Consider the following 56585-nt stretch of genomic DNA (forward strand, 5'->3'; position numbering starts at 1 on the left):
CGCCCATCGAACGCGTGGCTTCGATAACCCCTTTGTCCACTTCACGCAGGGCGATCTCGACCAGACGGGCGTAAAACGGTGCGGCGCCTACAATCAGGGCGGGCAACGCGGCGTTAGCGCCAAGAATGGTCCCGACGACGGTCTTGGTGAACGGGATCAGCAGCACGATGAGAATGATGAACGGAATGGAGCGAAACACGTTCACCACAATCGACATTACGCTGTAGACCGTGCGGTTTTGAAATAACCCGCCGCGGGCGGTTAAAAACAGCGCCAGACCGAGCCCGATCCCCAGAACAAACGTCGCCACGCCCGAAAGCGCGGTCATGTAGAGCGTCTCCTGAGTTGCAGCCCACAGCTGATCCCACTTCAGGTGCGGAAAAAGTTCTTCAGCCATGCTTAATAACCTCGCCTTCAATATCGCTTTGCTTCAGAACGGCGAGGATATTGTTCAGTTGTTCATCCGATGCCACCACCTGTACCCAGAGCTGCCCGAAAACACCGTGGGCGGTTTGCGTCATTTTGCCGTGCAGGATATTAAACGGCAGGCCGTAGCGCAGGGTCAGTTCCCCGACGATCGGCCTGTGCGTGCTGTGCCCGGTAAAGGTGAGTTTGATGACCGTGCCCTCCAGCCCGGTTGCCAGTTCCGTATTGAAGGTTTCATCTTCGGCGTACTGGCTCACCTGTCGGACAAACTGCTGGGTGATCGGCTGCTGCGGATGCGTAAAGACGCTCAGCACGTCCCCCTCCTCCACCACTTTCCCGTTCTCCATTACCGCCACGCGGTCGCAGATTTTGCGCACCACGTGCATTTCGTGCGTGATCAGCACGATGGTCAGGTTAAAGCGACGGTTAATGTCCAGGAGCAGATCGAGGATCTGATCGGTCGTCTGCGGATCCAGCGCGGAGGTGGCTTCGTCACACAGCAGCACGTCGGGATGATTGGCCAGCGCGCGGGCGATGCCCACACGCTGTTTTTGTCCGCCGCTCAGCTGCGACGGAAAAGCATTCTCGCGCCCCCTCAGGCCGACCAGATCCACCAGCTCGGCGACGCGCGCCTGAATTTTCGCTTTCGGTACACCGGCAATTTGCATTGAAAAGGCGATGTTTTCCTTCACCGTGCGCGACCAGAGCAGATTGAAGTGCTGGAACACCATGCTGATTTTCAGGCGTGCCTGTCGCAGCGCTTCTCCTTTTGCGGCGGAGATATCCTGTCCGTTAATGGTGACGCGTCCGGCGCTGGGCTTTTCCAGGCCGTTCAGCAGACGGATCAGGGTGCTTTTCCCGGCTCCGCTGTAGCCGATAATCCCGTAAATCTGTCCCTGCTCGATCGTCAAATTAACGTTATCAACGGCTGTCAGCGCCACCTTTCCGTTGTCAAAAACTTTCGAAATATTGCTGAGTACAATCATTCTTATTCGTTATCCGTGCCGCGTATAGCGGTTTAGCAGTATGGATGTCCAAAAGATAGTAAACAGCCGTTATCAGCTTTTAAATGACCAAAAAGGAATGTCTTATAACGCGATGAAATAAGTCGCGACCTGGCGGCAGAAAATCGTTTAGATGAATATCAGCAATACATATCCGACTGCTACATATCACCGCCTTCTTACCCGCCTGAATGGGTTGTTTTTTCAGCATTTTGCGCGTATATAGACATCCTCACATCCGGACAACTTTACGTCTCGCTGTCTTTCCATCTGAAAACACGACGAATATTCCTTTCCGTTCTAATACCCAGTGAAACGTTCTTTATTGAGAAAATTTCAGGATCCTATTATCCGGTCATCCCCCTTTTACAGGACATGACCATGATGCTTTACCACTCCATCACCGAACTGATTGGCCGCACGCCGCTGATCCAGCTGCACAAACTGGATACCGGTCCCTGCTCGCTGTTTCTGAAGCTGGAAAACCAAAATCCCGGCGGTTCGATCAAAGACCGCGTCGCACTGTCGATGATTAACGAAGCCGAACGCTCGGGGCAACTGCGGCCCGGCGGGACCATTATCGAAGCCACGGCGGGGAACACCGGGCTGGGGCTGGCGCTGATCGCCGCGCAGAAAGGCTATTCGCTGATCCTGGTGGTGCCGGACAAAATGAGCCGCGAAAAGATTTTCCACCTGCGGGCGCTGGGTGCGCAGGTGGTGTTGACCCGTTCCGATGTCAATAAGGGGCATCCGGCCTATTATCAGGATTACGCCCGGCGGCTGGCGAACGAACTGCCCGGCGCGTTTTACATCGACCAGTTCAACAATGAGGCCAACCCGCTGGCGCACCGCACGACCACCGCGCCGGAACTGTTTGAGCAGCTTGACGGCCAGATCGATGCCATCGTCGTCGGCGTCGGGTCCGGCGGTACGCTGGGCGGCTTACAGGCGTGGTTCGCCGAGCACTCACCGCAGACGGAATTCGTGCTTGCCGATCCGGCCGGGTCGGTGCTGGCAGATCAGGTTGAGACCGGACGCTATCACGATGCCGGATCGTGGCTGGTTGAGGGGATTGGCGAAGACTTTGTTCCTCCGCTGGCGCACATCGAAGGGGTTAAACGCGCCTGGCGCATTACCGATCGCGAAGCCTTCACCACCGCCCGTGAGCTGCTCAAAACGGAAGGGATCCTGGCGGGCTCCTCCAGCGGCACGCTGCTGGCGGCGGCGCTGAAATATTGTCAGGCGCAGACCACGCCAAAACGCGTGGTTACCTTCGCCTGCGACAGCGGCAATAAATACCTCTCGAAAATGTTCAACGACGACTGGATGCGCCAGCAGGGGCTGATCGCGCGTCCGCAGGCAGGGGATCTCTCCGACTATATTGCCCTGCGCCACGATGAAGGCGCTACGGTGACTGCCGTCCCGGACGACACCCTTTCCACCGTGCTGGCCCGCATGCGGCTGTACGACATCTCCCAGCTGCCGGTGCTCGATAACGATAAGGTCGTCGGCATCATCGACGAATGGGACCTGCTGCGACACATCGGGGGGGATGCCGATCGCTTCTCTCTCCCCGTGACGGCGGCCATGACGCGTCAGGTGGAATATCTGGACAGGCAGGCCCCGGAGAGCGCCCTGCACGCCATCTTTGACCGTGGCCTGGTAGCCATTATCTATGACAACGACCGTTTTCTGGGTCTGATCACCCGCAGCGACGTTCTCACCGCCTGGCGTAACCGCCTGGAGAAATAAAAGGAGCAAAAGATGAAAAACCTGGCAACCCTCAGCGTTCACAGCGGCGAGTTTAACGACCCGCACGGCGCCGTCATGCCGCCGATTTACGCCACCTCGACGTTTGCGCAACCGTCTCCGGGTGAGCATACCGGCTATGAATATTCCCGAAGCGGCAACCCCACCCGCCACGCGCTGGAGACCGCGATAGCCGAGCTGGAGGGCGGCACGCGCGGGTACGCCTTCGCATCAGGGCTGGCGGCCATTTCCACCGTGCTCGAACTGCTGGATAAAGACAGCCATATCGTCGCCATTGACGACGTTTACGGCGGTACGTATCGCCTGATCGAAAACGTGCGCAAGCGCAGCACCGGGCTACAGGTGAGCTGGGTTAACCCGGACGATGTAGCCGGTCTTGAGGCCGCCATTCGCCCAGACACCCGCATGATCTGGGTGGAGACGCCGACAAATCCGCTGCTGAAGCTGGCCGATCTGGCGGCCATCGCGGAAATTGCCCGGCGTCATAATGCGATCAGCGTGGCGGACAATACCTTCGCCTCTCCGGTCATTCACCGGCCGCTGGAGGCAGGGTTTGACATCGTGGTGCACTCCGCCACCAAATATCTTAACGGTCACTCAGACGTGGTTGCCGGGCTGGCTGTTGTCGGCGCAAACCAGGAGCTGGCGGATCGCCTGGGCTACCTGCAAAACGCAGTCGGAGGCGTTCTGGATCCGTTCAGCAGCTTTCTGACCCTGCGGGGTATTCGCACCCTCTCACTGCGCGTAGAAAAGCACAGCGCCAACGCGCTGGCGATTGCGCAATGGCTGGAGGCGCATCCGCAGGTTGAAAGCGTGTACTATCCCGGGCTGGCGTCGCATCCGCAGCATGCGCTTGCCCGTCGCCAGATGGCGCTGCCGGGCGGCATGATCTCCGTCGTCTTAAAAGGCGATGCGCAACGCGCGACTGACGTTATCCGCCACCTTACACTTTTTACCCTGGCCGAAAGCCTGGGCGGCGTGGAGAGTCTGGTGAGCCAGCCCTACAGCATGACCCACGCCTCGATCCCGCTGGCGCAGCGCCTTGCCAACGGCATTGTGCCGCAGCTGATCCGCCTGTCGGTGGGCGTTGAAGATGCAAGCGATCTGATCGCCGACCTTCAACAGGCGCTGGAAAAATGAGCAAAAAACGGCGGGCATTGCGCCTGCCGTCATAAGATGACATTAGGCCTTAACGCATTGATAACAAACTTATGTGAATCTGCACAGATTGTTTTTGAAACACTGTTTCCATTTTCCTTTTTGCTGCAAATCAGCGTATAATGCGCGCCAAATCCCTGGTGAATGGTTTCAGCGCTTGGAATACAAAAAACAACGTACAACTTCTCCTCTCCTCCGTTGGGCTGGCACTCAGGCACACTTTCTTCTGCACGCTCATTTGATGTCACCTATTCTTAGTGCGTGTCATATACTCTTTCGCAACACAGGTTTGACTCCGCGGCGGTGCGCCCCCGGAGCGAGATTTCCATATCCTTCCCAACTTAAAGACTAAGACTGTCATGAAAAAGACGAAAATTGTTTGTACTATCGGCCCGAAAACCGAATCCGAAGAGATGCTGAGCAAAATGCTGGACGCCGGCATGAACGTGATGCGTCTGAACTTCTCCCACGGTGACTATGCTGAACACGGTCAGCGTATCCAGAACTTGCGCAACGTGATGAGCAAAACCGGTAAAAAAGCCGCGATCCTGCTCGACACCAAAGGTCCTGAAATCCGTACCATCAAACTGGAAGGCGGTAACGACGTTTCTCTGAAAGCGGGCCAGACCTTCACCTTCACCACCGACAAATCCGTTGTGGGTAACAACGAAATCGTTGCCGTGACCTACGAAGGTTTCACCAGCGATCTGTCCGTTGGCAACACCGTGCTGGTGGATGACGGCCTGATCGGCATGGAAGTAACCGCGATCGAAGGTAACAAAGTTATCTGTAAAGTGCTGAACAACGGCGACCTGGGCGAAAACAAAGGCGTTAACCTGCCGGGTGTGTCCATTGCTCTGCCAGCGCTGGCTGAAAAAGACAAACAAGACCTGATCTTCGGTTGCGAACAAGGCGTTGACTTCGTTGCTGCGTCCTTTATCCGTAAACGTTCTGACGTGGTTGAAATCCGTGAGCACCTGAAAGCGCACGGCGGCGAGAACATTCAGATCATCTCCAAAATCGAAAACCAGGAAGGCCTGAACAACTTCGACGAAATCCTCGAAGCGTCTGACGGCATCATGGTTGCGCGTGGCGACCTGGGCGTTGAAATCCCGGTTGAAGAAGTGATCTTCGCGCAGAAGATGATGATCGAGAAATGCGTTCGCGCGCGTAAAGTGGTTATCACCGCAACGCAGATGCTGGACTCTATGATCAAAAACCCACGCCCTACCCGCGCGGAAGCGGGCGACGTGGCGAACGCCATCCTCGACGGTACCGATGCCGTTATGCTGTCTGGCGAATCTGCGAAAGGGAAATACCCTCTGGAAGCGGTCAGCATCATGGCGACCATCTGCGAACGTACCGACCGCGTGATGAAAAGCCGTCTGGATTACAACAACGACAGCCGTAAACTGCGCATCACCGAAGCCGTGTGCCGTGGTGCGGTAGAAACCGCCGAAAAACTGGAAGCCCCGCTGATTGTTGTGGCAACCCAGGGCGGTAAATCTGCGCGTGCCGTGCGTAAATACTTCCCGGATGCAACCATCCTGGCGCTGACCACGAACGAAACCACCGCGCGTCAGCTGGTGCTGAGCAAAGGCGTGATCCCACACCTGGTGAAAGAGATTGCGTCTACCGATGATTTCTATCGTCTGGGTAAAGAAGTGGCGCTGGAACTGGTTGATTGTGGTCTGGCACAGAAAGGCGACGTTGTGGTTATGGTTTCTGGTGCGCTGGTACCAAGCGGCACAACCAACACCGCATCTGTTCACGTGCTGTAATAATTCCCGAACAAATTATATTTTTGTTAAAAAGCGTCCTTCGGGGCGCTTTTTTTATTCCCGCCTTTAACCAGAACTATTCAAAAAGCAAATCGGGTTTTTCTATTTAATCGCGATTTATCTAAGATGAATCCGATGAAAAATGCCTTTTTTAACATAGCTTTTTCGTCAAAATTGCCGATTTCGTTGCTTCTTTGAGCGAACGATCAAAAATAGGCGTAATCCCATCAAAAAAATATTCTCAACCCAAAAAACTTTGTGTAATACTTGTAACGCTACATGGAGATTAACTCAATCTAGAGGGTATTAATAATGAATCGTACTAAACTGGTACTGGGCGCGGTAATCCTGGGTTCTACTCTGCTGGCAGGTTGCTCCAGCAACGCTAAAATCGATCAGCTGTCTTCTGACGTTCAGACTCTGAACGCTAAAGTTGACCAGCTGAGCAACGACGTGAACGCAATGCGTTCCGACGTTCAGGCTGCTAAAGACGACGCAGCTCGCGCTAACCAGCGTCTGGACAACCAGGCTACTAAATACCGTAAGTAATAGTACCTGTTAATAAAATGGCGCACATTGTGCGCCATTTTTTTTGCCTGTGTCAAACTCCTACTGAATCACCTTCTCTCCCTCGCCTTCCGCCACCGCCGCTGAGACACGACTGTTTTGAACAGACAGGACAGAACTGCTGGCTGCCGAACCGTTACCCGTTGAAACAGCAACCGGGATCCCCGCCCTGCGCGCCAGCGCTTTATCGATGAGCGTTTTATCGCTCCCTGAGTGCGCTGCAAAGGCGGTAAACGCCGCAGAGTGCACAAATGGCACCGTCTGTGGGTTTTCGCCCTCAGCCTGCGCCAGCGGCCTGTGTACCTCGATATAGCGTTTGCCGTCCGGCTCCACAGAGAACTTCACCGGCTCATTGATAATCTGAACCCGCGTGCCGACGCGCGCTTGTTCAAACAACGCTTTGATATCCGGCGCGTTCATACGCATACAGCCCGAGCTGACCCGCAGCCCCACGCTGTCCGGTGCGCTGGTGCCGTGGATAAGATATTCCCCATTGCCGATGCCCAGACGCAGCGCATAGCGCCCCAGCGGGTTATTAGGCCCGGCGGGTACCACAGCCGGCAGTTTTATGCCCTGGGCCAGTGAGCGCGCTCTGATGCCCGCAGGCGGGGTCCAGGTGGGATTGGGGATCTTCTGGCTCACACGGGTGGTGCTGACCGGCGTTTCCAGCCCAAGCTGACCGATACCCAGCGGATAGACCTGAACGATATTTTCACCCGGCGGATAGAAGTAAAGACGCAGCTCCGCCAGATTCACCACAATGCCTTCACGATCGGTGTCCGGCAGCAGCATCTGGGAAGGAATGGTAATGACCGTTCCTGGCGCAGGGTTCACCGGTGCAATGGTATTATTGGTTTCAAGAATAAGCTGTGCTGCGGTATTAAACCGACGAGCGATAGCCTGGAGCTTATTGTCGCCTTCCTGAATGGTGTATGTCTGGTTTTGCCCAATCAGGCGGCTGCCTGCGGGCGGTAAAGGGTAATCAACCGCCCTGGCTGAATTAACAGCACTGAGCGAACCAAGGAGTAATAGAGTTATTAGAGACGCGCGCTTCATGCTGAGATTCCTTATTCACTGACTGAACGTCAGAAAGCTGAAAAACCAGCGAGGTGGAAACCACCCCGCGAAACAGAATGAATGCTGTTCAGTTAGTTTAGCTAAGGATTGCGGCTTTGGCGCGAATGGCGCGGATCATCGCTTCCAGCCCCTGGGATCGGGACGGGGTGAGGTGTTGGGTTAAGGCCATTTTTTCAAACCACGGACGGACGTCAAAGGCGACAATATCCTGCGCCGACATCCGGTGATAGAGAATAAATACGACGGCAATAAGCCCCTTCACAATGGCGGCATCGCTGTCGCCCTGCAATTCGATTACGCCATCATCCGTCTGCTGCATCAGGATCCAGACCTGGCTCTGGCAGCCCTGAATGATGTTGTTAGGGTTATGCGCCTCTTCGCTGAGCGGCGGCAGGCGCTGCCCCAGCTCGATAATATAAAGGTATTTCTCTTCCCAGTTTGCGCAACGTCCAAAGTTGCGCAGCAGTTTATCTCTGTCCGGCAAATCTGCCATCTCTCGCCTCTCCGTTAGCCAAGCAGCTGGTGAATACGTTTTAGTCCCGCCACCAGTCTGTCGACTTCTTCCGTTGTGTTGTACATCACCAGCGATGCGCGGCACATGGCCGGTACCTGATAATACGCCATCAGCGGCATCGCGCAGTGATGCCCGGTACGTACGGCGACGCCGTAATTATCCAGGAAACTGCCCACATCATAAGCGTGATGCTTGCCGAGGTTAAAGGCTATCACACCCAGACGGTCAGCAGGGCCGTATAAGGTCAGTTCCGGGACGCTGGCAAGCTCCTGCAAGGCGTACTGCATCAGCAGCTGTTCGTACTGCTGAATTGCCGCCAGCCCCGTTTCAGAGACGTAGCTAATGGCGGCACCCAGTCCGATGATCCCGCCGGTGTTTGGCGTACCCGCCTCGAAGCGCCACGGGGCCCGGGCGTAAGTGGTTCCTTCCGTCAGGCTGACGGTGGCGATCATCGAGCCGCCCCCTTCCCACGGCGGCATGGCCTGAAGAATATCCTCCTTCACATACAGCACACCGATGCCCGTCGGGCCATAAAGCTTGTGCCCGGAGAAAACGTAGAAGTCGCAGTCCAGGGCCTGAACGTCAACCGCATGGTGCATGACCGCCTGGGCACCATCAATCAGCACTTTTGCACCGGCCTGATGGGCTTTATCGATAATCAGCGCCACCGGATTTTCCGTCCCCAACACGTTTGAAACGTGAGTAACGGCCACCAGCCGCGTCCTGTCGTCCAGCAGGGCGTCCAGCTGTTCAAGCTGGAGCGTGCCGTCTTCATTCAGGGGAACCACCCGCAGCTGGGCCCCTGCGCGCTCACAGAGCATCTGCCAGGGCACGATGTTGGCATGGTGCTCCATCTGGGTGATGATGATGTTATCCCCCGCGTGCACCTGTGCATTGCCCCAGCTGTTGGCCACCAGGTTGATCCCTTCGGTGGTTCCACGCACGAACACCAGCTCTTCCGGCAAACGCGCGTTGAGGAAGCCCGCGACCTGGGTACGCACGTTTTCCATGCGCTGGGTCGCCTCGGCGCTCAGGGTGTGGATCCCGCGATGTACCGCCGCGTAGCCGTGGCGGTAAAATTCAGCTTCCGCATCCACCACCTGATTCGGTTTTTGCGCGCTGGCCGCGCTGTCGAGATAGGCCAGCGGCAGACCGTTCACTTCACGGGTCAGTACCGGAAAATCGGCCCGGACTTTCTCTACGGGAAATGTCATGCTTCGCCTCCAGGCAGCCGCTGACCGATACGGGCCAGCACCTTCTGTTTAAGTCCGCCGTCGGGCAGCGCTTCCGTCAGCTCAGCCGCAAAGGCGTAAATAATCATCTTTTGCGCGGCCTGCTGGTCTATCCCGCGCGAGCGCAGGTAGAACATCTGCTCGTCGTCAATACGCCCGACCGTCGCGCCGTGGCTGCACTTTACGTCGTCCGCGTAGATTTCCAGCTGCGGCTTGGTGTCCACCTCAGCCAGACGTCCCAGCAGAAGGTTGTTGTTGGTCATCTGCCCGTCAGTTTTGATGGCGTGCTGCGCCACGTTGATCAGGCCGTTAAACACCGCACGACCTTTGTCGCTGACGATAGTTTTATGCAACTGACGGCTGTTGCAGTAGCCTTTGTTGTGCTCAAGCCAGGTGCGCGTGTCGCACACTTCTGCCTTCACCGGCATCGCCAGGCTGTTCATGCGCAGCGTGGTGTTCTCACCGTTCAGCTGGGTACTGGTGTTGTGGCGTAACACCGCGCCGCCAAGCAGGAAGCTGTGGCTGTACGCCGCGGCATCCTGGCCCAGCAGAATATCGTTGTGGGCGAAGTGGTGACTGAGCGGATTCTCAAACGCCAGCTTGATATGGTGCAGCTGGGCGTTGGCCGCCACGTTCATCGTCAGACGCGAGCCGGTAAAATGACGGGTGTCGTTCAGACTAACGTAATGCTCAATCACCGTCGCTTCCGCCCCTTCTGCCAGCTCGAGATGGTGGCGATAGTGGGCAGTGTTGATCTCGTCGCCCTCAACGCCCTGCGTGATATGCATCAGCAGCAGCGGTTTCGCCGGACGCTGGTTACGCTTAACACGAATATGGGTGACAGACTGCGACAGGCTCTCCGTGAGGTGCAGAAAGACTTCAGGCTGGACCGGAGCGCTCAACGACTGGCGCTCGTCGTTAATGGCGATATCGAACCCGCTCTCCTCCACGCTGTCGCTGAGTTCCTCCCGGAACTGCCCGTCAACAAACACCAGACGCACGGCATCCACGCTCAGCGCCAGCGCATCGCGCTGGCCAGGGCTAACCTGGGCCAGGCGCGTGACAAACTCGCCGTTCAGCAGACCGTCCAGCGGGGTATACTTCCAGTTCTCATGCTTACGCGTCGGTAAACCGAGACGCAGCAGCTGCTGGAGATGGTGCTGAGCCTGTTCTGAACGCGAATCACCCTGCGCTTCAAACAATCGGTGCCACTGCTGGAGTGCATTACTGCTGTTCGGTAAGCCAGCCATAACCCTGCTCCTCCAGTTGTTTAACCAGGGTAAAATCACCGGATTTCACAATGCGTCCCTGGTAAAGCACGTGGACATAGTCCGGTTTGATGTAGTCCAGAATTCGCTGGTAGTGCGTCACGATAATAAATGAGCGGTTCCCGTCACGCAGGGAGTTCACCCCGTCGGCAACGATCTTCAGGGCATCAATATCCAGCCCTGAATCGGTTTCATCGAGAATGCACAGCTCCGGCTCAAGCACCGCCATTTGCAGAATATCGTTACGTTTTTTCTCACCGCCGGAGAAACCCACGTTTACCGAACGGGTGAGCAGATCTTCCGGCATTTTCAGCAGCTTGATTTTCTCTTCCATCAGATCCTGGAAGTCAAAGCGATCCAGCGCCTCAAGCCCGCGATACTTGCGCACCGCGTTCAGCGCGGTTTGCAGGAAGAACTGGTTGCTGACGCCCGGAATTTCAACCGGATACTGGAAGGCCATAAAGATGCCCTCACCGGCACGCTCTTCCGGCGACATCTCCAGCAAATCTTTGCCGTTAAACTCAACGGAGCCGCTTATGACTTCATAGTCCTCGCGTCCTGCCAGCGTCGCTGAAAGCGTACTTTTCCCGGAGCCGTTTGGCCCCATGATGGCGTGAACTTCACCCGGCTTGACGTCAAAATTGAGGCCACGCAGGATCGCTTTCTCTTCCACGCTGACCTGTAAATCTTTAATGCTTAACATGTGCTTTCCTTAACCGACGCTGTGTTCAAGACTAATGGCGAGGAGTTTCTGGGCTTCAACGGCAAATTCCAGCGGCAGTTCGGAGAACACGTCCTTACAGAAGCCGTTAACAATCATTGAAATCGCATCTTCTTCACTGATCCCGCGTTGCAGGCAGTAGAAAAGCTGATCTTCACCGATGCGTGACGTGGTCGCCTCGTGCTCCAGCTGGGCGCTGTTATTGCGGCACTCGACGTACGGGAAGGTATGTGCCCCGCAGTCGGCGCCAATCAGCATGGAATCGCACTGGGTAAAATTACGCGCGTTGGTGGCCGTCGGCATGATTTTCACCAGCCCGCGATAGCTGTTCTGGCTGTGTCCGGCGGAGATCCCTTTTGAAATGATGGTCGATTTGGTGTTTTTACCGATGTGGATCATCTTGGTGCCGGTATCGGCCTGCTGATGACCGCTGGTCAGCGCCACGGAGTAAAATTCCCCGATGGAGTTATCCCCGCGCAGGATGCAGCTCGGGTATTTCCAGGTAATGGCGGAGCCGGTTTCTGACTGCGTCCAGGACATTTTGCTGTTTTCGCCTTCGCACAGCGCGCGTTTGGTGACGAAGTTCAGAATACCGCCGGTATTGCCGTCGCCCGGGAACCAGTTCTGCACCGTAGAGTATTTCACTTCCGCGTCTTTGTGGATGATCACCTCAACCACCGCCGCGTGCAGCTGGTAGCTGTCGCGCACCGGCGCGGAACAGCCTTCGATATAGCTGACGTAGCTGCCCTCATCCGCCACCAGAATGGTGCGTTCAAACTGCCCGGTTTTTTCTGCGTTGATGCGGAAATAGGTCGAAAGCTCCATCGGGCAGCGTACGCCTTTCGGCACGTAGATAAAGGTGCCGTCTGACGCCACCGCCGCATTCAGTGCAGCAAAGAAGTTATCGTTACTGGGCACCACGGTGCCGATGTATTTTTTCACCAGCTCAGGGTGATCGTGAATGGCTTCACCAAAGGAGCAGAAAATAATCCCCTGCTCCGCCAGCTTTTCACGGTAGGTGGTCGCCACCGAGACGGAGTCAAAAATGGCGTCTACCGCCACCTCTTTACCCTCGCGCACGGGCACGCCGAGCTGATTGAACGCCTCTTCCACCTCTTTGCTCAGGAAGCTGTTCTCTGCACCGGTTTGCTGTACCGCGCCGGGCTGCGAGGCACAGGTGTCATCACAGCTGCCGCAGGACGGCGCGGAGTAGTAGCTGTAATCCTGATAGTTCAGCTTATCGTAGTGCGCTTTCAGCCAGTGGGGCTCTTCCATCTCCTGCCACGCACGAAACGCGCTCAGGCGAAACGCCAGCATCCATTCAGGCTCGTTACGTTTGGCCGAAATGGCGCGCACGACATCTTCACTGATGCCTTTCGCCAGCTCATCGGTTTGCAGCTGCGTGAAGAACCCCTCTTTATAGTTGAGGTTTCCGCCGCTCCAGGTGTTTACATCACTCGTTGCTTCAGTATTACGAGACATAGTACCGCCTATACCCCAAAGCTTTCGCCGCAGCCACATTCGTTCTGGGCTTTCGGGTTATGAAATTTGAATAACTGGTTTAAACCTTCACGAACGTAGTCGACTTCGGTTCCATCGATAAACGGCATAGCCTGTAGCGCGACGTAGAGCTTAGCGCCGTCGGTTTCAAAGACCAGGTCATCCTTTTCAGGTTCGGTGACGGTGTCCAGCACGTAGCCAAACCCCGCGCAGCCCGTCTGCTTAACGCCTAAACGTACGCCGAGGATGTCGGGGTTTTTAGCCACCAGCTCATGAATGTGTGCCGCCGCCGCGGGCGTAAGCGTTAAGCCACGCCAGGCAAAATCGGCCGGATTGAAGGTTTCTGAATGCAATTCCATAGGTCCACCTCATCTGATAAGCCACCAGGCATAACACCATGTTAGTGATAACGATTATCACTTCAACCCCCTGACAGCAGGGGCTTTGGGCTAAACCGCCCTTTTTGGCTACTTTCTTTAAGCATAGACCCTGTGACGGGATGCGGATGGGATGGTGATATTTGTTCAATGCATTGATAAATAATGCATTTCAGAGAAAAGACGGTAAAGCATGGGGCAATGATAAAAATTGCATTGAAAATACCTATTTTTGAGATAGATTTTTTATTTTCATGAATGCAGTCGATTATTAAAAAATCAGCCGCTTAATTCATCATAGCGAAAAACAATAGCGGGAATAAAAAATGTTCGTACGTACCGGGCATAAAGATGTTTGATGGATAAATTAATCATTATTTATCAAACTGATAGTGGTTAAACTCCGATCACGATTAATTACATAAACTCGTCACTTTTCGGCGTAATGTTTCCCTTGTTAACCAGTCAATCAGTAAGGGATTACATTATGTGGAGCGCCCATAAAGCCGCAGTATATGCTCGTCAGCATGCTAGCCAGCATAGCCAGAAAAGATGCGCAGAATTCGTTTCAAAAGCCATTCGCGCCGGCGGTGCTAATCTACAGAACACGCATTATGCTAAGGATATGAAAAGCAATTTAATTCTGGCTGGCTTCCACCAGGTTTACGGTGAGCCTGTTGAGGGTGATGTGGCGGTGATCCAGCCCACAGCCCACCATCCCTATGGCCACGCATGCCTCTATGGCGGGAACGGCGTCTGGTACTCTGATTTTGTTCAGAGAACAATGTATCCGGGAAAAGAATACCGGGAAGTAAAGCCAGCGTATGCAATTTACAGACATGACTGATATGAAAAAAATAATTCTGGCGGGCCTGCTTCTGCCCACTCTCGTATCAGGAGCACAGACGTTACCTCCTGAAGCATCCGCTGCCCTTCAGTTTAATAAGTGGTACATCTCGCAAATTATTAGCGGGAAAGAGCCCCAGAAAAACTATGACGCGCTGAGACCCTACGTCACCCGTGAAACCATCAGCAAACTCAAAGCGATGGATAAGCTGGATCCAGATGAATATGACGTGCCAGACGTCGATATGTTCATTAAGGCTCAGGGATATGAAGATGACTGGGGCGTAGTCAGTGCGCGGGCGCTGGATTACGATGCCGCCTGCATGCAGGTCTACATTTCATTCGGCAAAAAGCGGGATCACACCGTGATTGACTGCATGGTCAAGGAAGATAGCGAATGGAAAGTTGAATCCGTGGCCAGCATGAATATTCCAGACAACCTGACGATGGAGTAAACCGACGATATGACAGAGGTACTGATGCCATGCATCTTCGCGGATACCCCTGTCGTATCGCCAGAAAGCAAAAAATCCGCGCTGGTGGTTTACCGTCGGACCCCTTAACTTCAGTGATGGAACGCGACGGCAAAGCCCTGTTCACGCCAGTGGTCGAGCTGTTGCTGCTGGCGAGGCGTTGGCTCTTTACCGGTCCAGACGAAAATTTTTTGCCCCGGGAAGAGTTCCGGACGCGGAGAATCAATCGGCTCGGCCAGCACGTCAATATGCCAGCCCTTGTAGGCCAGACGGGCCGCTTCCAGCCACAAATGCGTACGGTCGTCGCACTCCCACCCTATCAGCAGCGCGTCTTTACCGGCTTTTTTGCGCGATTCCACCAGGCTTGTAACGGCAAACTCAATCAGGACGCCATCAAGCAGGCTCGCCATATGGCGCACCGTATTCTGGTCCTGGTTCATTCGCTGTCGTACAGGGGTGATGATGTTATCAATCAGAACATCCATCGCATGATCGCGACGGAACTCACCGATTTTGGCGCGCAGCTTTGCCGGATTGGCGTAGCGCAGAACGGTTAACATCTCTTCCTGAAACGATGCCCAGTTCCCCTGAGTCATCACTTCTGTATTTTCAAGAAGCGCTTTTACTTTGCCGACCGAAACACCCGTTTTCATCAGGCGTTTGATCTCTTCGATACGCAGGATATCTTCATCGTCAAACTGACGATGACCCCCTTCGCTGCGCTGCGGCTTCAACAATCCATAACGGCGCTGCCAGGCACGCAGCGTAACGGGGTTGATACCGCATCGTTCGGCCACTTCGCCGATACTGTAATAGGCCATTAACTCCCTCACGCACAATACTTCCATACCTAACCAAACCAACCTTATCAGATTGTACAATATATTTGTATAACTAACTCCGGCTTCGGAGGCAAGTGAATGGCCCAGAGAACCACTCACTCGTTAATGTATTGTTGTATAAATTTAGCCAAACGTACAGGTAACTCTTAAGAGTTACGTACAGGATTTCTATAAATCGTACTTTTTCTCTGGCCAGGCAATCGCCGGAATGCCCCCCAGACGCGGGCTGGCGAACAGGTTTCCCTGGAACTGAGAAATACCGGCAGATTCCAGCCACATCCACTCTTCGGCCAGCTCTACGCCGACTGCGCAGAACAGAATTTCCAGGGACGCGCAGCATTTAATGATCGCCTGAATGATAGCCTGACGCGGGCCGCTCTTGTGCACGTTGGCAATCAAATCACGATTAATCTTAATTCTGTCCGGCTGGAACTGGGCCAGCAGTTGCAGACCGGCGAATCCGGCCCCAAAGTGATCGATAGCCACGCTAATGCCGGCGCTTTTGAGCTGTCTGACCGCGCTGGTGAACTCCTCAAAGCGCGAGATCGCCTCGCTCTCGGTGAACTCGACCACAATTTGCTCCGGCACAAAACCGTTCGCCTCTATTGCCGTAAGTAAAAAATCGACGGCACCGGGAACATTGACCAGCGTCATTGGCAGCAGATTGATGGACAACGTTTGATTTCCCAGGCCCAGCGCGCTGGCCATCGACAGAGCTACCTGCTTGCTCTGTAAATCCGATTCGTACAGCGCCTCACGCGGCTGGTTAGCAAAATACTCTTCGGGCGACTCCCCGGACGGCGTGCGGAGCAGGGCTTCCCATGAGACCACCTGCTGCATAAACGGATCGACGATAGGTTGAAATGCGAAACTACAGTCAGCCCCTTTTGCCACAACCGTCGGCTGCGAAGATAACGGCGTGTTTTCGGTGACAAACTCCCAGGAATCCGCCGAAGGCAGCTCAAAATAGTTCGCTTTTTCAGTGGCTTCAACGAACGTGCGGAAAAATTGCAGGGCGCGATCGTTATACGTCAGCTGATAGCGGGTGGTGCCTTTATCGAGAACCTGTTGCAGCACTTCGTCCGTGTCGTACTGACGAAGGTCAAATAGCTCCATACCAGCGTTGCCAAAGCGCCGTGAAGGACCGTGATCGCTCAATAATTCAACCACGTTGTGATGCCGTGGGTCGCGGCAGATGAGCTGATAGATCTCATTTACGTTCTCAGCGGGCCCTTCAAGTAATTGAAAAAAGTGTGTGCCGTTAAACAGCAAAATCCCCGTTACATCTAACTGGCGATTTCTACAATTTGCAGCATCGACCATGTCTTCCAGCGCTTTAACTGGAACGTCCTCGCAGATATGACTGCGGTAAATAATGGTTGTGAGCATGCTAATCCTGGAGATTGAAGGGGTGACCACGAAAACGCGTGGGGAGAACTCTGTTATAGCACATTTATTGCCCAACAAATAATTTACATCTCAACGATTTACGCGGCGTCTTTACGCTATTTGCTGGCTTGTACAACTCTGCGACGCCGTTTCGGATTGTACAATATATTCTGTAAATTCCGCATAAAATTTAGCATGCGTAACAATATGATAAATAAGATTTTTATAAAATATATTATAAAATTCTTAAAAAATTGTACATTTTAAATGTACAGATTTGAAAATTATGTATACCTTAAATGTAACGTTACTGATTACAGAATTTTACAGGAGCGAAACATGCAGCAGAAAGGTTACGTCGCAGACTCAGCAACCGCCATTGCGCAGTACTTCGAAAAAGCCGCGCTTCCAACCCAGCAGGAAACCCTGGGCCAGGTTGTTGTTGAAATTCTTAGCGATGGGCGAAATCTGAATCGCAAATCGCTCTGCACAAAACTGTTAAGTCGCCTCGAAAAGGCTAAAGGCCCGGAAGAGGAACGCCATTATCACCTGCTTCTTGGCCTGCTCTTCGAACGTTAATGTTATGAACGGCGGTGTTGCAGACAGCCTGATCGACCAGCTTATTGGAGAAGCCGCGCTTTCACTTTTGAAGGCGCGCGGTCCCGTGACGACCGAGGGGTTGGTTAAGCATCTGCGTAACATGCAAGCACGTGAAACGGATCCCCAGCGGCGGGAGACACTGGCGACGGTGATAGCTGAAATCAGCTCTGGCACGGTCGCTTTTACAGGTCGCAGAACCGCACAAGGACGAACACAGAGAGAGGGATCTCTTAAGAATAATCGAGACAATGTAGTGCCGTTATTTGGTCATGGAAAACCTTCCAGTCCCAAGAAGATACATTGACTACAACTTCACAGCTACGGTGAGAACAAATGAGACAAAATATTCAGCTGCAACCCGAATACCACTCTGCCTTTTTAGATAGCGCGCTGTCGGAGTATTTCCGTCATGCGGGCGATCGCTTTGCTGAAGAGTCTGCCATTTTTTCGACTGCGGTTCGTTGTGTTCTCGCTTCCGAAGGTCATCTGACCAACAAAGCGATCATTCTCTGGCTGATCCAGACGCTGGAAACCACCGACGACGTCGTCAAGGCGGATGTGATCCGCAAGACGCTGGAAATTGTCGTCGGTTATACCATGGACGATCTTTAAGGCCATCCCCTTTCCCCATAAACGGATAGCGTGCCAGGCGCGCTATCCGCTGCCCTTTCAGGTTACTGGTTGTGCATAACTGTTTTCCAGGTAGTCCCGAAGCAGGTTGGGTCGGCTCTTTTTCTCAATTAATTTTCTCAGCAAGACGATCAGCTCGTAATCGCTACGCAGATTAAATTTCTGCATCATCATATACTTATGGGTAAAAACCGTTTTCTCGCTCATCTCCAGCGCGTGAGCGGTCTGCACAACCGACAGCCCTCTGTAGAAATTGACCATAATACGCACCTGCTGTCGGGATAACCCCTTATGCTGGCAGTCGAAACAGCGCTTTTTATTCCACGTGTAACCCGGAGATTGCGTCCTGAACCACGCGATAAACAGTACGCCGCTAATACGATCGAGCGATGCACGGCGAGGGAAAAATATAATGTCCTCAAAGCAGGAGGGTAACGCCGTAAAGCGCAGCTCATCGTCGACGAGGCCTATCACAATCCCTTTTTGCCGGGCCAGTAACTCAGGAAAACAGGTCAGCGTTTCGCCCTGACATAATGAAAGGACAATGATATCGGCCTGACTGACGTTTTCATGGGTCAGGCCAGGGTTAAACGTGATGGCGCGATGAAAGTTATGCTTAAAAAAATCCTCAAAAAAGTACTGTAGCCCAGCCTGAAAAAACAGATCCGTTTCCTGAATCAGAATATTCAACATCGTTCATCCCCACGTCGTTAATAAATGCTTATCACCGGCATTCAGTTGTACTGCATCGTCATCACCACAACTGCACTGATGCTGCCCGGCGTGGCGCCACCCGTTACGGATTTGACCGAAGCCTGCATAGCCATCGTCGCGGTTCTGTCGGCGGCAATGGTTTGGGTCATGCTGGAACCTGTTCCTTTGAGCGTACCGGTTTGGGCATCACGCATGGCTATCGCCACGTGGGAGGCCGACCCGCTGTTAAGAAAATAGTCTGCCCCCGCCACGGGATCGGGGCTGCCGGTAAAAGAGACGGTCACACGCTGCGTTCCCGTTGGGCACTGGGTAAACAGCAGGCTGAAGGACACCGGATCTGAAGTCGAGCCCGGCGTCGCCATATTGGTTGCCTGAATATTGCCCAGGTTGACATCAAGGCTGTTACTTCCGCCATTGAATACGCACGGCGACGCAACGATATTCCCCGTCACGCCGACGTTGACGCTATCAGCAGAGAAAACTTTCCCGCTGAGTAAAACCAGCAACAGCAAAGTGCTGTACCTTATTTTCATCTTGTTACCTGCTACTGATAGGTCAAATTAAGGGTGGCGGAGGCATTCGCTGAGCCTGACTCCACGCGGGTCAGCGTTTGGTAATATCGCGCCGTTAACGGTAATGTCTCCTGACCGCCGGCAGACTGGCGCAGGAAAAGTCGGCTGTTCATCACTAGCGGTGTCCCGTTATAGATAAGCTGTACTCCAACCCCTTTTGCGGTGCCGACATTTCCCTGCCCGGTTAAGGCCATCACGCTGGTGTTCGCGCTGTCCGGATTCTGTATGCCACTGAGCGAGACATTAATGTTGGTTCCGGCGGCGCAGGTCAGTCCCAGGTTTTGCGTGTTCTGTGCCCCCGTCGGCGTGGTGCCAACCACCGAGCCGAACGCCGAAGCGGGAATATCCCCTATCGGGAACGTCAGCTGTGACATATTGACCGTGCACGCCAGGGCATTAATGGTTCCGGAGGTGAGTTGCACGGTCAGACCGTCACGGTAGATACCGTCGCTCCCCTGAAGCGTTACGACGCCGACAACCCCTGGCGTTAACGCCCCCGACGACACCGGGCCCGTCACCGCCAGCTCGATCTTCCCGCCGTACCAGTCCACGTAGGAGGTCTGCGCGTTGTAGGAAAACGTATTGCTCGGGTTTTCAAAATAGGCGTTTGAAGAAAAGCGTATCCCTATCCCGCTGACGTTAGTGTTGTAAACATGGTTGCCGTAGCTGCTCGGCGTGGCGCTGTTGTAGCGCATGCTGAATCCCAGCATCAGTGGATTGGTACAGCCGGTAAGATAGGAACCGGTGTTCGAGGCCGCGCCGGAAAAGACCACCGTGCCGACGGGCGCATCGCGCTGCACGTTGATTGTTCCCACGGACAGGGTTGAAAGCTGCGGCGTGATGGTGGTGCAGGTACCGGCACGGGCGAGGTTTCCCGCCGCGAGCAAACCAAAAAGCCAAATCGCGTTAAAACATTTCATGTTAGCGTTCCTGACGGCAGGTGGCGCGCATATCAGCGATCCCGCCGTACGTTGAGTGTTTCGGCAGGCTGAAATCAGCGCGGCATTGCTGGCTGGACTGACTGCCCCACGTCGCGACGAGCGTTCCCTGATCGCGCATGCCGGTTAAATAAACCTGGCCGCGATCGCCCACAATAAAGCTGCCGCTGTCATCACCGACGAGGGTAACCACCGCGCCAAACGGCACGGCGCGATCGTTGTCGGTTAAGGTCATCAGCACCCGACGACCCGATTTCGCAAGGTAATCGGCTTTCACCACCGCTCCCCGCGTCGGCGTTACCGTGCGGGTGTTAATCTCCAGCTCGACATCGTCCGGCATATTTTCCGGATCGAGGGCGAGATCGTTTTTCCGGTAGACCGCAAGGTTGCTCACAACCGTATAACCGCGGAAATCTGTCCGTACACCGGGCTGATTGCGGATGTCCACGCCGTGCGCGCCAGGGGCTTTGATTAAGGCGTTAGTCTCCCCCAGCGGCTGAGAAAGCGTGATGCCATCGGCGTGGGCGAGAATGCCGCCTTGCAGCCCATAATTCAGGCGTTCACTGTTTTTGTCATAGCCATAACCCGCCGTCACTTCGGCATAGGTGCCCCGGTAGTCCGCGTTCACGTTGCCGGTATAGCCCACGCCCTCTGTGCCATATCCCTGCTGAACGTTCCAGTTCAGGGCTCGGTTTTCGAGCGCAACCCCATTCAGGCCGATACTTTGCGTCGTCCCGTTATTCCTGCTGGCGTTCATGCCGTAGTTAGCCCACGTCTGCGGCAGAAATTTATCCAGCGGAATGCTGACGTTGAACGCCAGCAGCTGGTCGTGGTCAGCCTGTTTTTGACCGTCGCGGCTCTCCGACGCTGAACGGACATTTCTGCTGTAGGTCCATGTCATGCCATAGCTGATGTTGTGCCAGTAGTTGCTATAGCCGATGCTCCACGACGCCATCGACTTACCGTCATTCCAGTAATCTTCTCGCGCCGCAGTGAGCGTGATCGCCCCCAGGTTATCCCCCAGCGTCTGGCTCATCGTCAGCTCTGCACGGTTACGCCGCCTGTCCTGAAGCGCGCTGCCGTCACCGTACGAATCGAGTACGTCCTGCATCCCGTAATAGCCGCGAGTGGAATAGCGATACCCGGCAATCGAAAAATTTGTCCCGGTATTGATAAAATTCTTGCTGTACCGGGCTCGCCACGACTGACCGCTTGTTTTCGCGGTATGCTCCGGCGTCGACCAGCCCTGAGTGACGTCAGCGGATATCGCCCCGAGATCGCCCATGTTCTTGCCCACGCCCAGAGCTGCCGACCGGTACTTATCTGCCCCCTGAACGCCGCCATAGAGCGTGATGCCGTGGCGGAGGCCGTAAATCCCGGTCAGTTGCCCGAAAGGCGTTTTCTCCACGCTGCGGTTGTACGAGCGATACTGCCCGGCGGTAAGGGCATATTTGAGGCGGCCCTCCCGTTGCAGGACCGGCAGCGAAGCGTACGGCAGGGTAAAATGTTGCTCACTGCCGTCGGCTTCGACGATCGTCACATCCAAATCCCCCGCGCCGCCCGTGGGGTACATGTCCGCGATCTCAAACGCGCCCGGCGCCACGTAGCTTTGGTAGATTTGATAGCCATTCTGACGCACCACGACCTGCGCATTGGTTCGCGCAATACCGCGCACTACCGGCGCGTAGCCCTTTAGGGAATCCGGCAGCATATCGTCGTCGGACGCCAGCTGGACGCCGCGAAACGGCATGCTGTCAAACACATCGGCAGGCGCGGAACTGTCGCCAAGCGTGAGCTGGGCTTTCAGGGGAATGATGGCGCGCTGCATCCAGGTGTAGACGTTGTCCCACCTGTCCTGGCCGGACGCATCACGGGACCAGGTAGTGTAGTTGCGTAACCGCCAGGGGCCGACATTGATACCCGGCCGCAGGTTGGCATACTGGCTGTCGCTGCGGGTACCCGCCCCGCTTCTCGCCCGACTATTCGCACCGCTCAGGCTGTAGTTGAGCATGGCGGCGGTAATGCCTTCATCCCACCTATCTGGGGGAACATAACCTCTGGCCGGGAGATCGATAGCCGCCTGCGGGATGCTGATCGCCAGACGCTGGGCGCCGAACTGGAAGTCTGCGCTGGCCTGTGGGATCGCCTTGAGATCTGCGCACTCACGCTGAGCGGCGAGCTGCGGAAAAAGCGCCGTTTTCACGCCCCACGCTTTTAACTGCCCGACGCTCAGGCACGGCTGCAACGTTTCGCTGCCGTTGGCATCCTTCACCGCAATGAAGCGGATATCCCGCGTTTCCAGCAGCTGGTCGTCAAGAATAATATCAACGTGGTACGTCCCGGGCGCCTGCGAGCCGGATTCAAAGGCAGATAAATCCGCGTTTCCCATTCCGGGATTATCCAGCTCTATCAGTTCCGTATTAAACGTATCGCTGGCATACAGCGCGGGAGAGATACCCGCGAGCGCGAGGGCAATAAATATTGCCAGACGTGCAGGCTGCACTGTATTAAATGCCGTTGTCATGACGAACACCTGATTAATGCTAAGGGATCACAAACTGTCCCGGTGTAATTCGCCAGGACTGCCATAATCGTTAATGACTTTAAACGTCAGCGCATTGCCCTGGGCCCCCTTCGGTAACTGAAACCGGGCTGAACCTGAAGGCATTACGTACGTGACATCGTCGAGTTTTTTATCCCCTACCGTAATTTCATTGAAGTTGATAACGTACGGCGTAGGGTTATTCACCTGGAGGGTATTCCCCGCACGATGCCAGGTTAATTTGTTGGCCTGGTCTTCGGGCGTAGACGCGCGAAGACGCTCTGGCCGATAAATCAATTTGATGCGCGTTTTAACGGCGATTTGCAGCGCGTTCATCTGCTTTGAGGCCGATGGAATAGCTTTAATATTTAACCAGAATAAACTTTCCTGTTCCTGGGGCAGCGAGCCCGTCATGACAATACGCTCAAGGTTTTTTTGCCCACCGTCCAGCCGATACAGCGGAGGGGTAATAATAAAAGGCGCTTTACCGGACTGACCATCCTGAATATCGATCCACGACTGGATTAAATAAGGAACGTTATCAGGATTAGTAATACTTATTGACGCCTCTTTTTTAGCCCCATCGAAAATAATACGGGTGCCGCCAATAACGACGCCGGCGCGGGCGGATGTCAACGTAAGCGTTAACAGCGCCATAGCCAGGCCAGTTGTGGTGATAAAACGCATTTTAATACCTCATAAAGCAAGGGGCCGGGCGGCCCCCCGCTGATGACTGCCAATGACCTAGTTGTAAACCACGGAGAAGTTTGCGACTGAGTTAGCCGGACCCGCGGTGACGGACGACGCGGTAGAAACATACTGAGCGTAGAAGTTCAGCGTATTATCGGCCGTGCTGCTCAGCGCGTAGGTATACCCATTGCTGCCGTGCAGCGGCAGATCGGCTTTATCTGCCGTCATCAGGTTAATCGCCACCCCTGTGGCTGCCCCTGCCACGGACGTATCCACCGCCAGCAGGCTGGCATTGGTTAAATCCGGCGTGCCGTCAAAACGGACTTTTGCATTAGTGACCGTCACCGGACAGTTTTTCAAAATAATATTGAACTGTGTCGCGGCCGTTCTGGCACCCGTCGTCGAAAATTCCGTTTTATAATAATCGCCTAATACCACCACCTGATTCTGAGATGCCACATCAACGTCGCAGGCAGAATCCAGAATATTCCCGTTAAAATTAACGGTACCGGCCGCCGCAAATACATTCGTCACGGTGAGTGCAGAACCTGCCGCTAACATTGCTATCATCAATTTCTTATTCATAAATCTTTATCCTGTATTACCTTATTTATTACTGACATTCAGTTGCAGAAATAAAAGCCCTGCCGACAAGTCAAAATTTATACAACTCTTATTCCGCGCACAATGATTTTCAGGGTCTAGCTGTAGACCCTGCTTTAACAAAAACAAAACATATTCGCCAGGAAACGCCTTAAGAATAATGGCCACAGTCTACTTTTAGACCTGAGTTAAAAATATTTTAAATTCAATTAATTAACTCCTGAAAAAAGATAAGTCTATAATTAGACTTACCGAAAACATTCCCTGACCCACTGTTTTTTAAGATAATTCTTCATGCCGATCAAAAAATGATCGCATCAGTGAGTGAGGTCTCAAATGAATACCCGATTCGCCCCCGAGCCAGAAGTTGATAAGTCAACAGCGCTGGGCGCTAAGCCTTTTAAGCACATTGAAAAAATAATCGATAATGTTCTGCCGCATGCGGAGAGATGCATTATGGCTAAAGGGGACGTTATCCATTATTACTCCGGTGATACCCGTCTGTGTTTTTTACTGTTACACGGCAGCGTGGCCTTGCACCGCCGCGGTGACGGCATTGTTTTAAATTCTGAATCCGCGCCGTTTATACTCGGCGTAAGCAGCCAGTTTTCGTCTGAACACCTGTACGTCAGAGCGCTGGAAACCGCAGAGGTAGCTCGCGTTTCGCTGGCGCGTTTTAATCATGTTATTGCCCAACAGAATTTATGGGAGCATTTCTCGAACCTGCTGATCTATACCGCCTCGCGCGTCTACGAGCATTGTGCCCAGATTTCGCAAATGTCGGCTTATGACATCATCCGCTTTCAGCTGGTAGAACTGATGCAGGAGCCGGAAGCCATAAGACAAAACATAACCGCCGCGGCCTACATTAAAAGCCGCACCTATCTTTCACGCAGCGGGATTATGCGGATCCTGGCGGAGTTGCGGACGGGGAAATACATCACCATGGAGCGCGGCGTGCTAATCGAGATCCACCATTTACCTCGTAAGTACTGAGGCCGTATTTATCTCTGGAGAAGGTGGAAAAGAAGAGCGACACTATAGAAAGTACAGTCTCTTTCCAGGTTAACGCTATGTTTTCTGACAAACCATCGCATCGCGGCTCTCCCTATGCTCAGGAACTGATTTCTCATTTACAGCCGCACTGCACCACGCATAAAACCGATCGCGGTGAACAGCTCGATCTTCAGGTTAACGGGCAAAGCATGTGTTATTTAATTCTTGAGGGCACGATCGCCATCTACAGAAGAAGCGACGACATGATGCTTTCAACGGCGCGCAGTCCCGCCCTGTTTGGCCTCGCTAACCTGACGGATATTTATTTTAACGATTATCTCAGAACGGTGACGCCTTGCCTGATCGGTGTGCTCACAACCGACCGCGTGGCTGAAATTATCAAAGAGAAGGCGCTGTGGGGGCTGCTTTCTCAACATCTTATGTTTGTCTATAACCGCCTCTATCATAACGTCATGCCGAAAGGCGCGCCAACGGCCTACGAGATGATTCGTCAGCAGCTCATGCTGCTCATGCAGGAAGATGACAGCTACCGGTGCAGCGTGACGGCGGAAAAGTATATCAGGGATAAAACCCAGCTTTCCCGAAGCGGCGTAATGCGGATACTTGCTGACCTGAAAACGGGCGGGTTTATCGAAATGGAAGAAGGCCGGCTCATTAAAATTAACAAACTACCGGCTAAATACTGAGTTTCGGGTACAAAAAAGGCCGCGCTTGCGGCCTTTTCTTCACTGCTTAATGGACGTGAACGCCCAACCGCCAGGCAAAGTAGATCTCTTCTTTCAGCTCGTTTGAAGAGAGCGCCAGCAAATCTGTAAATTCCAGCTCAAGCTGTTTCAGCTTCTTCAGGTACTGCGCTGGAGACAGATTGCTTTTATCGCGACGTAAATATTCAATTGCCAGTCGAGTTGGGGTTATTTCAGTATCCATGATGTCCTCGCTTATGTTCAAAACGTGACCAGTATATCACAACCGGACGGCTATTTTTTGACCAAAAACAAGACATCTGGAAACTTTACACAACGGCCGTCGTCAGCCTGGACGAACAGCACAGGCGATCCTGCTCGTCCAGAATATCGATCTGCCACACCTGATGACGGCCTCCGGCGTGCAGCGCACGGCAAACGCCGCGCACGCGCCCGCTGCGAACGGCGCGGATGTGGTTGGCATTGACCTCCAGCCCTACCACCTTCTGCTCCCCTTCCGTGCACAGGTAGCCTGCGACTGAGCCGAGCGTTTCAGCCAGCACGACGGACGCGCCGCCGTGCAACAGGCCAAACGGCTGATGCGTACGGCTGTCTACCGGCATCGTCGCCTCCAGTTCGTTATCGCCAATGCGCGTGAACTGGATATCCAGTAAGCCGACCATGTTTCCTGCACCCATGGCATTTAATGCCTCCAGCGTGACCGCACGTTTCCAGATCATCCCATAATCTCCAGTAAAGCCTGCAATGGATGGCGCACACCGTTACCTTCCACCCGCTTCACCTGGCTGCGACAGGAGTACCCCGTTGCCAGACAGCGGTTGCGCGGCAGGCGCTGCATTGCCTGATGCCACGACAGCTCATAAATGCCGAGGGAATTGGCGTGGTTTTTGACTTCATGACCGTAGGTGCCAGCCATACCGCAGCAGCCCACGTTGACGCTTTCCAGCTTCGCGCCAAAGCGGGCGAAGATAGATGCCCACTGGGCAGGCGCCGTCGGCAGCGCGGTCACTTCAGTGCAGTGCCCAAACAGATACCAGGATTCTCCGCTGGCCTCCTGAGCGTCCGTTTGCTTCAGCACCGCAGGCAGCCACTCGTGCACCAGTAAGACCTGAAAATCACCGCGCGTATCGCCGAGCGTCTGCTTATATTCGTCGCGATAGCAGAGCACCAGCGCCGGATCGACGCCCACCATCGGCATGCCGAGCTGCGCCACGCGGTTCAGGAAGTCTGAAGTTTTCTGCGCGGTTTTCGCAAAGCGGGTCAGGAAGCCTTTGATATGCTGCGCTTTACCGTTCGGCGAGAACGGCAGCACCACCGGCTGGTAGCCCATTTTCTCCGCCAGACGCACAAAATCCGCCACCACCTGCGCATCGTAGTAGCTGGTAAAGGGATCCTGCACCACCAGCACCGTTTTCGCTTTCTGCTCCGGCGAGAGTGCCTCCAGCTGTTCCAGGGTCATATTCGCCGAGCGGTGCCCCACCAGCCGACGCTGCAACGAGGGAACAGAGAGCAGCGGCAGATCGACCATCCCGATATGTTTTTCGGAAAGCTTGCGCACCAGCGGCTGGTTGATAAAGAAGTTAAAGGTTTTTGGCGCACGAGCCATCAGCGGCGCGTAGCTCTCGACCGTCGCCACCAGATGATCGCGCATTGGGCGCAGATAACGCGTGTGGTAAAGCTGGAGGAAGCGTGAACGGAACTCCGGCACGTCGATTTTAATCGGGCACTGGGTTGAACATGCCTTGCACGCCAGGCAGCCGGACATCGCCTCCTTTACCTCGTGGGAGAAATCGTATTCGCCTTTATTCGCATGCCAGCTGTTGCGGGTGCGTTCGATAAGCCCGCGCAGGCTGGCGCGTTTTTCCGGCAACTCCTGCTCCAGCTTGAGCGGGTCAACGCCGCGATCGGCCAGCAGGCGCAGCCATTCTCGCACCAGCGTCGCGCGTCCTTTGGGGGAGTGGATGCGGTTGCTGGTAATTTTCATCGACGGACACATCGGGCTTTTCACATCGAAGTTGAAGCACAGCCCGTTGCCGTTACACTCCATCGCGCCGCGCCAGGAAGCGCGCACCGCAATCGGAATTTGGCGATCATAGGTGCCGCGCTTAACGGCATCCACCTGCAACATCGGCGCATCAACGCCATCCGGCGGGCAGATTTTTCCCGGGTTGAGGCGGTTATCAGGATCGAACGCGGCCTTCACCTTACGCAGCTCGGTGTAGAGCTGGTCGCCAAAAAAGGCCGGGCTGTACTCGGCGCGGAACCCCTTGCCGTGCTCGCCCCACAGCAAACCGCCGTATTTGGCCGTCAGGGCCACAACCTCGTCGGAGATCTCCTTCATCAGGATCTCCTGCTGCGGATCGCACATGTCCAGCGCCGGGCGCACGTGCAGCACGCCCGCGTCAACGTGCCCGAACATGCCATAGCTCAGGCCATGACCGTCGAGCAGCGCGCGAAACTCAACGATGTAGTCAGCCAGATGCTCCGGCGGCACGCAGGTATCTTCCGCAAAGGGAATCGGCTTCGCCGCCCCTTTCGCGTTGCCGAGCAGCCCCACCGCCTTTTTACGCATCGCGTAGATGCGCTCGATGCCGGCGAGATCGTTACACAGCTGCCAGCCAATGACGCCGCCCTCGCCCTGCGCAATCAGCTCGTCCAGCCGCTGGCAGAGTGTGCTCACCTGGCTCTCAATGAGCTCTGCGTCGTCCCCGGCAAACTCAACGATGTTCAGGCCGAGCATCTCTTTATCCGGCACGTCGGTAATCAACTCGCTCACCGAGTGCCAGACGATATCTTCCCGGGCCAGATTCAGCACCTTAGAGTCAACGGTTTCCACCGACAGCGCCCGCGCTTCCACCATAAACGGGGCATTACGCAGCGCGGAGTCAAAGGAGTTGTATTTGACGTTCACCAGACGGCGCACCTTCGGCAGCGGGGTGATATCCAGACGCGCTTCGGTGATAAAGGCCAGCGTACCTTCTGATCCGGTCAGTACGCGGGTAAGATCGAACTGGCTCATGTCGTCGTTGAAGACATGCCGCAAATCGTAGCCCGTCAGGAAACGGTTTAGCTTCGGGAATTTGTCGAGGATCAGTTCGCGATTTTCGCGACAGCGCTCCAGCACGGTGCGATAAATCCGTCCGCTGGTGGTGCTCTCCTTTGCCAGCGTTTCGGCCAGTTCGATCGGCATCGGCTGGGTGTCGAGAATATCCCCCCCCAGCAGCACCGCCCGCACCCCCATCACGTGATCGGAGGTTTTACCGTAGACCAGCGAGCCCTGCCCGGAGGCATCGGTGTTGATCATCCCGCCAAGGGTCGCGCGGTTGCTGGTGGACAGTTCCGGCGCAAAAAAATAGCCGTACGGTTTTAAAAACTGATTGAGCTGGTCCTTGATCACACCCGCTTCCACGCGCACCCACCCCTCTTCCGGGTTGATCTCAATGATGCGGTTCATATAGCGGGACATATCAATGATGATGCCCTGGTTCAGCGCCTGCCCGTTGGTGCCCGTACCGCCGCCGCGCGGGGTAAAGACCAGAGAGGTGAAACGCTCCTGCGATGCCAGGCGGGCGATAAGCGCCACGTCCGCGGTAGAGCGCGGGAAAACGACGGCATCGGGAAGAAGCTGGTAGATACTGTTATCGGTCGCCATCGTCAGCCTGTCGGCATAATCGGTGGCGGTATCACCTGTAAAACCCTGTTGCTCCAGTGCCTGCAAAAAATTAAGCACCAGCTGAACGACGCCAGGTGCCTGAGAAATCTGTGGGATCATGACTATCGTCCCTAATGAGAGTGGTGGGAATCGTTTGCGTTGTATCACAACTTTTTATCACATTTTTTTCTTATACGCTCAGCAGAATTACAGGCAGAATTCGCCTGTCAAAAATCGCTGAGATCATTAATGATTAAAGAGATGCGGTTTACGTTCTCGCCAGTCAGACTGGCGTTCTTTTAAGGAAAGTTTATTTATGGTCAACCTTCGCCAGCCCAGGGATGTTGCGCAAATTTTACTGTCGGTGCTGTTCCTGGCCCTCATGATTATTGCGTGTCTGTGGATTGTTCGGCCTTTCGTGCTCGGCTTCGCCTGGGCCGCTACCGTTGTTGTCGCCACCTGGCCTTTACTCTTACGCTTGCAGAAACTGCTGTTTGGTCGTCGCGGCCTCGCCGTAATGGTCATGACGCTGCTGCTGTTCCTGCTGTTTATTATTCCCATTGCACTGCTGGTGAATAGCCTGGTGGACAGCAGCGGCCCGGTTATTCGCGCGGTCACCAGCGGTGACATGACGCTGCCGGATCTCGCGTGGCTGAACAGCATTCCGGTCGTGGGCGCTAAACTGTACAGCGGCTGGCATAGCCTGCTGGAGATGGGCGGCAGCGCACTGATGGCGAAAGTGCGTCCGTACATCGGCACAACCACCACCTGGTTTGTGGGTCAGGCCGCTCACGTTGGCCGCTTTATGATGCACTGTGCGCTGATGCTGCTCTTCAGCGCCCTGCTCTACTGGCGCGGCGAGCAGGTTGCGCTGGGCGTACGTCATTTCGCCACCCGGCTGGCAGGAAAACGCGGCGACGCGGCTGTACTGCTGGCAGCCCAGGCCGTTCGCGCGGTGGCGCTTGGCGTGGTGGTGACGGCGCTGGTGCAGGCGGTGCTTGGCGGTATCGGGCTGGCGATCTCCGGCGTCCCTTATGCCACTATTTTCACTGTCGTTATGCTGATGACCTGTCTGGCGCAGCTTGGTCCGTTGCTGGTGCTGGTCCCCTGCATTATCTGGCTTTACTGGACGGGTGATACGACCTGGGGCACAGTGCTGCTGGTCTGGAGCTGCGTGGTGGGCACCATGGATAACGTGATTCGCCCGCTGCTCATTCGCATGGGCGCTGACCTGCCGCTGATCCTGATCCTGTCCGGGGTGATCGGGGGGTTGATTGCCTTCGGCATGATTGGTCTGTTCATTGGTCCGGTGCTGCTTGCAGTAACCTGGCGTCTCTTCTCCGCCTGGGTGCATGAAGTGCCGCCGCCGGGAACCGATCCGGACGTCATGTTAAGGGAACTAGAAGAGCTGGAAGACAAGAACGCGCAGTAAGGTTTTATGCCGGGTAGCCCCAGCGCTTACCCGGCCTACACTCTTCGCAGCAATACTTAAACGTTGCTAAACTATTTATTCTCTGCACACTGGTCAGACTCGCCTTTTCCAGCCTAAAACCGTCATTCTCTTCAAGAAATCTTTACCTACCTTTAACTATTGAGACGAATCCGATCGACTCAAAATCCTGGCATGCCTACTATTAAGACACGGTTATAAATCAACACCTTGATTTATAAGCATGGAAATCCCCTGAGTGAAACAACGAATTGCTGTGTGTAGTCTTTGCCCATCTCCCACGATGGGCTTTTTTTTATCCTTTTTACGTTCGCGTAATGTCACAGCGGCTGAGCATCTGCCAGTCACCCGCCAGCACGCGCGTCTCCCCGGTCACCAGCAACGTTACAACCTCGCGAATATCCGCCGAGGAAGCGCCAACCTGTAGCTCAAACTCCCCTGGCTCGACAATTCGCTTCCCGTCCCGGCGGGTGAAATTGAACATCTCCACCGGCAGGGTAAAGGTCAGCGTGGCGGTTTCTCCCGGTGCAAGCGTAACGCGCTGGAACGCTTTCAGCTCCTGAAGCGGACGAACCTGCGTGGCGACCTTATCGCGCACGTAGACCTGCACCACTTCACTGCCGCTGCGCTCGCCGGCGTTGGTGATATCGATACGTAATGTCACCTCTCCAGCGATCGGGACGCGGCTTTCAGCCAGCCGTGCCGCTCCCCAGCAAAATTGCGTCCAGCTGAGCCCGTAACCAAACGGGTAACGCGCGCCGAAATGGAAGGCAAACGGCGTGCCCCCGCTTTTCAGCTTGTGATTGTAGTAGTACGGCATCGCCCCGGCGCTTTTCGGCACGCTCACCACCAGCCTGCCCTGCGGTTCGGCGCGGCCGGTTAACACATCGGCAATTGCCCAACCGCCTTCCTGCCCGGGCGCCCAGGCCATTATCAGCGCGGCCACCTTCTCTTCCAGCCCCTGAAGGTTATAAGGACGCCCGCCCGTCATGACGACAATCACCGGCTTGCCGGTTGCCACCAGCGCGTGCAGCAGCTGCTGCTGCACGCCCGGCAGATCCAGCGAATCGGTGTCCGAGCCTTCCCCCACGGTGCCGCTCTGGAATAGCCCGGCAAGGTCGCCAACGCAGGCCACCACTACGTCACTCGCTTGTGCAGCGCTCACGGCGTCGGGGATCAGATCCGTGCGTTGTGACACTGGCGACTGCTGCATCGGCTTACCGCCGCTGTCGCCCGGGAAAACCGGGGCGCCCGCCATCCGTTTTTCAATAATGTGACACCCTTTCGCGTAACGTATCTGCGATGCGCCAAGGTACTGCTCCAGCGCCGCGCGCGGGGTGGTCACCTGCGAGGTCTCTTCAACCATATCGCTGATGATCAGGTGAACCGGGAAGCTGTAGCCGCTCAGTAGCGCCAGCGGATCGTCTGCCGTCGGCCCGACTACCGCTACACGCGGTTTGCCGCCGAGAGGCAAAATGCCGTTATTTTCCAGCAGCGTTATCGATGTGGTTGCTACCTCGCGCGCCGCCTGTCGGGTCGCCTCGCTTTGCAAATCGATACCGTCTTCATTGACGTACGGGTTTTCAAACAGCCCGAGGCGGAATTTTTCACCCAGCACGCGCGCCACAATCTCATCCACCTTCGCCATGGAGATGAGCCCACGCTCTACCGCTTCCGCCAGGTGCCGCGCGCAGTCATCCTTCGGCAATTCCACATCCAGCCCGGCGTTAAACGCCAGCGCAGCCGATTCCGCTGGATCGTGAGAAATTCCGTGGTGCTGGTGCAGCAGGCTGACGCCGCCGTAGTCCGCCACGATAATGCCGTCGAAGCCCCACTGCTCGCGCAAAACGGTGGTGAGCAGGAAATGGTCGCTGTGGCCCGGCTGATTATCGATGTCGTGATAGGCTGGCATCACGGAACCGGCGTTGGCCAGCTTGACCGCCATCTCAAACGGCAGCAGGAACGTATCGTTTAGCTCGCTGAAGCCGAGATGGACCGGGGCATGGTTGCGCGCCCCTTCGCTGAATGAGTGGCCCACGTAATGCTTCAGGGTCGCCAGCAGATCGCGCTTGTCACCCTGCAACCCCTTCACGTACGCCGTGGCCATCACCCCCACCAGCCACGGATCTTCGCCAAAGGTCTCTTCCGTACGCCCCCAGCGTACGTCTCGCGAGACGTCCAGCACCGGGGCCAGCCCCTGCTGGCACCCGACTGAGCGGGCCTCTTTGCCAATCTGCTCCGCCGCGCGCTGCACCAGCGCCGGGTCCCAGGTGGAACCATAGTTCAGCGACGACGGGAAGAGCGTGGCGTCTTTACACAGCAAGCCGACCAGACACTCCTCATGGAACAGCGCCGGAATGCCGAGCCGGGTCTCCTCCATCATCAGGCGTTGCAGGCGGTTGGCGGCACGCACGCCGGTCTTCGCATCGACAATGTGTGTGCCGAGCGGACGGGTGATCTGCCCGACGCCCAGCTTCAGCCTTTCGCTGAGGGACGCCTGTTCGCTTACACCGGCAAACTCATCGCTCAGATCGCTGCGCTCGCGATGGTTGCCGTTTTCATCGAGGATCAGCCAGTATGCGTGCATCTGGGCAAATTTCTCTTCCGGGGTCATACGCGCCAGTAGATCGGCGACACGCTCGTGCACGGGACGTCCCGCGTCCCTGTAGATCGCAGTCATGGTTTACTCCTGTAGTGCGGATTGCGCTGCCGGGCTAAGCTGCCCCGCATCGTTTCGAATATTGCGTTTGCTGGCCAGCTCCCGGGCGATGGCGTCCACCAGCCGGCTGTTGAGTTTGTAGATGGCAAGGAGCGCCACCATGCACAGGAACAGCGCGCAGGGGATCAGGGTGAACAGCGCGTTGATCGTTGCGAGTACGTGAGGGGCCTGGTTTGCCTGTCCGGGAGCGTAATCCACCATGCCAAGCACCCAACCGACCACTGCCCCACCCAGCGCCAGCCCAAACTTGATGGCAAACAGGGCGGTAGAGAAGACCAGCCCGTCCAGGCGGCGGCCGCTGCGGTGCTCTTCGTAGTCCACCACGTCTGAGAACATGGTCCATTGCAGCGGCGTGGTCAGGTTCTGAATAAAACTAAACACAATATTCAGACTGAATATCAGCCACACCTGCGAAGGGGGAATGAAGAAAATCAGCGCGCCAAAAATAACGAAGGAAATAATGGTCCACTGATAGGCACGCACGCGGTCGAATTTCCCGAGCAGGCGTTCTGATAATAATGCGCCGCTCAGGGATGCCACCATGCCGGAAACAATAAAGGCAAAGACCAGATCGGGACGTAACAGAACATAGTTAACGTAATACATGGTCGCCGAGCCGCGCGTCACGACGGCGGTTAACAGTAAAATATTAAACAGAAAAACAATTCGCCACTGGCTGTTGCCGGCCAGCAGTTTTAAATCCGTCAGCATCGAGCCGGAGGTATCATTGCGCGGAGAGTAGCGCTCCCGGGTCATAAAGAAGCAGCAGAAGAATAAAATAATCCCCAGCAGCCCCATCAGGCTCATGGCATAGAAATAGCCTTTCTGCACATTACCCTGGCCTAATAATGAGACCAGCGGCAGCGCAATAATCGTCACAATCAACCCGCCGATAAACGACAGGCCAAAGCGCCAGGATTGCAGCGAGTGGCGCTCGCGCGGGTCGAGCGTCAGCGCGCCGGGCATGGCGCAGTAAGGCACGTTAATGGCGGAGTAGATCAGGCTCAGGATGGCATACGTCACGCAGGCATAGACAATTTTTGCCGTCGCCCCGGCATCCGGCACGTAGAAGGTAATGAGGCAGCTCACGCCAAACGGAATGGCAAACCAGAGCAGCCAGGGGCGAAAACGACCGTGGCGCGTCTGAGTGCGATCCACCAGCGCGCCAATGCACGGGTCGACAAACGCATCGACCACGCGCACCACTAAAAACATGGTGCCCATAATGGCCGCTGGCAGACCGAATACGTCCGTATAGAAATAAGCGAGAAATAACGTTGCCGTTTGCCAGACCAGCGCGCTGGCCATATCACCCAGGCCATAACCTATTTTATCTTTGGTGCGTAATACAGAGGAGATTGTCATTGTTATTTGCCTTTTTATCAGGTTAAAACGTATTTCAACCAGTCGCGCATCATCCCGAAGGATGCACGCGGTAAGGCTCAAGTATTAGCAACGCCTTGTCCGCTAACAATTGTCTAAATTAACAGGTAAATTATGATATTTGGTTTTTTGCTTTATTTGTGATGGTGAGCATATTCGCAGGAAAATAAAAAAGGCGAGGACAGATATCCTCGCCTTTTTCAGGTTATACCGGTTTTACTTGTTCAGTTCCGCCAGGCTCAGCCAGGTTTGCACCACGGTGTCCGGGTTCAGGGAGAGGCTATCAATCCCCTCGTCCATCAGCCAGGCCGCAAAGTCTTCGTGGTCAGACGGACCCTGACCGCAAATGCCAACGTATTTACCCTGTTTCTTCGCCGCGCGAATGGCCATGGAGAGCAGCGCTTTCACCGCCTCGTTACGCTCGTCGAACAGCTCAGAGACGACGCCGGAGTCGCGGTCGAGACCCAGCGCCAGCTGCGTCATGTCGTTCGAGCCGATGGAGAAGCCGTCGAAGTGCTCCAGGAACTGCTCTGCCAGCAGGGCGTTGGACGGAATTTCACACATCATGATGATCTTCAGCCCGTTCTCGCCGCGCTTCAGCCCCTGACGCGCCAGCTCGTCCACCACCGCTTTCGCCTGATCCACGGTACGGACGAACGGGATCATGATCTCCACGTTGGTCAGCCCCATGTCGTTGCGCACGCGTTTCACCGCCTCGCACTCCAGCGCGAAGCAGTCGCGGAAGCTTTCTGACACGTAGCGGCCTGCGCCGCGGAAGCCCAGCATCGGGTTCTCTTCTTCCGGCTCGTAGCGCTCGCCGCCCACCAGGTTGGCGTATTCGTTGGACTTAAAGTCCGACAGGCGCACGATCACGCGTTTCGGGTAGAAGGCCGCGCCGAGCGTGGCGATCCCTTCCGTCAGGCGGCCAACATAGAACTCTCTCGGCGAGTCGTAACCCTTCATCATCTCGCGGATTTCGTTTTGCAGCTTCGCGTCCTGGTCGTCGAACTCCAGCAGCGCGCGCGGGTGAACGCCGATCATGCGGTTGATGATGAATTCCAGACGCGCCAGGCCTACGCCTTCGTTCGGCAGGCAGGCGAAGTCAAACGCGCGGTCCGGGTTACCGACGTTCATCATGATCTTCAGCGGCAGGTCCGGCATGGTATCCACGCTGGAGCTTTTCACGCTGAAGTCGAGGATATCGGCATACACGTAACCGGTATCGCCTTCAGCGCAGGAGACCGTCACTTTCTGGTCGTCCTTCATGCGTTCGGTCGCGTCACCGCAGCCGACGACCGCCGGGATCCCCAGCTCACGGGCGATGATTGCCGCGTGACAGGTGCGTCCACCGCGGTTGGTGACGATGGCGGCCGCTTTCTTCATGATCGGTTCCCAGTCCGGGTCGGTCATGTCGGTCACCAGCACGTCGCCGGGCTGAATGCGGTTCATTTCGCTGATATCGTGGATCACCTTCACCGGACCGGCACCGATGCGGTGACCAATCGCGCGGCCTTCCGCAACAATTTTGCCCTGAGCGTGCAGGGTGTAGCGCTCCATGACCTGACCGCGAGAACGGACGGTTTCCGGACGCGCCTGCACGATAAACAGCTTGCCGGTGTGGCCGTCTTTCGCCCACTCGATGTCCATCGGGCGGCCATAGTGTTTTTCAATCTGTACCGCCTGCTTCGCCAGCTCTTCTACCTCGGCATCGGTCAGGGAGAAGCGGTCGCGCTGCTCCTGCGGCACATCTTCAATCGTGACCTGCTTGCCGTGCTCTTGCGTCGGGGCATAGATCATGCGGATTTTTTTCGAGCCCATGGTACGGCGCACCACCGCCGGGCGGTTTGCCGCAAGCGTTGGCTTGTGAACGTAAAATTCGTCAGGGTTCACTGCCCCCTGCACCACCATCTCACCCAGGCCCCACGCGGAGGTGATAAACACCACCTGGTCGAAGCCGGATTCGGTATCAATCGAGAACATCACGCCGGACGATCCTACGTCGGATCGCACCATGCGCTGCACGCCAGCAGAAAGCGCGACGCCGCGATGGTCGTAGCCCTGATGCACGCGATAGGAAATGGCGCGGTCGTTGAACAGGGAGGCGAAGACGTGCTTCACCGCCACCAGCACTGCGTCATAGCCCTGAACGTTCAGGAACGTTTCCTGCTGACCGGCGAAAGAGGCGTCCGGCATGTCTTCTGCGGTGGCGGAGGAGCGCACGGCAAAGGAGGCCTGCGCGTCGTCAGCGGAGAGCTGGTTGTACGCGTCGTGAATGGCTTTTTCCAGTTCCGGCTGGAAAGGTGTGTCGATAATCCACTGGCGGATTTGCGCGCCGGCTTTGGCAAGCTCGGTCACGTCATCAATATCCGTTTTATCCAGCAGGTCGTAAATGCGCTGGTTTACACCGCTCTGGTCTAAAAACAGGTTAAACGCATCGGCGGTTGTGGCAAACCCGTTTGGTACGGAGACACCCATACCGGACAGATTTGTAATCATTTCACCCAGGGAGGCATTTTTGCCCCCAACTCTGTCTACATCATTCATGCCGAGTTGGTTATACCAAAGCACCAGCGGTGACGAGCCATTGTTGGACATCGAAACAATCCTTTTGTGATATTTGATCGGAGTAAGAAACACCTGACTACGTATTTATACTGGCATATTTATTTCCGCTAAAAAAACGGTGAATCGTGTAAGCAATTTTAATTTTCAACTTTTCGGACACTTTCCATACGCTTGCTAACCCGATGATTCCTATAGATTCCGCCAGAAACCATAGAAATAAAGCCTCTATTCGGAAAATGAAATCCGGTTTTCAGGAAAATCAAAAACACCATTTCATTTTAAATTCAGATAAGTTCTTAGCTGTGAAATTAACTTTTTTAATTTATGCTTTCAGGCAATTACGTACGCTATTCAGGGTGAATAAAATGGATAATGCTGTCGATCGCCACGTTTTTTATATTTCTGATGGGACGGCGATCACCGCCGAGGTGCTGGGCCACGCGGTGATGTCGCAGTTTCCCGTGTCGATAAACAGCATCACGCTGCCGTTCGTAGAAAACGAGAGCCGGGCCAAAGCGGTCAAGGACCAGATCGACGCCATTTATCAGCAGACCGGCGTTCGTCCGCTGGTGTTCTATTCCATCGTGATCCCCGAGATCCGCAACATCATTCTGCAAAGCGAAGGGTTCTGTCAGGACATCGTGCAGGCGCTGGTCGCACCGCTGCAAAGCGAGCTGAAGCTCGACCCGACGCCCATCGCCCACCGTACCCACGGACTAAACCCCGGCAACCTGACCAAATACGATGCGCGTATTGCCGCCATTGACTATACCCTGGCGCACGACGACGGGATCTCGCTGCGCAATCTGGACCAGGCGCAGGTCATTTTGCTCGGCGTGTCGCGCTGCGGTAAAACCCCCACCAGCCTTTACCTGGCGATGCAGTTTGGCATTCGCGCCGCCAACTACCCCTTTATTGCCGATGATATGGATAACCTGGTGCTGCCCGCCGCGCTCAAGCCGCTCCAGCATAAGCTGTTTGGGCTGACCATCAACCCGGAACGTCTGGCGGCGATCCGAGAAGAACGACGCGAGAACAGCCGCTACGCCTCGATGCGCCAGTGTCGAATGGAAGTCGCCGAAGTCGAAGCGCTGTACCGAAAAAATCAGATCCCCTGGCTGAACAGCACTAACTATTCGGTAGAAGAAATTGCCACCAAAATCCTCGACATCATGGGGCTGAATCGCCGCATGTACTAATATGCTAGTACATTAATCCAGTTTCAGTTATGATTACGCTCATCCTCGGGGCGACGCGCCCCGAACTTGAAATCAGCAGGGATTGGTTTAAGGTGATGCCCATCACTTCCCGGTAGTCTGCCGATGAAGCAAAAAATTTCTGAGACATTCCATGAACAAAACCGACGAACTTCGCACTGCGCGCATTGATAGCCTGGTCACACCGGCTGAACTGGCACAGCTGCACCCCGTTTCCGCCGAGGTGGCGGACCATGTGACGGCCTCCCGTCGTCGCATCGAAAAAATTCTCAATGGTGAAGACAAACGTCTTCTGGTGGTGATTGGCCCCTGCTCTATTCACGACCTGGACGCGGCGATGGATTATGCGAAACGCCTTCAGACGCTGCGCGAAACGTATCAGGATCGGCTGGAGATCGTGATGCGTACCTACTTTGAAAAGCCGCGCACCGTGGTGGGCTGGAAAGGGCTGATTTCCGATCCCGATCTGAACGGCAGCTACCGGGTGAATCACGGTATTGCCCTGGCGCGCAAGCTGCTGCTACAGGTTAACGAATTGGGTGTGCCGACCGCCACCGAATTCCTGGATATGGTGACCGGACAGTTTATTGCCGACCTCATCAGCTGGGGCGCGATTGGTGCGCGCACCACCGAAAGCCAGATCCACCGTGAAATGGCGTCGGCGCTCTCCTGCCCGGTGGGCTTTAAAAACGGAACTGACGGCAATACCCGAATTGCCGTCGATGCCATCCGCGCGTCGCGCGCCAGCCATATGTTCCTCTCTCCGGATAAAAACGGCCAGATGACCATCTACCAGACCAGCGGCAATCCTTACGGCCACATCATTATGCGCGGCGGTAAAAAGCCGAACTACCACGCGGAAGATATTGCCGCCGCCTGCGAAACACTGGCGGAGTTTGACCTGCCGGAGCATCTGGTGGTGGATTTCAGCCACGGCAACTGCCAGAAACAGCACCGCCGCCAGCTGGACGTCTGCGATGAAGTCTGCCAGCAGATCCGCAGCGGCTCGACCGCCATTGCGGGGATTATGGCGGAGAGCTTTATCAAAGAAGGCACCCAGAAGATCGTGGCCGGACAGCACATGGTGTACGGCCAGTCGATTACCGACCCTTGCCTAAGCTGGGAAGACAGCGAACGGCTGCTGGAGAAGCTGGCTGCGGCGGTTGATTCTCGATTTTAAACCCTTGCCGGGTGGCGGCTACGCCTTACCCGGCCTACGGTTCGTGCCGTTGTAGGCCCGGTAAGGCGTAGCCGCCACCGGGCGTTTCATTGCACAAATTTGATCCCGTCACACAATTTTCACAAAAACGCTTGCTGTGAAAATGCAGTTTATTGATAATGATTATCATTGTTACATTGATTGTTATTTATAAACATTATGTCACCGACCGATAACAGCGCAGCAACGCCAGTAAAAACACACACAGCGCCATCCCCTGCTTCCACCGATCGCCGCATCGACAGCAAAAGCCTGTTGGGTGAGGAGGGCCGGGTGATTATCGAGCATGACGGCCAGCACTATCTGCTGCGCCAGACCAATGCCGGAAAACTGATCCTGACAAAATAAACCAGACAAAACCTTCGCCAGCCACCCAGGTGATCCCCAGGCAGCCAGCGCTTTTCAATTCTTATGGAGAGTTGCTATGCCACACCTGCAATCCGCGTCTTTACGCCCGTCCCTTCTGGCGCTGGCGATTGTCAGCACCCTGCCGGGCGTTGCGTTTGCCGCCGCAGACGATATCACCGTTACCGCCACCGGCAATGCCCGCAGCGCCTTTGAAGCCCCCATGATGGTGAGCGTGATTGACGCCACCGCCCCGGAAAACCAGACCGCCAGCTCCGCCGCCGACCTGCTGCGCAAGGTGCCAGGCCTGATGCTGGACGGCACCGGTCGCACCAACGGCCAGGACGTTAACCTGCGCGGTTACGACCGCCGTGGCGTGCTGGTGCTGGTGGATGGCGTACGCCAGGGTACCGATACCGGACACCTGAACAGCACGTTCCTCGACCCGGCACTGATCAAACGTATTGAAGTGGTGCGCGGTCCTTCCGCTCTGCTGTACGGCAGCGGCGCGCTGGGTGGCGTGATTTCGTATGATACCGTCGACGCCAGCGATCTGCTGGACGCAGGTAAAAACAGCGGCTATCGCGTGTTTGCTACCGGCGCGACGGGCGATCGCAGCATCGGAATGGGTGCCAGCGCCTATGGCCGCACCGATACCCTTGATGGCCTGGTCTCCTGGTCCAGCCGCGATCGCGGCGACATTCGCCAGAGCGACGGCGCGAGGGCACCAAACGACGAGTCCATCAACAATATGCTGGCGAAAGGCAGCTGGAAAATCGACCCGGCTCAGACCCTGAGCGGCTCCCTGCGCTACTACAACAACGACGCGCAGGAGCCAAAAAATCCGCAGACCACGGATGCCAACAGCAGTAACCCGATGACCGACCGTTCCACCATTCAGCGCGATGCCCAGCTTGGCTACCGCATTGCGCCCGCCGGAAACGACTGGCTAAACGCCGACGCGAAAATTTACTGGTCCGAAGCACGGATCAACGCCCAGAACATTGACGCCAGCGGCGAGTTCCGTAAGCAGACCACCAAAGGCGGCAAAGTGGAAAACCGCACCCGCCTGTTCAGCGACTCTTTTGCCTCGCACCTGTTGACCTACGGCGGGGAATACTATCGTCAGGAGCAACACCCTGGCGGCGCGACCACCGGCTTCCCGGACGCGAAGATCGACTTTAGCTCCGGCTGGTTGCAGGATGAGATCACCCTGCGCGACCTGCCGGTAACGCTTCTCGGCGGGACGCGTTACGACAACTACCGCGGCAGCAGCAGCGGTTACGACGACGTGGATGCGGATAAGTGGTCATCACGCGCCGGGTTAACCGTGAGTCCAGCCGACTGGCTGATGCTGTTCGGCTCTTACGCTCAGGCCTTCCGCGCGCCAACGATGGGCGAGATGTATAACGACTCGAAGCACTTCTCCATCGGCAGTTTCTACACCAACTACTGGGTGCCGAACCCGAACCTGCGTCCGGAAACTAACGAAACCCAGGAGTTCGGTTTTGGGCTGCGTTTTGACGATCTCATGCTCGCCAACGACGCGCTGGAGTTCAAAGCCAGCTACTTCGACACCAAAGCGAAAGATTACATCTCCACCACCGTCGATTTTGCGGCGGCCACCACCATGTCCTACAACGTGCCAAACGCCAAAATCTGGGGCTGGGACATGATGGCGACCTACTCGACCAGTCTGTTCAACCTCGACGTGGCCTACAACCGCACGCGCGGGAAAGATACCGACACGGGCGAATATATCTCCAGCATTAATCCGGACACCGTCACCAGCAAGCTGGATATCCCGGTGGCGCAAAGCGGCTTCTCCGTGGGTTGGATCGGCACCTTCGTCGAACGTTCAACGCATGTCAGCAGCAGCTACAGCGAGCAGCCGGGCTATGCGGTTAACGACTTCTACGTCAGCTACAAAGGCCAGCAGCAGTTCAAAGGCATCACCACCACTCTCGTACTGGGGAACGCCTTTGATAAAGCCTACTGGTCACCGCAGGGCATTCCGCAGGACGGTCGCAACGGTAAAATTTTCGTCAGTTATCAGTGGTAATCCCCGTCGGGGCAACGATTCAGAAGGATAAGATTATGCGTCACTACACACGCTGGCTTGAGCTTAAAGAAGAAAATCCGGGTAAGTACGCGCGTGATATCGCCGGCTTAATGAACATCAGTGAGGCGGAGCTGGCTTATGCACGCGTCGGCCACGACGCCTGGCGGCTGCGCGGCGAGATCCGCGACATTCTGGCGGCGCTGGAGTCCGTGGGCGAAACCAAATGCATCTGCCGTAACGAGTACGCCGTTCATGAACAGGTCGGGGCGTTTACTAACCAGCACCTCGGCGGCCACGCCGGGCTGGTGCTGAATCCGCGCGCGCTGGATCTGCGTCTGTTCCTCAACCAGTGGGCGAGCGCGTTTCACATCAGCGAGGCGACCCCGCGCGGCGAACGCCAGAGCATTCAGTTTTTCGATCCTCAGGGCGATGCGCTGCTGAAGGTCTACGCCACGGATAGCACCGACGTCGCCGCCTGGGGCGACGTGCTGACCCGTTTTATCATTGCTGATAACCCCTCTCTGGTGCTGGAAGCGGCCGATGCCCCCGCGCATGCCGAACGCGCAGACGCCAGTACGGTAGAGAACGAGTGGCGCGCCATGACCGACGTGCACCAGTTCTTTAGCCTGCTCAAGCGCCACAACCTCAGCCGCCAGCAGGCGTTTCGTCTGGTCAGCGACGATCTGGCCTGTAAGGTTGAAAACAGCGCGCTGGCGCAGCTGCTGGAGACGGCGCGACGGGACGGAAACGAAATTATGATCTTTGTCGGCAACCGCGGCTGCGTGCAGATCTTCACCGGTGCGGTGGAAAAGCTGACGCCAATGAAGGGCTGGCTGAACATCTTCAACCCGACCTTTACCCTGCACCTGCTGGAGGAGGCCGTCGCGGAGACGTGGGTAACGCGCAAGCCGACGGCGGACGGTCACGTCACCAGCCTGGAGCTGTTTGCGGCGGATGGCACCCAAATCGCCCAGCTCTACGGTCAGCGTACTGAAGGCGAGCCGGAGCAGAGCCTGTGGCGTCGCCAGATTGACGCCCTGACGCCGGAAGGACTGGCCGCATGAAAAACTGGTTTGCCCTGCTCTGCGCCCTGCCGCTGGTCGCCGCCGCCGCGCCGGAGAGAATTGTCGCCCTCGGCGGCGACGTGACGGAGATCGTCTACGCCCTCGGCGCGGAGTCCTCTCTGGTTGCGCGCGACAGTACCAGCCAGTGGCCGCAGGCAACGACAGCGCTGCCTGACGTGGGATACCTGCGCCAGCTCAACGCGGAGGGGATTTTGTCCGTGCGCCCGACGCTGGTGCTGGCAAGCGATCAGGCGCAGCCATCACTGGCGCTGAAGCAGGTTGAACAGAGCCACGTCAGGGTGGTGACCGTTCCCGGCACCCCGGACCTGGGCGCGATTGACGAAAAAGTGCGGGTGATAGCCCAGGCGACGCATCATGAGGCGCAAGGGGAAACCCTGCGCAGCTCGCTGCGTCAGGCGCTGGCGGCACTCCCCTCGTCACCGCTCAACAAGCGGGTGCTGTTTATCCTCAGCCACGGCGGGATGACCGCAATGGCGGCCGGGCAACAGACCGGCGCGGATGCCGCAATCCGCGCTGCCGGGTTGCAGAACGCCATGCAGGGCTTTACCCGCTATCAGCCGCTCTCGCAGGAGGGAGTGATGGCCAGCCAGCCGGATCTGGTGGTGATTTCGCAGGACGGCCTCACCGCGCTGGGCGGTGAAGAAAATCTGTGGAAACTGCCCGGCCTGGCGCAAACGCCAGCGGGACGAAACAGGCAGGTGCTGGCCATTGACGACATGGCCCTGCTGGGCTTCAGCGTCCGTACGCCGAAAGCCATTCAGCAGCTGCGAACCAGAGCGGAGCAACTGCCCTGATGTCCCGGCGCATCACGCTCTCGCTGTGGCTTCTGGCGGGGGCGCTCACCGTCATAACGTTCACGGCCACCGGTTTTGGAGCGTTACGCCTGCCGGTGAACGTGCTGTGGAGCAGCAGCGATGAGACGCTGCGCCAGATCTGGCTGACCATCCGTCTGCCCCGCGTGCTGCTGGCGCTGGTGATTGGCGGATCGCTGGCGCTTGCCGGCTGCGTCATGCAGGGACTGTTCCGCAATCCGCTGGCCGACCCGGGCCTGCTCGGGATCAGCAGCGGCGCGGCGCTGGCCGTCGCCCTGTGGGTGGTGCTTCCGCTCTCCCTGCCCGCGCTGGTGATGCTCTACGCCCCGATGCTGGCGGCATTCATTGGGGCGCTGGCGGCCACAGCCGCGATCTTCCTGCTCAGCCGACAGCGTAACGGCTCGCTGTCACGCCTGTTGCTGGTGGGGATCGCCATCAATGCCCTGTGCGGTGCGGCGGTAGGTGTACTTTCGTGGGTCAGCAATGACGCGCAGCTTCGCCAGCTTTCGCTCTGGGGAATGGGAAGTCTCGGTCAGGCGCAGTGGTCAACGCTGTTGGCCGTGACCTCGCTGATGGTGCCTGCCGTTCTGGCGATCTGGCGTTGTGCCAGCGCGTTAAATTTGCTGCAACTGGGTGAAGAGGAAGCGCATTACCTTGGCGTGGACGTTGCACTGGTACAGCGAATCTTACTGTTATGCAGCGCCCTGCTGGTCGCGGCGGCTGTCGCCGTCAGCGGCGTGATTGGCTTTGTCGGGCTCGTGGTGCCGCACCTGATGCGCATGTGGCTGGGTGCCGATCACCGCGCAACGCTCCCCGGCGCGATACTTGCGGGCGCGCTTCTGCTGCTGGTGGCGGATACGGTGGCGCGCACTCTGGTCGCCCCGGCAGAAATGCCGGTCGGCCTGCTCACCAGCATCCTTGGTGCCCCCTGGTTCTTATGGCTTATCTTTCGGCGTGGAGAACAGCATGGCTGAACGCTATACGGCTGAACATCTTACCCTTACCCGGTCTGGCCGCACGCTGACGGATAATATTTCGCTGTCACTGTCGCAGGGAGAGCTGGTCACGCTGATCGGCCCCAACGGTGCGGGGAAATCGACGCTGCTGCGGCTGCTGACAGGCTACCTGAAGCCCGACAGCGGCCACTGTTCACTGGCGGGGAAAACCCTGGGCGAATGGCCGCCGGAAACGCTGTCCCGCTATCGGGCGGTGATGCGTCAGCATACTCAGCCAGGATTTGACTGGCAGGTGGAGGAGATCGTTGGAATGGGGCGTGCGCCCTGGACGCGTCACCCGGAATCGTCGATTGTGCGTGAGGTGTTGCAGCTGACCGGGTGCCTGCCGCTGGCCGGCAGGCGCTATCATGCCCTCTCGGGCGGCGAGCAGCAGCGCGTTCAGCTCGCCCGCGCGCTGGCGCAGCTGTGGCGTGACGGAACGCCGCGCGGCTGGCTGTTTCTCGACGAACCCACTTCCGCGCTGGATCTCTATCACCAGCAGCATCTGCTGCGTCTGCTGAAATCCCTGACCCGTCAGGGCCATCTTCACGTGTGCGTGGTGCTGCACGATCTCAATCTTGCCGCGTTATGGTCGGACAGGATCCTGCTGCTCCACAACGGGAGGATTGTTTCTGAGGGCATACCGGAGACAGTTTTGCAGGCCGACGCGCTGGCCCGCTGGTACGGTGCGCAGGTGCACGTCGGCACGCATCCGGCGCATGCCGCGCCGCAGGTTTTTCTCGCCCCTTAGCTTGAGCAGCTCACTTCCAGCCGCTTACCCCAGTCCGGCGGGCGGCTGACATAGTCATCGTCCCGATCGGCAAACGGCGTACGCAGGGCGATATGCAGCCGGTGCAGCTCGGTATAATCCCCCTGCTCTGCCTGCTCAATGGCCCGCTGCGCCAGCCAGTTGCGCAACACCATCGCCGGGTTAACCGCCTTCATCTGCGCCTGACGGGTATCATCGTCAATCTGCTCCTGCTGCAAACGCGCGCGGTAAGCGGCAAACCAGTCATCAAACGCCTGTCGATCAATGAACTCGTCGCGCAGCGGTGACGCGGCGCTCTGCTGCATGGTCTGGCTGAGCATACGGAAGGTTCGGGTATAGTCGCTGCCTTCCCGCGCCATGATCGCAAACAGCCCGTTCAGCAGCGCGTTATCGCCTTTTTCCTGCGTCATGAGGCCCAGCTTGTTGCGCATTAACGCGCCGTATTCCCGCAGCAACACCTCCTGATAGCTGTCGAGCGCATCGTTCAGGGCATCGACGTCGATAAACGGCGACAGGCTTTGTGCAAGACGCTGGAGGTTCCACAGCCCCACCGCAGGCTGGTTGTCGAAACGGTAACGCCCCTGATAGTCCGAATGGTTACAGATGTAACCCGGCTGATAGTCATCAAGGAAGCCGTACGGACCGTAGTCAAACGTCAGCCCCAACAGGGACATGTTGTCGGTATTCATCACGCCGTGAGCAAAGCCGACGGCCTGCCAGCGGGCAATCATGGAGGCGGTGCGCGCGACAACATCGCGGAACCAGAGAACATAGCGGTCCGCTTCGTTTTGCAGATGCGGCCAGTGACGACGAAGGGCGTAATCGGCAAGCTGGCGGACCTTATCCGGCTCGCGGCGATAATAGAAGTGTTCAAAATGGCCGAAACGCAGATGGCTTTCGGCCACGCGGATCAGCATCGCTCCCTGCTCCATCGTCTCGCGGGCAACCGGCGTGTCGCTGGTGACAATCGACAGCGCGCGTGAGGTTGGGATCCCCAGCGCATGCATGGCTTCCGACGCCAGACCTTCACGGATGGTTGAGCGCAGCACCGCGCGGCCATCACCCATGCGAGAGTATGGGGTCAGCCCTGCCCCTTTCAGGTGCCAGTCGCGCGTTTCGCCATTCGGCAACACCTGTTCACCCAGCAGGATGCCGCGACCATCGCCGAGCTGTCCCGCCCAGACGCCAAACTGATGTCCGCTGTAAACCTGAGCCAGCGGCTTCATGCCCGGAAGCAGCGTTTCGCCCCCCCAGACACCGGCGCCTTTTTCTGGCTGAAAAAGAGACGAAGGGATGCCAAGCGAATCCGCTAACGCATCGTTATGCCAGATCAGACGTGCATTCTGTAAAGGCGTTGGCTTAAGCGCGGTGTAAAAGCCGGGTAGTTCATCATGCCAGTGGGCAGTAAAAGACAGGGTCATAAGTCCTCCTGCTTTAAGTGTAGAGGGTTTCCCTGAACGTAAACACGGGCGAAGAAAGGGGTTATTGCTGAACGAGGGTCGTGACGCGTTCAGCCGGGACGGCAGGCCACAGGGTGCCCTGCATTGCACCAAAATTGAAGGGCAGCACGCGTTGCAGGATGCCGTGATCGTCAATTCCTGAGACCATGACCGACTGACAGTGCGGCGTGATTTGCCAGAGGATAGCGCGCATAAAAGGCTCAAAGGAGAGCGCCGAAACGCGCTGCTGGATGAAGTTTTTATCCAGAATGACCCGTTTGAACAAACCATCATAAACCGGCTTAAGGGACGCGGCCCCTGTACCAAAGTTAGCCAGCACTAATGGGAAATGGATCGCCATTCTTGCCAGCGTCAGATCGTCTTTTCCGTTATTTAAACCTGGATAGTTCTCATTAACAGTAAACTCAAGAAACGGATAACGCTCAAGGATTGAAACAGCGTTCTCATTAGTTAATAAAAACTCAACAATTGCGGGTGTAATATTGATCCATGCAATTAACTGATGCTGAATAAAAAATAGCTTACAGGTATCGAGTAATTGCAGTTTCTCCTGAAACAGCGCTAATTCATCTTCCCGGGAAAGATGCGGGATAACCAGTTCCGTCGGGATTCGTACGTCCGTACCCACGCCAGTAAAGTTAACCAAAATCTCTAAACCTTTAAGCAAACCTGCACTATCACGCGCCGGAAGCAGTAAAAGTTCAGACTGGTAAGCATTATCTAGCGTAATAATCATCGCGCTTGTCCTGCATTAAAGATGAGAGAGAACATCCTGGAGCAATTGCAGGCACAATTCCACTGTCTTGATTTTAATAAGTTTAATTTCATTCTTTCCGTATTAATTTTCAGATTTTTCCCTGAATCTTTAATAATTTTATCCTGGTTATTGAATAATAGCCAGTTTTAGATAAAACAGGCACATGCCGACATAAATAATTGGACAAAAATTTAACTTTAATCAACCCGTAAGAAAAGCCTGACGGCTATATTCACCGCCAGGCTCCCCGCACTGCATCTTTATGCATCGGTTAAATACGTCTGGCCTGCCAGAAGTTTTTACGCCAGTAAACATTATCGAGAGAGGAGCGCATCACGCCACGGCTGGTCGAGGCATGAATGAACTGATTATCGGTGTCATAAATACCGACATGAAGGCCGCTTTCACCGGAGCCTGTTTTGAAAAAGACCAGGTCGCCGGGCAGGAGCTCGTCTTTATCAATCTCAGTGCCGATCTCCGCCTGCATACGCGTTTCACGCGGAAGCTGTAGGTCAAATTTGTCGCGGAAGGTCATCAGCACGAATCCCGAGCAATCCACCCCGCCCCGGCTCATGCCACCGTAGCGATAGGGAGTGCCGCGCCAGTTGCTGAGCTGATCGTTCAGGCTGGCAATGACCGTAATGGAATCGGAAAGCCGTGGGTTGGGCGGAGGAGCACGATGGCTACTGCATCCTGCAAGAAAGAGCGCCGCAACAAGGAGAAACCAGAATCGCATTTCAGACGAATCCTCTGCTTTTTTTGTTCTTTCGGTAATTTAGCGTGCATCTATGCGGCTGTGCAAGAAAGGTTATTCCTGCGCCGTGGAGATGAGCATCTTGTGGCCTTCAATATCCAGCCTCCGGAACGACATGTGGTAAGCACTCGCAAGATTGGGGGCCGTCAGCACGCTGTCGCGCGGTCCGCTGGCAATCAGCTTGCCACGGGCCAGCAACCACACCCGATGGGCGTGGCGCAACGTATGGTTTAAATCATGACTGCTCATCACAATGGTAATGCCCTTGCGGCAGAGCGCGCTGAGCAGGGCATCCAGCGCGGCCTGTTGGGCAACGTCCAGCCCGCTCATTGGCTCGTCCAGCAGCAGCAACCGCCCGTGAGGATTTCCGGACGGATGGATCTGAAGAATGACGGCGGCCAGACGCACGCGCTGCCACTCGCCGCCGGAAAGCTGGCTGGCCTGTCGGGTGAGCTTATCGTCTAACCCGAGCGCCGCGGCAACGTCGTGGAGCAATGCCACCTGATTTTTATCAGGCAGGTGCAGCGTCAGGTAGTGCCAGACCGGCATTGCAAAGGGCGGCACCTGCTGCTGAACCAGATAGCTTCGACGGGAGGCGAGCGTAGCGGGTAGCCATTCGTCAAGAGATTGCCCTAGAAAGGTAATCTCCCCTTCCCCGGCGGTCAGCCCCGCCATGCGCGCCAGCAGCGTGCTCTTCCCGGCACCGTTTGGCCCAACCAGGTGAAGTATTTCCCCTGCGTTGACGGTGGCGGTTACAGGCTCAAGACGCCCCTTCCCGGCAACGTCTGTGAGCTGCATCAGCAGCGACATTATTTCGCAAGCGCCAGCTTGATAGATTCCATCACGATAGGATCTTCAGGCGTCATGTCCGGGGAAAAACGCTGTACGACCTGACCGTCACGGCCAATCAGGAATTTTTCGAAGTTCCACAGAATATCGTCCGGATAGAGCGGCGCCCGGCCTTTGCTCGCCATGCGCTCGTAGAAACCACTCTCTTCAGGCGCAACCGCTGTCGGCGCCGCGGCCACCAGTTTGGCATACAGCGGATGACGATTTTCCCCGTTCACATCAATTTTGCTGAACATCGGGAACGTCACGCCATAGGTCGTGCTGCAAAAGGTCTTAATCTCCTCTTCGCTGCCCGGCTCCTGCCCCAGGAACTGGTTGCACGGGAAGCCGAGCACGGTAAAGCCGTCTTTTTCCCAGGCTTTATGAATATTTTCCAGCTGTTCATACTGCGGCGTCAGGCCACATTTCGACGCCACGTTCACGATGAGCAGCACCTTGCCCTTGTAGCCTTCCAGCGTGGTTTTCTCGCCGTCAATGGTGGTCACTTCGGTATTCAGAATATCAGACTGCATAGCATTCCCTCAGGTTGACTTACGGGTAGTGTGTTAACGTCCAGCTTTCAATAATAGCCAGATAAAGACCGGCGCGCCCAGCGTCGCGGTCACCACGCCAATGGGCAGCTCTGCGGCGGACAGAGCGAGCCGGGCGATGATATCGGCAATCAGCAGCGTTGCCGCCCCGGCAACCGCCGTGGCCGGGAGCAGGGTTCGATGGTCCGTAATGCCGCACAGACGCAGCATATGCGGGATCACCAGCCCAATAAAGCCAATCGCGCCCGCCAGCGCCACGCTTACGCCCACCATCCAGCCGATGGCGATAACCAGCACGTTGCGCCAGAACCCAATCGGCATCCCAAGCTGACGAGCAGATGTTTCACCCAGCGCGAGCATATTCAGCGGCTGCGCCTGGAATGCCGTCCACAGAATGACCGGGAGCAGGAGCAGCATCAGCCATCCCTGACGCCAGTCAACGCCCCCAAAGCCCCCCATCATCCAGTACATCAGCTGGCGCAGATCAAAAGAGGTGGAGAAGTAGACGGCCCAGGTCATCAACGCACTACAGATGATCCCTAACGCCACACCGGCAAGCAGCAGACGGCTGGTGGATAAGTGGCGTCGGGCAAAGCGCAGCAGGATGAGGGTTATCAACAGCGCGCCAACAATGGCACTGAGGCTAATCCCCCAGGCGGAGAGCTCGCCTCCTCCCAGCATCACGGCGGCGATTAGCCCGACGCCTGCGCCATTAGACACCCCCAGAAGACCGGGTTCCGCCAGCGGGTTTTCAAACAGTGCCTGCATGATCGTGCCGCACAGCGCCAGGGCAGCGCCGACTAAAAGGACCGCCAGCGTCCGCGGCAGGCGGATCTGCCAGACAAAGATCTGTCCCTCAGGCGTAAACCAGCTTGCCGGCCCCAGCCACCGATCGCCCGCACACAGGCTGACCGTGGTGGCGACAAGCAACAGCACCCCGAGCAGACACAGGCGGCGGAGATCGGAGCGGTGCTGGCGACGGGCAAGATCAAGCATAGACGATAGATTATCCGGTTGAGATATCATTGATTTTACGGCGGGTTTGGCAAATAGCGCAAAGAAAAAAGGCCGCGTGAGCGGCCTTTTTAGTTAGTTCATATTACTCTGCTTTGGGCGTTGCGTTTTCGACACGGCTTTTTAACTTCTGACCGGGTCTGAAGGTCACCACGCGGCGGGCTGTAATGGGAATATCTTCCCCCGTCTTCGGGTTACGGCCCGGACGTTGGTTTTTGTCTCGCAAATCAAAATTGCCAAAGCCGGAGAGTTTTACCTGCTCACCATTTTCCAGAGCACGACGGATCTCTTCGAAAAACAGCTCTACCAGCTCTTTGGCATCCCGTTTGCTAAGCCCAAGCTTATCAAACAGATATTCTGACATTTCAGCTTTTGTAAGCGCCATAGGTTCAATCCCTCAATGATGCCTGGAATCGCTCTTTTAATGCCTCTACACATTTGGCGACGGTAGCGGCAATCTCCTCTTCTTCGAGTGTACGGCTGGTATCCTGAAGGATAAGGCTAATAGCGAGGCTCTTGAAACCTTCTGCTACGCCCTTGCCGCGGTACACGTCAAATAAGTTTACGCCAACTACCTGATTTACGCCAACTTTCTTACATTCGGCCAAAATATCTGCTGCGGGCACATTTTCGGCGACCACAACCGCGATATCACGGCGGTTTGCAGGGAAGCGAGAGATGTCCTGCGCCTGAGGAATCACGCGGTCTGCAACCGGGCTCCACTCCAGCTCGAACACGATGGTACGGCCATTCAGGTCCAGCTTACGTTCCAGCTCTGGGTGAACAACGCCAATGAAACCAACGCGTTTGCCGTCTAAATAAATCGCCGCGCTCTGGCCCGGATGCAGGGCCGGAATCGCTTCTGCACGGAATTCAATTTCGGATAATTTACCGGTCAGATCGAGAATAGCTTCCAGATCGCCTTTCATATCGTAGAAATCAACCGTCCCTTTTGCCAGGTCCCAGTGCTCTTCATAGCGGTTACCGCTGATGGCGCCCGCCAGCATGAGATCCTGACGGATGCCTAAATTCGCCTGAGTATCCGGTACAAAGCGCAAGCCGCTTTCGAAAATACGCACGCGGTTTTGCTGACGGTTCTGGTTATAAACGACAGTGCCCAGCAGGCCGGTCCACAGGGACAGACGCATCGCTGACATCTCGCTGGAAATCGGGCTTGGCAGGATCAGGGCTTCCTGACCCGGGTGGATCAGCTGTTGCAGCTTAGGATCAACGAAGCTGTAGGTGATCACTTCCTGGTAGCCTTTGTCGTTCAGCATGGTTTTCACACGCTTCAGAGACAGGTCGGCTTCGCGATGGCTGCCCATTACCAGACCCGCCTGCACCGGCTCGTCAGGGATGTTGTTGTAGCCGTAAACGCGGGCCACTTCTTCCACCAGATCTTCTTCGATCTCCATGTCGAAACGCCAGGATGGCGCAACGGCTTTCCACTCGTCCTGACCTTCTGTCACTTCACAGCCCAGACGCGTCAGAATATCAGTTACCTGCGCATCGGCAACGTGATGACCAATCAGGCGATCCAGCTTGCTGCGGCGCAGGGTAATGGTCGCACGCTTCGGCAGCGTCGCGTCGTTGGTCACATCGATAACCGGACCGGCTTCACCGCCGCAGATGTCGATCAGCAGGCGGGTCGCACGCTCCATCGCTTTGTATTGCAGCGCAGGATCTACGCCACGCTCATAGCGATGAGAGGCGTCAGTGTGCAGGCCGTGACGACGCGCGCGGCCAGTAATGGAGAGCGGGCTGAAGAACGCGCATTCCAGCAGGACGTTTTGCGTCTCGTCATTGACGCCAGAGTGCTCGCCGCCGAAAATACCGCCCATTGCCAGCGCTTTGCTGTGGTCAGCAATCACCAGGGTGTCGGCGTTCAGCTTCGCTTCGCTGCCGTCCAGCAGCACCAGGGTTTCGCCCTCTTTCGCCATGCGCACCACAATACCGCCTTCGATACGATCTTTATCGAACGCGTGCATTGGCTGGCCCAGCTCCAGCAGAACGTAGTTAGTGACGTCAACCACCGCGTCGATAGAACGGATACCGCAGCGACGCAGTTTCTCTTTCATCCACAGTGGGGTTGGCGCTTTAACGTTAATGCCTTTCACCACGCGGCCCAGGTAGCGCGGACAGGCGTCAACGGCGTCAACCTGAATTGGCAGCATGTCGCTGATGGTGGCCTCAACCGGCGCGATCTCCGGCACGTTCAGCTCGGTCTGGTTCAGCACGGCCACGTCGCGGGCCACGCCGATGATGCCCAGGCAGTCGGCACGGTTAGGCGTCACGCTGATTTCGATGGTGTTATCATCAAGCTTCAGGTATTCGCGGATGTCAGTGCCAATCGGCGCATCCAGCGGCAGCTCGATGATGCCGTTGTGATCGTCGGAAATCCCCAGCTCGGAGAAGGAGCACAGCATGCCTTCAGACGGCTCACCGCGCAGTTTAGCGGCTTTGATTTTGAAATCGCCCGGCAGTACCGCGCCCACGGTCGCCACGGCCACCTTCAGCCCCTGACGGCAGTTTGGTGCGCCGCAGACGATATCCAGCAGACGGTCACCGCCCACGTTCACTTTTGTTACGCGCAGTTTGTCGGCGTTAGGATGCTGGCCGCACTCCACCACTTCACCTACTACTACGCCGGTGAAAGCGCCAGATACGGGCTCTACGCCATCAACTTCCAGGCCCGCCATGGTGATCTGGTTGGAAAGCGCTTCGCTGTCCAGCGTGGTGTTAACCCATTCGCGTAACCACAGTTCACTGAATTTCATTGTTCTGTCCTGCCCTTATTTAAACTGTTTGAGGAAACGCAGATCGTTTTCGAAGAACGCACGTAAATCGGTTACGCCGTAGCGCAGCATGGTCAGACGCTCCATGCCCATACCGAACGCAAAGCCGGAATACACTTCCGGATCGATACCCACGTTGCGCAGCACGTTTGGATGCACCATGCCGCAGCCCAGCACTTCCAGCCATTTGCCGTTTTTACCCATCACGTCCACTTCCGCAGACGGTTCGGTGAACGGGAAGTAGGACGGACGGAAGCGAACCTGCAAATCTTCCTCAAAGAAGTTGTTCAGGAAATCGTGCAGCGTGCCTTTCAGGTTGGTAAAGCTGATGTTTTTATCAACAATCAGGCCTTCCATCTGGTGGAACATTGGGGTGTGCGTCTGATCGTAGTCGTTACGGTATACGCGGCCCGGCGCGATAATGCGGATAGGCGGTTCCTGTTCCTTCATGGTGCGGATCTGAACGCCGGAGGTCTGGGTACGCAGCAGACGGGTGGCGTCGAACCAGAAAGTGTCGTGGTCAGCACGTGCCGGATGATGGCCAGGAATATTCAGGGCATCGAAGTTGTGGTAATCATCTTCGATTTCCGGGCCAGTCGCCACGGTAAAGCCGAGCTCACCGAAGAAACTTTCAATACGATCGATGGTGCGGGTCACCGGATGCAGGCCGCCGTTTTCAATACGACGACCCGGCAGAGAAACGTCGATGGTTTCTGCTGCCAGACGCGCATTCAGTACAGCGCTTTCCAGCTCGGCTTTACGGGCGTTCAGCGCCTGCTGCACCTGCTCTTTGGCTTCGTTAATCACTGCACCTGCTGCCGGGCGTTCCTCTGCTGGCAGTTCACGCAGGGTAGTCATCTGAAGGGTCAAATGCCCTTTCTTGCCCAGATATTCGACGCGGACATTGTCTAACGCGGCAACATCTGAGGCCTGGTTAATGGCGGCCGTTGCACTGGCAACCAGCTCTGCGAGATGTGACATGGTTTTCCTCATTATGTCGGTGCAGACACCGAATTGTTGGACGTATTCTCTCAAATTCAGGCACAAAAAAAGCCTCCATCGGGAGGCTTATCTGGCGCTGTTTTTCGTTTCATCTTTCACGCGCTAGCCTCCTGATGTCAGGTGCTAAAGTAAAAGAAGAAGCGGAAAATAGCAGCATTCATGCTTGCGTTACCTTGTAGGGTAAAAACCGTTAAGACCTTATTGAAAAGCCTGCACGGATAAATGTCAATCTTCTGATGGTGTTGAATGAAAAGAGGAGGCAAAGCCTCCTCTTTCAACTGGCTTATGCCAGTGCTGCTTTCGCTTTTTCGACCAGAGCGGTGAACGCTACTTTGTCGAATACTGCGATGTCAGCCAGGATCTTACGGTCGATTTCAACAGAGGCTTTTTTCAGGCCGTTGATGAATTTGCTGTAAGAAATACCGTTCTGACGTGCTGCTGCGTTGATACGCGCAATCCACAGTTGACGGAACTGACGCTTACGCTGACGACGGTCACGGTAAGCGTACTGACCTGCTTTGATAACAGCCTGGAAGGCAACGCGGTATACGCGTGAACGCGCACCGTAGTAGCCTTTAGCTTGTTTCAAAATTTTCTTGTGACGTGCACGTGCAATTACACCACGTTTTACGCGAGCCATGTGTGCTCTCCTGTATCTATTCTAAGTTAAAAAAGTTAAACGTTAACGACTTATGCGTACGGCAGGCACGCGATGACCAGGCCCAGATCGCCTTTAGAAACCATGGCTTTTGGACGCAGGTGACGTTTACGCTTGGTAGCTTTCTTAGTCAGAATGTGACGCAGGTTAGCGTGCTTGTGCTTAAAACCACCTTTACCGGTTTTTTTGAAGCGCTTAGCAGCACCGCGTACGGTCTTAATTTTTGGCATTTTAATAACTTCCACTTCGCATTGTTAAATAAACGAAACATAGGCGAACAAAACCTATGGGGCCCGAAGGCTCCACAGATTCTGCTGCTTGAAGGCCTTACTGTTTCTTCTTAGGAGCGAGCACCATGATCATCTGGCGGCCTTCGATCTTCGTAGGGAAGGATTCGACTACTGCCAGTTCACTCAGATCTTCACGGACGCGGTTAAGCACTTCCATACCAATCTGTTGGTGGGCCATCTCACGACCGCGGAAACGCAGCGTGATCTTGGCCTTATCGCCATCTTCCAGAAAGCGAATCAGGCTGCGG

57 protein-coding genes, 1 other RNA gene and 1 other annotated feature (2 of these 59 only partly in view) are annotated in these 56585 nt (G+C 56.0%); of the genes, 22 read left to right on the top strand and 36 right to left on the bottom strand.

Annotation, left to right across the window (positions count from 1 at the left end; translation table 11 throughout):
- Together E0L16_RS09450 and E0L16_RS09455 are read right to left on the bottom strand one after the other, a co-directional pair.
- On the bottom strand, window positions 1–397 hold the 5' portion of the coding sequence (locus tag E0L16_RS09450; RefSeq protein WP_063448943.1) for a methionine ABC transporter permease. The gene continues 272 nt to the left of window position 1, outside the view; 397 of the gene's 669 nt are visible here — the first part of the coding sequence; it begins with the start codon at window positions 395–397; the stop codon falls past the left edge of the window.
- The gene (locus E0L16_RS09455) at window positions 390–1412 is read right to left on the bottom strand and encodes a methionine ABC transporter ATP-binding protein (RefSeq protein ID WP_131636798.1); all 1023 of its coding nucleotides are present in this window, start codon (window positions 1410–1412) and stop codon (window positions 390–392) included. The genes E0L16_RS09450 and E0L16_RS09455 overlap by 8 nt, the downstream gene beginning before the upstream one ends.
- 399 nt (window positions 1413–1811) lie before the next feature.
- On the opposite strand from E0L16_RS09455, the gene E0L16_RS09460 reads away from it, so the two are divergent.
- From E0L16_RS09460 to lpp, 5 genes are all read left to right on the top strand, one after another.
- Window positions 1812–3182: a pyridoxal-phosphate dependent enzyme gene (locus E0L16_RS09460; protein WP_131636841.1), complete on the top strand. Its 1371-nt coding sequence runs from the start codon at window positions 1812–1814 to the stop codon at window positions 3180–3182.
- 12 nt (window positions 3183–3194) lie between these two features.
- Complete coding sequence (locus tag E0L16_RS09465) at window positions 3195–4340, top strand: trans-sulfuration enzyme family protein (RefSeq protein ID WP_131636799.1); 1146 nt, start codon at window positions 3195–3197, stop codon at window positions 4338–4340.
- A gap of 73 nt (window positions 4341–4413) precedes the next feature.
- Window positions 4414–4710, top strand: a complete 297-nt coding sequence (gene ynhH, locus E0L16_RS22345) for a protein YnhH (protein ID WP_427854524.1) — start codon at window positions 4414–4416, stop codon at window positions 4708–4710.
- Between the two features lie 7 nt (window positions 4711–4717).
- A complete protein-coding gene (gene pykF, locus E0L16_RS09470) occupies window positions 4718–6139 on the top strand; it encodes a pyruvate kinase PykF (protein ID WP_003857687.1) in 1422 nt (473 codons plus the stop codon).
- A gap of 312 nt (window positions 6140–6451) precedes the next feature.
- Window positions 6452–6688, top strand: a complete 237-nt coding sequence (gene lpp / locus E0L16_RS09475) for a murein lipoprotein Lpp (protein WP_001082307.1) — start codon at window positions 6452–6454, stop codon at window positions 6686–6688.
- Between the two features lie 60 nt (window positions 6689–6748).
- Here the strand turns inward: lpp and ldtE are convergent, their stop codons facing one another.
- The 7 genes from ldtE to sufA all read right to left on the bottom strand — a co-directional run bounded on the left by ldtE (window position 6749) and on the right by sufA (window position 13377).
- Complete coding sequence (gene ldtE, locus E0L16_RS09480; RefSeq protein WP_131636800.1) at window positions 6749–7762, bottom strand: L,D-transpeptidase LdtE; 1014 nt, start codon at window positions 7760–7762, stop codon at window positions 6749–6751.
- Window positions 7763–7859: 97 nt separating this feature from the next.
- Window positions 7860–8276 carry a cysteine desulfuration protein SufE gene (gene sufE / locus E0L16_RS09485; protein WP_063448947.1) on the bottom strand — a complete coding sequence of 139 codons (417 nt, stop codon included), beginning with the start codon at window positions 8274–8276 and terminating at the stop codon, window positions 7860–7862.
- Between the two features lie 14 nt (window positions 8277–8290).
- On the bottom strand, window positions 8291–9511 hold the full coding sequence (gene sufS / locus E0L16_RS09490; RefSeq protein ID WP_063867041.1) for a cysteine desulfurase SufS: 1221 nt from the start codon (window positions 9509–9511) through the stop codon (window positions 8291–8293).
- Window positions 9508–10779, bottom strand: coding sequence for a Fe-S cluster assembly protein SufD (sufD, locus tag E0L16_RS09495; RefSeq protein ID WP_131636801.1), 1272 nt, complete (start codon window positions 10777–10779; stop codon window positions 9508–9510). The genes sufS and sufD overlap by 4 nt, the downstream gene beginning before the upstream one ends.
- Entirely contained in the window at window positions 10754–11500 is a 747-nt protein-coding gene (gene sufC / locus E0L16_RS09500; RefSeq protein WP_063448950.1) for a Fe-S cluster assembly ATPase SufC, read from the bottom strand. The genes sufD and sufC overlap by 26 nt, the downstream gene beginning before the upstream one ends.
- Before the next feature lie 9 nt (window positions 11501–11509).
- On the bottom strand, window positions 11510–13000 hold the full coding sequence (gene sufB, locus E0L16_RS09505; protein WP_063448951.1) for a Fe-S cluster assembly protein SufB: 1491 nt from the start codon (window positions 12998–13000) through the stop codon (window positions 11510–11512).
- An 8-nt stretch (window positions 13001–13008) separates the two neighbouring features.
- Window positions 13009–13377 carry a Fe-S cluster assembly scaffold SufA gene (gene sufA / locus E0L16_RS09510; RefSeq protein ID WP_003857741.1) on the bottom strand — a complete coding sequence of 123 codons (369 nt, stop codon included), beginning with the start codon at window positions 13375–13377 and terminating at the stop codon, window positions 13009–13011.
- A gap of 505 nt (window positions 13378–13882) precedes the next feature.
- Here sufA and E0L16_RS09520 point away from each other — a divergent pair.
- Together E0L16_RS09520 and E0L16_RS09525 are read left to right on the top strand one after the other, a co-directional pair.
- Window positions 13883–14242 (top strand): CHAP domain-containing protein, encoded by a 360-nt coding sequence (locus tag E0L16_RS09520; protein WP_131636802.1) that lies wholly within the window; start codon window positions 13883–13885, stop codon window positions 14240–14242.
- Between the two features lies 1 nt (window position 14243).
- Window positions 14244–14696 (top strand): DUF3828 domain-containing protein, encoded by a 453-nt coding sequence (locus E0L16_RS09525; protein ID WP_131636803.1) that lies wholly within the window; start codon window positions 14244–14246, stop codon window positions 14694–14696.
- A 110-nt stretch (window positions 14697–14806) separates the two neighbouring features.
- Here the strand turns inward: E0L16_RS09525 and E0L16_RS09530 are convergent, their stop codons facing one another.
- A complete protein-coding gene (locus E0L16_RS09530; RefSeq protein WP_063867053.1) occupies window positions 14807–15535 on the bottom strand; it encodes a MerR family transcriptional regulator in 729 nt (242 codons plus the stop codon).
- Between the two features lie 189 nt (window positions 15536–15724).
- Window positions 15725–16945 carry a diguanylate phosphodiesterase gene (locus E0L16_RS09535; protein WP_131636804.1) on the bottom strand — a complete coding sequence of 407 codons (1221 nt, stop codon included), beginning with the start codon at window positions 16943–16945 and terminating at the stop codon, window positions 15725–15727.
- A 339-nt stretch (window positions 16946–17284) separates the two neighbouring features.
- Here E0L16_RS09535 and ycgZ point away from each other — a divergent pair, with 339 nt between their 5' ends.
- The 3 genes from ycgZ to E0L16_RS09550 are packed head-to-tail and all read left to right on the top strand — an operon-like array spanning window position 17285 to window position 18157.
- The gene (gene ycgZ / locus E0L16_RS09540) at window positions 17285–17524 is read left to right on the top strand and encodes a regulatory protein YcgZ (RefSeq protein WP_063448954.1); all 240 of its coding nucleotides are present in this window, start codon (window positions 17285–17287) and stop codon (window positions 17522–17524) included.
- 4 nt (window positions 17525–17528) lie between these two features.
- Complete coding sequence (locus E0L16_RS09545) at window positions 17529–17849, top strand: hypothetical protein (protein WP_131636805.1); 321 nt, start codon at window positions 17529–17531, stop codon at window positions 17847–17849.
- Window positions 17850–17878: 29 nt separating this feature from the next.
- A complete protein-coding gene (locus tag E0L16_RS09550) occupies window positions 17879–18157 on the top strand; it encodes a biofilm/acid-resistance regulator YmgB/AriR (protein ID WP_022647868.1) in 279 nt (92 codons plus the stop codon).
- 57 nt (window positions 18158–18214) lie between these two features.
- Here the strand turns inward: E0L16_RS09550 and E0L16_RS09555 are convergent, their stop codons facing one another.
- From E0L16_RS09555 to E0L16_RS09580, 6 genes are read right to left on the bottom strand one after another with little or no spacing between them, the layout of a single operon-like run.
- A complete protein-coding gene (locus E0L16_RS09555) occupies window positions 18215–18868 on the bottom strand; it encodes a helix-turn-helix transcriptional regulator (protein ID WP_131636806.1) in 654 nt (217 codons plus the stop codon).
- 41 nt (window positions 18869–18909) lie between these two features.
- Entirely contained in the window at window positions 18910–19422 is a 513-nt protein-coding gene (locus E0L16_RS09560) for a fimbrial protein (RefSeq protein ID WP_131636807.1), read from the bottom strand.
- A gap of 11 nt (window positions 19423–19433) precedes the next feature.
- Window positions 19434–20381, bottom strand: a complete 948-nt coding sequence (locus E0L16_RS09565; protein WP_131636808.1) for a fimbrial protein — start codon at window positions 20379–20381, stop codon at window positions 19434–19436.
- A 1-nt stretch (window position 20382) separates the two neighbouring features.
- Window positions 20383–22923 carry a fimbria/pilus outer membrane usher protein gene (locus E0L16_RS09570; protein WP_131636809.1) on the bottom strand — a complete coding sequence of 847 codons (2541 nt, stop codon included), beginning with the start codon at window positions 22921–22923 and terminating at the stop codon, window positions 20383–20385.
- A gap of 27 nt (window positions 22924–22950) precedes the next feature.
- The gene (locus tag E0L16_RS09575; protein ID WP_131636810.1) at window positions 22951–23628 is read right to left on the bottom strand and encodes a fimbrial biogenesis chaperone; all 678 of its coding nucleotides are present in this window, start codon (window positions 23626–23628) and stop codon (window positions 22951–22953) included.
- A gap of 57 nt (window positions 23629–23685) precedes the next feature.
- The gene (locus E0L16_RS09580) at window positions 23686–24216 is read right to left on the bottom strand and encodes a fimbrial protein (RefSeq protein ID WP_131636811.1); all 531 of its coding nucleotides are present in this window, start codon (window positions 24214–24216) and stop codon (window positions 23686–23688) included.
- 354 nt (window positions 24217–24570) lie between these two features.
- Between E0L16_RS09580 and E0L16_RS09585 the strand changes: the two genes are divergently transcribed.
- Complete coding sequence (locus E0L16_RS09585) at window positions 24571–25230, top strand: winged helix-turn-helix transcriptional regulator (RefSeq protein ID WP_112792900.1); 660 nt, start codon at window positions 24571–24573, stop codon at window positions 25228–25230.
- 77 nt (window positions 25231–25307) lie between these two features.
- Window positions 25308–25937, top strand: a complete 630-nt coding sequence (locus E0L16_RS09590; RefSeq protein ID WP_112792899.1) for a helix-turn-helix domain-containing protein — start codon at window positions 25308–25310, stop codon at window positions 25935–25937.
- Window positions 25938–25983: 46 nt separating this feature from the next.
- Here E0L16_RS09590 and E0L16_RS09595 read toward each other — a convergent pair whose 3' ends face one another.
- From E0L16_RS09595 to ydiJ, 3 genes are all read right to left on the bottom strand, one after another.
- A complete protein-coding gene (locus tag E0L16_RS09595; RefSeq protein ID WP_063448958.1) occupies window positions 25984–26178 on the bottom strand; it encodes a YdiH family protein in 195 nt (64 codons plus the stop codon).
- 85 nt (window positions 26179–26263) lie between these two features.
- The gene (gene menI, locus E0L16_RS09600) at window positions 26264–26674 is read right to left on the bottom strand and encodes a 1,4-dihydroxy-2-naphthoyl-CoA hydrolase (protein ID WP_131636812.1); all 411 of its coding nucleotides are present in this window, start codon (window positions 26672–26674) and stop codon (window positions 26264–26266) included.
- Entirely contained in the window at window positions 26671–29727 is a 3057-nt protein-coding gene (ydiJ, locus tag E0L16_RS09605) for a D-2-hydroxyglutarate dehydrogenase YdiJ (protein ID WP_131636813.1), read from the bottom strand. The genes menI and ydiJ overlap by 4 nt, the downstream gene beginning before the upstream one ends.
- 196 nt (window positions 29728–29923) lie before the next feature.
- On the opposite strand from ydiJ, the gene ydiK reads away from it, so the two are divergent.
- A complete protein-coding gene (gene ydiK / locus E0L16_RS09610) occupies window positions 29924–31039 on the top strand; it encodes an AI-2E family transporter YdiK (RefSeq protein ID WP_063866486.1) in 1116 nt (371 codons plus the stop codon).
- Between the two features lie 209 nt (window positions 31040–31248).
- Window positions 31249–31356: antisense sRNA RprA (gene rprA / locus E0L16_RS09615), an RNA gene on the top strand.
- Window positions 31357–31361: 5 nt separating this feature from the next.
- Here rprA and E0L16_RS09620 read toward each other — a convergent pair.
- The 3 genes from E0L16_RS09620 to ppsA all read right to left on the bottom strand — a co-directional run bounded on the left by E0L16_RS09620 (window position 31362) and on the right by ppsA (window position 37754).
- Window positions 31362–33737, bottom strand: coding sequence for a glycoside hydrolase family 3 N-terminal domain-containing protein (locus tag E0L16_RS09620; RefSeq protein WP_131636814.1), 2376 nt, complete (start codon window positions 33735–33737; stop codon window positions 31362–31364).
- 3 nt (window positions 33738–33740) lie between these two features.
- Complete coding sequence (locus E0L16_RS09625) at window positions 33741–35141, bottom strand: MFS transporter (protein ID WP_131636815.1); 1401 nt, start codon at window positions 35139–35141, stop codon at window positions 33741–33743.
- Between the two features lie 234 nt (window positions 35142–35375).
- Entirely contained in the window at window positions 35376–37754 is a 2379-nt protein-coding gene (gene ppsA / locus E0L16_RS09630; RefSeq protein WP_017384643.1) for a phosphoenolpyruvate synthase, read from the bottom strand.
- A gap of 335 nt (window positions 37755–38089) precedes the next feature.
- On the opposite strand from ppsA, the gene ppsR reads away from it, so the two are divergent.
- The 8 genes from ppsR to E0L16_RS09670 all read left to right on the top strand — a co-directional run bounded on the left by ppsR (window position 38090) and on the right by E0L16_RS09670 (window position 46210).
- Entirely contained in the window at window positions 38090–38923 is an 834-nt protein-coding gene (ppsR, locus tag E0L16_RS09635) for a posphoenolpyruvate synthetase regulatory kinase/phosphorylase PpsR (protein ID WP_063448964.1), read from the top strand.
- 151 nt (window positions 38924–39074) lie between these two features.
- The gene (gene aroH, locus E0L16_RS09640) at window positions 39075–40121 is read left to right on the top strand and encodes a 3-deoxy-7-phosphoheptulonate synthase AroH (protein ID WP_131636816.1); all 1047 of its coding nucleotides are present in this window, start codon (window positions 39075–39077) and stop codon (window positions 40119–40121) included.
- 198 nt (window positions 40122–40319) lie between these two features.
- Window positions 40320–40508 (top strand): hemin uptake protein HemP, encoded by a 189-nt coding sequence (gene hemP / locus E0L16_RS09645; RefSeq protein WP_063163262.1) that lies wholly within the window; start codon window positions 40320–40322, stop codon window positions 40506–40508.
- Window positions 40509–40584: 76 nt separating this feature from the next.
- Window positions 40585–42567, top strand: coding sequence for a TonB-dependent hemoglobin/transferrin/lactoferrin family receptor (locus E0L16_RS09650; protein ID WP_131636817.1), 1983 nt, complete (start codon window positions 40585–40587; stop codon window positions 42565–42567).
- 35 nt (window positions 42568–42602) lie between these two features.
- A complete protein-coding gene (gene chuS, locus E0L16_RS09655; protein ID WP_131636818.1) occupies window positions 42603–43631 on the top strand; it encodes a hematinate-forming heme oxygenase ChuS in 1029 nt (342 codons plus the stop codon).
- Window positions 43628–44446, top strand: a complete 819-nt coding sequence (locus E0L16_RS09660; RefSeq protein WP_063866473.1) for a heme/hemin ABC transporter substrate-binding protein — start codon at window positions 43628–43630, stop codon at window positions 44444–44446. The genes chuS and E0L16_RS09660 overlap by 4 nt, the downstream gene beginning before the upstream one ends.
- A complete protein-coding gene (locus E0L16_RS09665) occupies window positions 44446–45438 on the top strand; it encodes a FecCD family ABC transporter permease (RefSeq protein WP_112792890.1) in 993 nt (330 codons plus the stop codon). Before E0L16_RS09660 ends, E0L16_RS09665 begins: the two co-directional genes overlap by 1 nt.
- Window positions 45431–46210, top strand: coding sequence for a heme ABC transporter ATP-binding protein (locus tag E0L16_RS09670; RefSeq protein ID WP_131636819.1), 780 nt, complete (start codon window positions 45431–45433; stop codon window positions 46208–46210). Before E0L16_RS09665 ends, E0L16_RS09670 begins: the two co-directional genes overlap by 8 nt.
- Here the strand turns inward: E0L16_RS09670 and selO are convergent.
- The 13 genes from selO to infC all read right to left on the bottom strand — a co-directional run.
- Window positions 46207–47649 carry a protein adenylyltransferase SelO gene (gene selO, locus E0L16_RS09675; protein WP_131636820.1) on the bottom strand — a complete coding sequence of 481 codons (1443 nt, stop codon included), beginning with the start codon at window positions 47647–47649 and terminating at the stop codon, window positions 46207–46209. The two genes, E0L16_RS09670 and selO, sit on opposite strands and share 4 nt — an antisense overlap.
- Before the next feature lie 61 nt (window positions 47650–47710).
- Window positions 47711–48424, bottom strand: a complete 714-nt coding sequence (locus E0L16_RS09680) for an EAL domain-containing protein (RefSeq protein WP_131636821.1) — start codon at window positions 48422–48424, stop codon at window positions 47711–47713.
- A gap of 292 nt (window positions 48425–48716) precedes the next feature.
- Window positions 48717–49181, bottom strand: a complete 465-nt coding sequence (locus E0L16_RS09685; RefSeq protein ID WP_063448974.1) for an NlpC/P60 family protein — start codon at window positions 49179–49181, stop codon at window positions 48717–48719.
- A 72-nt stretch (window positions 49182–49253) separates the two neighbouring features.
- The gene (gene btuD / locus E0L16_RS09690) at window positions 49254–50009 is read right to left on the bottom strand and encodes a vitamin B12 ABC transporter ATP-binding protein BtuD (protein WP_063866468.1); all 756 of its coding nucleotides are present in this window, start codon (window positions 50007–50009) and stop codon (window positions 49254–49256) included.
- Window positions 50009–50560 (bottom strand): glutathione peroxidase, encoded by a 552-nt coding sequence (locus E0L16_RS09695; RefSeq protein WP_022650905.1) that lies wholly within the window; start codon window positions 50558–50560, stop codon window positions 50009–50011. The genes btuD and E0L16_RS09695 overlap by 1 nt, the downstream gene beginning before the upstream one ends.
- A gap of 33 nt (window positions 50561–50593) precedes the next feature.
- On the bottom strand, window positions 50594–51574 hold the full coding sequence (gene btuC / locus E0L16_RS09700; protein WP_131636822.1) for a vitamin B12 ABC transporter permease BtuC: 981 nt from the start codon (window positions 51572–51574) through the stop codon (window positions 50594–50596).
- Window positions 51575–51677: 103 nt separating this feature from the next.
- A complete protein-coding gene (gene ihfA / locus E0L16_RS09705) occupies window positions 51678–51977 on the bottom strand; it encodes an integration host factor subunit alpha (protein ID WP_003857805.1) in 300 nt (99 codons plus the stop codon).
- Between the two features lie 4 nt (window positions 51978–51981).
- On the bottom strand, window positions 51982–54369 hold the full coding sequence (pheT, locus tag E0L16_RS09710; protein WP_131636823.1) for a phenylalanine--tRNA ligase subunit beta: 2388 nt from the start codon (window positions 54367–54369) through the stop codon (window positions 51982–51984).
- A gap of 15 nt (window positions 54370–54384) precedes the next feature.
- On the bottom strand, window positions 54385–55368 hold the full coding sequence (pheS, locus tag E0L16_RS09715; protein ID WP_003857809.1) for a phenylalanine--tRNA ligase subunit alpha: 984 nt from the start codon (window positions 55366–55368) through the stop codon (window positions 54385–54387).
- A gap of 62 nt (window positions 55369–55430) precedes the next feature.
- Window positions 55431–55555, bottom strand: a sequence feature (Phe leader region).
- A complete protein-coding gene (pheM, locus tag E0L16_RS22115; RefSeq protein ID WP_001386830.1) occupies window positions 55506–55550 on the bottom strand; it encodes a pheST operon leader peptide PheM in 45 nt (14 codons plus the stop codon). It overlaps the preceding feature by 45 nt.
- A 117-nt stretch (window positions 55556–55672) precedes the next feature.
- A complete protein-coding gene (gene rplT / locus E0L16_RS09725) occupies window positions 55673–56029 on the bottom strand; it encodes a 50S ribosomal protein L20 (protein WP_000124850.1) in 357 nt (118 codons plus the stop codon).
- 50 nt (window positions 56030–56079) lie between these two features.
- A complete protein-coding gene (gene rpmI, locus E0L16_RS09730; RefSeq protein WP_001124225.1) occupies window positions 56080–56277 on the bottom strand; it encodes a 50S ribosomal protein L35 in 198 nt (65 codons plus the stop codon).
- 97 nt (window positions 56278–56374) lie between these two features.
- Window positions 56375–56585: the 3' portion of a translation initiation factor IF-3 gene (gene infC, locus E0L16_RS09735; RefSeq protein ID WP_059287945.1), read on the bottom strand. It continues 332 nt past the right edge of the window; 211 of the gene's 543 nt are visible here — the last part of the coding sequence; its start codon lies beyond the right edge, outside the window; the stop codon is at window positions 56375–56377.

This window comes from Enterobacter quasihormaechei, assembly GCF_004331385.1.
GTDB classification, from domain to species: domain Bacteria; phylum Pseudomonadota; class Gammaproteobacteria; order Enterobacterales; family Enterobacteriaceae; genus Enterobacter; species Enterobacter quasihormaechei.

Bases quoted from the DNA above. Each gene is read 5' to 3' on its own strand.
- E0L16_RS09455 (WP_131636798.1), bottom strand. From the start codon at position 1,412: ATGATTGTACTCAGCAATATTTCGAAAGTTTTTGACAACGGAAAGGTG.
- E0L16_RS09460 (WP_131636841.1), top strand. From the start codon at position 1,812: ATGATGCTTTACCACTCCATCACCGAACTGATTGGCCGCACGCCGCTG.
- E0L16_RS09465 (WP_131636799.1), top strand. From the start codon at position 3,195: ATGAAAAACCTGGCAACCCTCAGCGTTCACAGCGGCGAGTTTAACGAC.
- pykF (WP_003857687.1), top strand. From the start codon at position 4,718: ATGAAAAAGACGAAAATTGTTTGTACTATCGGCCCGAAAACCGAATCC.
- lpp (WP_001082307.1), top strand. From the start codon at position 6,452: ATGAATCGTACTAAACTGGTACTGGGCGCGGTAATCCTGGGTTCTACT.
- ldtE (WP_131636800.1), bottom strand. From the start codon at position 7,762: ATGAAGCGCGCGTCTCTAATAACTCTATTACTCCTTGGTTCGCTCAGT.
- sufE (WP_063448947.1), bottom strand. From the start codon at position 8,276: ATGGCAGATTTGCCGGACAGAGATAAACTGCTGCGCAACTTTGGACGT.
- sufS (WP_063867041.1), bottom strand. From the start codon at position 9,511: ATGACATTTCCCGTAGAGAAAGTCCGGGCCGATTTTCCGGTACTGACC.
- sufD (WP_131636801.1), bottom strand. From the start codon at position 10,779: ATGGCTGGCTTACCGAACAGCAGTAATGCACTCCAGCAGTGGCACCGA.
- sufC (WP_063448950.1), bottom strand. From the start codon at position 11,500: ATGTTAAGCATTAAAGATTTACAGGTCAGCGTGGAAGAGAAAGCGATC.
- sufB (WP_063448951.1), bottom strand. From the start codon at position 13,000: ATGTCTCGTAATACTGAAGCAACGAGTGATGTAAACACCTGGAGCGGC.
- sufA (WP_003857741.1), bottom strand. From the start codon at position 13,377: ATGGAATTGCATTCAGAAACCTTCAATCCGGCCGATTTTGCCTGGCGT.
- E0L16_RS09520 (WP_131636802.1), top strand. From the start codon at position 13,883: ATGTGGAGCGCCCATAAAGCCGCAGTATATGCTCGTCAGCATGCTAGC.
- E0L16_RS09525 (WP_131636803.1), top strand. From the start codon at position 14,244: ATGAAAAAAATAATTCTGGCGGGCCTGCTTCTGCCCACTCTCGTATCA.
- E0L16_RS09530 (WP_063867053.1), bottom strand. From the start codon at position 15,535: ATGGCCTATTACAGTATCGGCGAAGTGGCCGAACGATGCGGTATCAAC.
- E0L16_RS09535 (WP_131636804.1), bottom strand. From the start codon at position 16,945: ATGCTCACAACCATTATTTACCGCAGTCATATCTGCGAGGACGTTCCA.
- ycgZ (WP_063448954.1), top strand. From the start codon at position 17,285: ATGCAGCAGAAAGGTTACGTCGCAGACTCAGCAACCGCCATTGCGCAG.
- E0L16_RS09545 (WP_131636805.1), top strand. From the start codon at position 17,529: ATGAACGGCGGTGTTGCAGACAGCCTGATCGACCAGCTTATTGGAGAA.
- E0L16_RS09550 (WP_022647868.1), top strand. From the start codon at position 17,879: ATGAGACAAAATATTCAGCTGCAACCCGAATACCACTCTGCCTTTTTA.
- E0L16_RS09555 (WP_131636806.1), bottom strand. From the start codon at position 18,868: ATGTTGAATATTCTGATTCAGGAAACGGATCTGTTTTTTCAGGCTGGG.
- E0L16_RS09560 (WP_131636807.1), bottom strand. From the start codon at position 19,422: ATGAAAATAAGGTACAGCACTTTGCTGTTGCTGGTTTTACTCAGCGGG.
- E0L16_RS09565 (WP_131636808.1), bottom strand. From the start codon at position 20,381: ATGAAATGTTTTAACGCGATTTGGCTTTTTGGTTTGCTCGCGGCGGGA.
- E0L16_RS09570 (WP_131636809.1), bottom strand. From the start codon at position 22,923: ATGACAACGGCATTTAATACAGTGCAGCCTGCACGTCTGGCAATATTT.
- E0L16_RS09575 (WP_131636810.1), bottom strand. From the start codon at position 23,628: ATGCGTTTTATCACCACAACTGGCCTGGCTATGGCGCTGTTAACGCTT.
- E0L16_RS09580 (WP_131636811.1), bottom strand. From the start codon at position 24,216: ATGAATAAGAAATTGATGATAGCAATGTTAGCGGCAGGTTCTGCACTC.
- E0L16_RS09585 (WP_112792900.1), top strand. From the start codon at position 24,571: ATGAATACCCGATTCGCCCCCGAGCCAGAAGTTGATAAGTCAACAGCG.
- E0L16_RS09590 (WP_112792899.1), top strand. From the start codon at position 25,308: ATGTTTTCTGACAAACCATCGCATCGCGGCTCTCCCTATGCTCAGGAA.
- E0L16_RS09595 (WP_063448958.1), bottom strand. From the start codon at position 26,178: ATGGATACTGAAATAACCCCAACTCGACTGGCAATTGAATATTTACGT.
- menI (WP_131636812.1), bottom strand. From the start codon at position 26,674: ATGATCTGGAAACGTGCGGTCACGCTGGAGGCATTAAATGCCATGGGT.
- ydiJ (WP_131636813.1), bottom strand. From the start codon at position 29,727: ATGATCCCACAGATTTCTCAGGCACCTGGCGTCGTTCAGCTGGTGCTT.
- ydiK (WP_063866486.1), top strand. From the start codon at position 29,924: ATGGTCAACCTTCGCCAGCCCAGGGATGTTGCGCAAATTTTACTGTCG.
- E0L16_RS09620 (WP_131636814.1), bottom strand. From the start codon at position 33,737: ATGACTGCGATCTACAGGGACGCGGGACGTCCCGTGCACGAGCGTGTC.
- E0L16_RS09625 (WP_131636815.1), bottom strand. From the start codon at position 35,141: ATGACAATCTCCTCTGTATTACGCACCAAAGATAAAATAGGTTATGGC.
- ppsA (WP_017384643.1), bottom strand. From the start codon at position 37,754: ATGTCCAACAATGGCTCGTCACCGCTGGTGCTTTGGTATAACCAACTC.
- ppsR (WP_063448964.1), top strand. From the start codon at position 38,090: ATGGATAATGCTGTCGATCGCCACGTTTTTTATATTTCTGATGGGACG.
- aroH (WP_131636816.1), top strand. From the start codon at position 39,075: ATGAACAAAACCGACGAACTTCGCACTGCGCGCATTGATAGCCTGGTC.
- hemP (WP_063163262.1), top strand. From the start codon at position 40,320: ATGTCACCGACCGATAACAGCGCAGCAACGCCAGTAAAAACACACACA.
- E0L16_RS09650 (WP_131636817.1), top strand. From the start codon at position 40,585: ATGCCACACCTGCAATCCGCGTCTTTACGCCCGTCCCTTCTGGCGCTG.
- chuS (WP_131636818.1), top strand. From the start codon at position 42,603: ATGCGTCACTACACACGCTGGCTTGAGCTTAAAGAAGAAAATCCGGGT.
- E0L16_RS09660 (WP_063866473.1), top strand. From the start codon at position 43,628: ATGAAAAACTGGTTTGCCCTGCTCTGCGCCCTGCCGCTGGTCGCCGCC.
- E0L16_RS09665 (WP_112792890.1), top strand. From the start codon at position 44,446: ATGTCCCGGCGCATCACGCTCTCGCTGTGGCTTCTGGCGGGGGCGCTC.
- E0L16_RS09670 (WP_131636819.1), top strand. From the start codon at position 45,431: ATGGCTGAACGCTATACGGCTGAACATCTTACCCTTACCCGGTCTGGC.
- selO (WP_131636820.1), bottom strand. From the start codon at position 47,649: ATGACCCTGTCTTTTACTGCCCACTGGCATGATGAACTACCCGGCTTT.
- E0L16_RS09680 (WP_131636821.1), bottom strand. From the start codon at position 48,424: ATGATTATTACGCTAGATAATGCTTACCAGTCTGAACTTTTACTGCTT.
- E0L16_RS09685 (WP_063448974.1), bottom strand. From the start codon at position 49,181: ATGCGATTCTGGTTTCTCCTTGTTGCGGCGCTCTTTCTTGCAGGATGC.
- btuD (WP_063866468.1), bottom strand. From the start codon at position 50,009: ATGTCGCTGCTGATGCAGCTCACAGACGTTGCCGGGAAGGGGCGTCTT.
- E0L16_RS09695 (WP_022650905.1), bottom strand. From the start codon at position 50,560: ATGCAGTCTGATATTCTGAATACCGAAGTGACCACCATTGACGGCGAG.
- btuC (WP_131636822.1), bottom strand. From the start codon at position 51,574: ATGCTTGATCTTGCCCGTCGCCAGCACCGCTCCGATCTCCGCCGCCTG.
- ihfA (WP_003857805.1), bottom strand. From the start codon at position 51,977: ATGGCGCTTACAAAAGCTGAAATGTCAGAATATCTGTTTGATAAGCTT.
- pheT (WP_131636823.1), bottom strand. From the start codon at position 54,369: ATGAAATTCAGTGAACTGTGGTTACGCGAATGGGTTAACACCACGCTG.
- pheS (WP_003857809.1), bottom strand. From the start codon at position 55,368: ATGTCACATCTCGCAGAGCTGGTTGCCAGTGCAACGGCCGCCATTAAC.
- rplT (WP_000124850.1), bottom strand. From the start codon at position 56,029: ATGGCTCGCGTAAAACGTGGTGTAATTGCACGTGCACGTCACAAGAAA.
- rpmI (WP_001124225.1), bottom strand. From the start codon at position 56,277: ATGCCAAAAATTAAGACCGTACGCGGTGCTGCTAAGCGCTTCAAAAAA.